This is a genomic window from Citrobacter amalonaticus, assembly GCF_018252635.1.
GTDB classification, from domain to species: Bacteria; Pseudomonadota; Gammaproteobacteria; order Enterobacterales; family Enterobacteriaceae; genus Citrobacter_A; species Citrobacter_A amalonaticus_E.
Genome location: NZ_JAGTXM010000006.1, coordinates 57,672 through 115,342 on the forward strand (window position 1 = coordinate 57,672; position 57,671 = coordinate 115,342).

49 protein-coding genes (2 of these 49 cut by a window edge) are annotated in these 57,671 nt (G+C 54.3%); 34 read left to right on the forward strand and 15 right to left on the reverse strand.

The genetic code is table 11. The annotated features are described in order from the left end of the window. A protein-coding gene (locus KE671_RS17915; protein WP_206164465.1) for a sugar ABC transporter ATP-binding protein crosses the window boundary here: on the reverse strand, nt 1-153 show its 5' portion. 1,356 nt of this gene lie to the left of the window's left edge; 153 of the gene's 1,509 nt are visible here — the first part of the coding sequence; the start codon lies at nt 151-153; its stop codon lies beyond the left edge, outside the window. Nucleotides 154-256: 103 nt separating this feature from the next. Then, nucleotides 257-1,240 carry an autoinducer 2 ABC transporter substrate-binding protein gene (locus KE671_RS17920; protein WP_042999813.1) on the reverse strand — a complete coding sequence of 328 codons (984 nt, stop codon included), beginning with the start codon at nt 1,238-1,240 and terminating at the stop codon, nt 257-259. Nucleotides 1,241-1,668: 428 nt separating this feature from the next. Here KE671_RS17920 and KE671_RS17925 point away from each other — a divergent pair, with 428 nt between their 5' ends. Next, on the forward strand, nt 1,669-2,298 hold the full coding sequence (locus KE671_RS17925; RefSeq protein WP_206164464.1) for a DUF1007 family protein: 630 nt from the start codon (nt 1,669-1,671) through the stop codon (nt 2,296-2,298). Next, nucleotides 2,289-3,269 (forward strand): nickel/cobalt transporter, encoded by a 981-nt coding sequence (locus tag KE671_RS17930; protein WP_206164463.1) that lies wholly within the window; start codon nt 2,289-2,291, stop codon nt 3,267-3,269. Before KE671_RS17925 ends, KE671_RS17930 begins: the two co-directional genes overlap by 10 nt. Before the next feature lie 106 nt (nt 3,270-3,375). On the opposite strand, the gene suhB is transcribed toward KE671_RS17930, so the two are convergent. Further along, nucleotides 3,376-4,179 carry an inositol-1-monophosphatase gene (gene suhB / locus KE671_RS17935; protein WP_042999816.1) on the reverse strand — a complete coding sequence of 268 codons (804 nt, stop codon included), beginning with the start codon at nt 4,177-4,179 and terminating at the stop codon, nt 3,376-3,378. A gap of 118 nt (nt 4,180-4,297) precedes the next feature. On the opposite strand from suhB, the gene trmJ reads away from it, so the two are divergent. From trmJ to sseB, 11 genes are all read left to right on the forward strand, one after another. Next, nucleotides 4,298-5,029, forward strand: a complete 732-nt coding sequence (trmJ, locus tag KE671_RS17940; protein WP_206164462.1) for a tRNA (cytosine(32)/uridine(32)-2'-O)-methyltransferase TrmJ — start codon at nt 4,298-4,300, stop codon at nt 5,027-5,029. Nucleotides 5,030-5,270: 241 nt separating this feature from the next. Beyond that, nucleotides 5,271-5,762, forward strand: a complete 492-nt coding sequence (gene iscR / locus KE671_RS17945) for a Fe-S cluster assembly transcriptional regulator IscR (RefSeq protein ID WP_042317591.1) — start codon at nt 5,271-5,273, stop codon at nt 5,760-5,762. Nucleotides 5,763-5,986: 224 nt separating this feature from the next. After that, nucleotides 5,987-7,201, forward strand: coding sequence for a cysteine desulfurase (gene iscS / locus KE671_RS17950; RefSeq protein ID WP_042999818.1), 1,215 nt, complete (start codon nt 5,987-5,989; stop codon nt 7,199-7,201). A 25-nt stretch (nt 7,202-7,226) separates the two neighbouring features. Next, nucleotides 7,227-7,613, forward strand: a complete 387-nt coding sequence (gene iscU / locus KE671_RS17955; protein WP_002913991.1) for a Fe-S cluster assembly scaffold IscU — start codon at nt 7,227-7,229, stop codon at nt 7,611-7,613. A 19-nt stretch (nt 7,614-7,632) separates the two neighbouring features. After that, entirely contained in the window at nt 7,633-7,956 is a 324-nt protein-coding gene (iscA, locus tag KE671_RS17960; RefSeq protein WP_003037681.1) for an iron-sulfur cluster assembly protein IscA, read from the forward strand. 75 nt (nt 7,957-8,031) lie between these two features. Continuing rightward, nucleotides 8,032-8,547 carry a co-chaperone HscB gene (gene hscB, locus KE671_RS17965; RefSeq protein WP_206164461.1) on the forward strand — a complete coding sequence of 172 codons (516 nt, stop codon included), beginning with the start codon at nt 8,032-8,034 and terminating at the stop codon, nt 8,545-8,547. A gap of 15 nt (nt 8,548-8,562) precedes the next feature. Continuing rightward, nucleotides 8,563-10,413, forward strand: coding sequence for a Fe-S protein assembly chaperone HscA (gene hscA / locus KE671_RS17970; RefSeq protein ID WP_206164460.1), 1,851 nt, complete (start codon nt 8,563-8,565; stop codon nt 10,411-10,413). 1 nt (nt 10,414) lies between these two features. Beyond that, entirely contained in the window at nt 10,415-10,750 is a 336-nt protein-coding gene (gene fdx / locus KE671_RS17975; RefSeq protein WP_042317595.1) for an ISC system 2Fe-2S type ferredoxin, read from the forward strand. A gap of 11 nt (nt 10,751-10,761) precedes the next feature. Continuing rightward, nucleotides 10,762-10,962 (forward strand): Fe-S cluster assembly protein IscX, encoded by a 201-nt coding sequence (gene iscX / locus KE671_RS17980; protein ID WP_045446157.1) that lies wholly within the window; start codon nt 10,762-10,764, stop codon nt 10,960-10,962. Between the two features lie 178 nt (nt 10,963-11,140). Continuing rightward, a complete protein-coding gene (pepB, locus tag KE671_RS17985; protein ID WP_206164459.1) occupies nt 11,141-12,424 on the forward strand; it encodes an aminopeptidase PepB in 1,284 nt (427 codons plus the stop codon). Between the two features lie 107 nt (nt 12,425-12,531). Further along, entirely contained in the window at nt 12,532-13,308 is a 777-nt protein-coding gene (sseB, locus tag KE671_RS17990) for an enhanced serine sensitivity protein SseB (protein WP_206164458.1), read from the forward strand. Nucleotides 13,309-13,367: 59 nt separating this feature from the next. Here sseB and sseA read toward each other — a convergent pair whose 3' ends face one another. Continuing rightward, on the reverse strand, nt 13,368-14,213 hold the full coding sequence (gene sseA, locus KE671_RS17995) for a 3-mercaptopyruvate sulfurtransferase (protein WP_206164457.1): 846 nt from the start codon (nt 14,211-14,213) through the stop codon (nt 13,368-13,370). A 208-nt stretch (nt 14,214-14,421) separates the two neighbouring features. Here sseA and KE671_RS18000 point away from each other — a divergent pair, with 208 nt between their 5' ends. The 12 genes from KE671_RS18000 (at nt 14,422) to KE671_RS18055 (ending at nt 32,287) form a co-directional block, all read left to right on the forward strand. Beyond that, complete coding sequence (locus KE671_RS18000; protein WP_206164456.1) at nt 14,422-19,383, forward strand: alpha-2-macroglobulin family protein; 4,962 nt, start codon at nt 14,422-14,424, stop codon at nt 19,381-19,383. After that, nucleotides 19,384-21,696, forward strand: a complete 2,313-nt coding sequence (gene pbpC / locus KE671_RS18005; protein ID WP_206164455.1) for a peptidoglycan glycosyltransferase PbpC — start codon at nt 19,384-19,386, stop codon at nt 21,694-21,696. A gap of 135 nt (nt 21,697-21,831) precedes the next feature. After that, the gene (ndk, locus tag KE671_RS18010; RefSeq protein ID WP_046485030.1) at nt 21,832-22,263 is read left to right on the forward strand and encodes a nucleoside-diphosphate kinase; all 432 of its coding nucleotides are present in this window, start codon (nt 21,832-21,834) and stop codon (nt 22,261-22,263) included. A gap of 159 nt (nt 22,264-22,422) precedes the next feature. Further along, nucleotides 22,423-23,589 carry a bifunctional tRNA (adenosine(37)-C2)-methyltransferase TrmG/ribosomal RNA large subunit methyltransferase RlmN gene (locus KE671_RS18015; RefSeq protein ID WP_061074965.1) on the forward strand — a complete coding sequence of 389 codons (1,167 nt, stop codon included), beginning with the start codon at nt 22,423-22,425 and terminating at the stop codon, nt 23,587-23,589. Nucleotides 23,590-23,876: 287 nt separating this feature from the next. Further along, the gene (gene rodZ, locus KE671_RS18020; protein WP_206164454.1) at nt 23,877-24,869 is read left to right on the forward strand and encodes a cytoskeleton protein RodZ; all 993 of its coding nucleotides are present in this window, start codon (nt 23,877-23,879) and stop codon (nt 24,867-24,869) included. Nucleotides 24,870-24,895: 26 nt separating this feature from the next. Further along, nucleotides 24,896-26,014, forward strand: coding sequence for a flavodoxin-dependent (E)-4-hydroxy-3-methylbut-2-enyl-diphosphate synthase (ispG, locus tag KE671_RS18025; protein ID WP_206164453.1), 1,119 nt, complete (start codon nt 24,896-24,898; stop codon nt 26,012-26,014). Between the two features lie 110 nt (nt 26,015-26,124). Beyond that, nucleotides 26,125-27,414: a histidine--tRNA ligase gene (hisS, locus tag KE671_RS18030; RefSeq protein WP_206164452.1), complete on the forward strand. Its 1,290-nt coding sequence runs from the start codon at nt 26,125-26,127 to the stop codon at nt 27,412-27,414. A 13-nt stretch (nt 27,415-27,427) separates the two neighbouring features. After that, nucleotides 27,428-28,048, forward strand: a complete 621-nt coding sequence (locus KE671_RS18035; protein WP_206164451.1) for a YfgM family protein — start codon at nt 27,428-27,430, stop codon at nt 28,046-28,048. Nucleotides 28,049-28,058: 10 nt separating this feature from the next. Beyond that, the gene (gene bamB, locus KE671_RS18040) at nt 28,059-29,237 is read left to right on the forward strand and encodes an outer membrane protein assembly factor BamB (protein WP_206164450.1); all 1,179 of its coding nucleotides are present in this window, start codon (nt 28,059-28,061) and stop codon (nt 29,235-29,237) included. Between the two features lie 118 nt (nt 29,238-29,355). Then, nucleotides 29,356-30,828, forward strand: coding sequence for a ribosome biogenesis GTPase Der (gene der / locus KE671_RS18045; protein ID WP_206164449.1), 1,473 nt, complete (start codon nt 29,356-29,358; stop codon nt 30,826-30,828). 132 nt (nt 30,829-30,960) lie between these two features. After that, a complete protein-coding gene (locus tag KE671_RS18050) occupies nt 30,961-32,031 on the forward strand; it encodes a DUF2786 domain-containing protein (RefSeq protein ID WP_206164448.1) in 1,071 nt (356 codons plus the stop codon). 34 nt (nt 32,032-32,065) lie between these two features. Further along, complete coding sequence (locus tag KE671_RS18055) at nt 32,066-32,287, forward strand: zinc ribbon domain-containing protein (protein WP_206164447.1); 222 nt, start codon at nt 32,066-32,068, stop codon at nt 32,285-32,287. A gap of 5 nt (nt 32,288-32,292) precedes the next feature. On the opposite strand, the gene xseA is transcribed toward KE671_RS18055, so the two are convergent. Then, nucleotides 32,293-33,672: an exodeoxyribonuclease VII large subunit gene (xseA, locus tag KE671_RS18060; RefSeq protein ID WP_206164446.1), complete on the reverse strand. Its 1,380-nt coding sequence runs from the start codon at nt 33,670-33,672 to the stop codon at nt 32,293-32,295. A gap of 161 nt (nt 33,673-33,833) precedes the next feature. On the opposite strand from xseA, the gene guaB reads away from it, so the two are divergent. Together guaB and guaA are read left to right on the forward strand one after the other, a co-directional pair. Then, nucleotides 33,834-35,300, forward strand: coding sequence for an IMP dehydrogenase (guaB, locus tag KE671_RS18065; RefSeq protein ID WP_206164445.1), 1,467 nt, complete (start codon nt 33,834-33,836; stop codon nt 35,298-35,300). Nucleotides 35,301-35,366: 66 nt separating this feature from the next. Continuing rightward, nucleotides 35,367-36,944 carry a glutamine-hydrolyzing GMP synthase gene (guaA, locus tag KE671_RS18070; protein WP_206164444.1) on the forward strand — a complete coding sequence of 526 codons (1,578 nt, stop codon included), beginning with the start codon at nt 35,367-35,369 and terminating at the stop codon, nt 36,942-36,944. A gap of 114 nt (nt 36,945-37,058) precedes the next feature. Here guaA and KE671_RS18075 read toward each other — a convergent pair whose 3' ends face one another. Beyond that, nucleotides 37,059-37,250 (reverse strand): YfgG family protein, encoded by a 192-nt coding sequence (locus KE671_RS18075; protein WP_042999844.1) that lies wholly within the window; start codon nt 37,248-37,250, stop codon nt 37,059-37,061. A 349-nt stretch (nt 37,251-37,599) separates the two neighbouring features. On the opposite strand from KE671_RS18075, the gene KE671_RS18080 reads away from it, so the two are divergent. After that, nucleotides 37,600-39,840, forward strand: a complete 2,241-nt coding sequence (locus tag KE671_RS18080; RefSeq protein WP_206164443.1) for a bifunctional diguanylate cyclase/phosphodiesterase — start codon at nt 37,600-37,602, stop codon at nt 39,838-39,840. 7 nt (nt 39,841-39,847) lie between these two features. Here KE671_RS18080 and ppx read toward each other — a convergent pair whose 3' ends face one another. From ppx to purM, 4 genes are all read right to left on the reverse strand, one after another. Then, nucleotides 39,848-41,389: an exopolyphosphatase gene (gene ppx / locus KE671_RS18085; RefSeq protein WP_206164442.1), complete on the reverse strand. Its 1,542-nt coding sequence runs from the start codon at nt 41,387-41,389 to the stop codon at nt 39,848-39,850. A gap of 4 nt (nt 41,390-41,393) precedes the next feature. Continuing rightward, nucleotides 41,394-43,460 (reverse strand): polyphosphate kinase 1, encoded by a 2,067-nt coding sequence (gene ppk1 / locus KE671_RS18090; protein WP_206164441.1) that lies wholly within the window; start codon nt 43,458-43,460, stop codon nt 41,394-41,396. Between the two features lie 188 nt (nt 43,461-43,648). Continuing rightward, nucleotides 43,649-44,290, reverse strand: coding sequence for a phosphoribosylglycinamide formyltransferase (purN, locus tag KE671_RS18095; RefSeq protein WP_206164504.1), 642 nt, complete (start codon nt 44,288-44,290; stop codon nt 43,649-43,651). Next, entirely contained in the window at nt 44,287-45,324 is a 1,038-nt protein-coding gene (gene purM / locus KE671_RS18100) for a phosphoribosylformylglycinamidine cyclo-ligase (RefSeq protein ID WP_206164440.1), read from the reverse strand. Before purM ends, purN begins: the two co-directional genes overlap by 4 nt. 262 nt (nt 45,325-45,586) lie before the next feature. Between purM and KE671_RS18105 the strand changes: the two genes are divergently transcribed. The 4 genes from KE671_RS18105 to KE671_RS18120 all read left to right on the forward strand — a co-directional run bounded on the left by KE671_RS18105 (nt 45,587) and on the right by KE671_RS18120 (nt 50,006). Next, a complete protein-coding gene (locus KE671_RS18105) occupies nt 45,587-47,017 on the forward strand; it encodes a 6-phospho-beta-glucosidase (RefSeq protein WP_206164439.1) in 1,431 nt (476 codons plus the stop codon). Between the two features lie 181 nt (nt 47,018-47,198). After that, nucleotides 47,199-47,825 (forward strand): uracil phosphoribosyltransferase, encoded by a 627-nt coding sequence (gene upp / locus KE671_RS18110; RefSeq protein WP_046484979.1) that lies wholly within the window; start codon nt 47,199-47,201, stop codon nt 47,823-47,825. Between the two features lie 95 nt (nt 47,826-47,920). Further along, entirely contained in the window at nt 47,921-49,210 is a 1,290-nt protein-coding gene (gene uraA / locus KE671_RS18115; protein WP_061074950.1) for a uracil permease, read from the forward strand. Nucleotides 49,211-49,304: 94 nt separating this feature from the next. Further along, nucleotides 49,305-50,006, forward strand: coding sequence for a DnaA inactivator Hda (locus tag KE671_RS18120; RefSeq protein WP_211986798.1), 702 nt, complete (start codon nt 49,305-49,307; stop codon nt 50,004-50,006). 126 nt (nt 50,007-50,132) lie between these two features. On the opposite strand, the gene KE671_RS18125 is transcribed toward KE671_RS18120, so the two are convergent. From KE671_RS18125 to celB, 3 genes are read right to left on the reverse strand one after another with little or no spacing between them, the layout of a single operon-like run. Continuing rightward, on the reverse strand, nt 50,133-51,566 hold the full coding sequence (locus tag KE671_RS18125) for a leucyl aminopeptidase family protein (RefSeq protein ID WP_206164437.1): 1,434 nt from the start codon (nt 51,564-51,566) through the stop codon (nt 50,133-50,135). Beyond that, on the reverse strand, nt 51,566-52,522 hold the full coding sequence (locus KE671_RS18130; RefSeq protein ID WP_206164436.1) for a N(4)-(beta-N-acetylglucosaminyl)-L-asparaginase: 957 nt from the start codon (nt 52,520-52,522) through the stop codon (nt 51,566-51,568). Before KE671_RS18130 ends, KE671_RS18125 begins: the two co-directional genes overlap by 1 nt. Before the next feature lie 3 nt (nt 52,523-52,525). Then, the gene (celB, locus tag KE671_RS18135; protein ID WP_206164435.1) at nt 52,526-53,845 is read right to left on the reverse strand and encodes a PTS cellobiose transporter subunit IIC; all 1,320 of its coding nucleotides are present in this window, start codon (nt 53,843-53,845) and stop codon (nt 52,526-52,528) included. A gap of 157 nt (nt 53,846-54,002) precedes the next feature. On the opposite strand from celB, the gene KE671_RS18140 reads away from it, so the two are divergent. Then, nucleotides 54,003-54,845 carry a helix-turn-helix domain-containing protein gene (locus KE671_RS18140; protein ID WP_206164434.1) on the forward strand — a complete coding sequence of 281 codons (843 nt, stop codon included), beginning with the start codon at nt 54,003-54,005 and terminating at the stop codon, nt 54,843-54,845. Here KE671_RS18140 and arsC read toward each other — a convergent pair whose 3' ends face one another. Together arsC and bepA are read right to left on the reverse strand one after the other, a co-directional pair. Further along, entirely contained in the window at nt 54,846-55,205 is a 360-nt protein-coding gene (arsC, locus tag KE671_RS18145) for an arsenate reductase (glutaredoxin) (protein WP_206164433.1), read from the reverse strand. A gap of 12 nt (nt 55,206-55,217) precedes the next feature. Then, nucleotides 55,218-56,681: a beta-barrel assembly-enhancing protease gene (gene bepA / locus KE671_RS18150; RefSeq protein ID WP_206164432.1), complete on the reverse strand. Its 1,464-nt coding sequence runs from the start codon at nt 56,679-56,681 to the stop codon at nt 55,218-55,220. Between the two features lie 224 nt (nt 56,682-56,905). On the opposite strand from bepA, the gene KE671_RS18155 reads away from it, so the two are divergent. Then, nucleotides 56,906-57,671: the 5' portion of an AI-2E family transporter gene (locus KE671_RS18155; protein WP_206164431.1), read on the forward strand. It continues 299 nt past the right edge of the window; the window shows 766 of its 1,065 coding nt (coding positions 1-766); it begins with the start codon at nt 56,906-56,908; the stop codon falls past the right edge of the window.

The following is a 57,671-nucleotide window of genomic DNA, read 5'->3' on the forward strand; positions in this document are numbered from 1 at the left end:
CTTAATAATGGTGCTTTTACCGCAACCGTTCTGTCCTGCCAGACAGTGAACTTCGCCTTTTTTCAGCGTCAGATTCACATTATCCAGCGCCAGCACGCCCGGGAATTGCTTGCTGATATTCTCAAGAGTGATAAATGCGGTGGTGTCTGTCATGGACAATACCCCTGCGAGCGCCCTGACGGGCGCAGAGTGTTAAGCCTGTTGATAGCGCCGACCAGACGGTCGGCGTGAGGTTTCCCTGGTGATGGCTGGAGCCTTAGAAACCGAGTGATTGCGCGTTGTCTTTGGTGACTTCGAGGATCTTGTTAAAACGGATCACTTTCTTCTCCATGTCGACATCGGCTTTCCCTAATCCTTCAATGGTCAGATCTGGCGTGACCTCTTTGCCTTGCAGCAACTGATCTGCCACGGTCACCAGCGCGTAGCCGGCATCTTTCGGATCCCACAGCATCGCTTTTTTGATGTCGCCACGCATCAGATAAGGCGCTGCCTGTGCGGGCATCGCAATTCCCACCACGGCAATTTTATCTTTCGCGCGTTTTTTCTGTACTGCCTGACCTGCACCAATCGGACCCAGCGAACCGAAGCCAATGATGCCCTTCATCTGCGGATAGGTCTTCATCAGATCCAGCGTGGTGGAGTAGGATTTGTCGATGCTCTCAGCCACCGGCAGACGGGTGGTGACTTCAAACATCTCCGGGTATTTTTCTTTCTGATACTTGATGGCGTAATCGGCCCAGGCGTTGTGTAACGGCACGGTCAGCGAGCCGACGTAAATCGCATAACCGCCTTTACCGCCCATATCCTTCGCCAGTTCATCGACGTTGGCCTGCGCGTACTTCTCGCTGTCGATTGTTTCAATATCCCACTGGCCGATTTGCTGATCCGGCGATTCGTGGGTCAGAACAACAATGCCCTTATCGCGCGCTTTTTTCAGCACGGGCTCAAGCACCTTGGCGTCATTAGGTACCACAATGATCGCGTTAACGTTCTTGGCGATGAGATCTTCAATGACCTTCACCTGCTGAGCCGGGTCCGGTGTGGAAGGACCGGTCTGATAAGCATTCACATCCAGTTTCTTCGCTGCTTCATTGACGCCGGTTTCCATGCGGTTAAACCACGGAATACCGGTGACTTTAGCAACCACAGCAATTTCGTATTTTTCTGCCGCAAAGGACGGGCCGGACAACATGCATGCAGAAACCAGGGTTGCACTGAGTAATGCGAGTTTGAATTTCATAGTTGTACCTTTTGTAGGGACCGGGGCATGTCACGGACAGGAGGTTATCAACGAAGGGAAGAGGTAATGAATCGCAAGTTTCGTAAATGTGACAAATGCCCATTATTGTTAATTTATTGGATTTTTTTTAGTTAAAATTTGGTTAATTTTTAAGATTGTAGCGTACTGGCGATTCATTTTATTGTTAATAAATGTCGAAAATGGTTTATTTATTTTAACAATTCATTATCAAAATGACCGAGATGCACAGAAAGTTACCGCCGCGGGCACGCAATCCCCAAAGATGAAATCGCAAATCTGAGAACTGAATCGAGCCCATAAATCAGCGCTCAACATTCCTCATTTCAATGTTATCCTCACGGGCAATCCTGTCACGGCGATCGTGACTCTCGTGGCCATCCTGTTTTTATGGGGAGTCAAAGTTATTCATGATACGCGGCGCTTTGTTGGTGTTACTCGCTTTTTTGACGTTTACGGTGAGCGCACATCCTCACAGTTTCATCCGTCTGAAAACAGAAGTGGTTAGCGATAACGGGGCTATTGTGGCGCTGAAGATGCGTTGGACAATGGATGAGCTGACCTCCGCCGACCTGTTATATGATGCGGGCGATGCGAAACCGGGTTCTGAAATCTGGAAGAAACTGGCGGCGGAAGTGATGGCGAATGTCCTGGGACAGCACTATTTTACCGAAATGTGGCACAACGGGCAGCGCGTGAAATTTAAAAACCTCCCTACGGAATACAGCATGGAGCGTGATGAGCATCAGGCCGTGCTCACCTTTGTACTGCCGCTTGCGAAACCGCAACCCTTGAGCGGGCAACGCTACACCTTCTCAACCTTTGATCCCTCTTACTACGTCGATATGAGCTACGAAGATGATAACGATGCAACGCTGTCGTCGGCGTTGCGTAAACAATGTGAGATCGCCGTGCATACACCGGCGCCGAGTGAAGAATCGCTTAGCTTTGCCCAGTCGCTGGATAAGGAAGATGCGCCGCCAGAGGATATGGAACTGGGTAAACAATTCGCGCAGACGGTGACAGTCACATGTCAGTAATGTCGACTAACCGCATTCACGCACGGCGCTGGATATCGCTGTGGCCGCTGGCGCTTTTTTTACTGATTGCGGCGATCGGTGGCGTCTGGCTGTGGCACGCCTGGCCGCAGGTGATGGTCAAAAGTATTGTCTGGCAGCGGGAGGTGAATCAGCAGATGAGCGTGTTGCTGAAGGCCGTATCCGCCAGTCCCGCTCAGGCGGGCGGGTCGTTGCTACTGTTTAGCTTTTTATATGGTGTGCTGCACGCGCTGGGGCCGGGACATGGAAAAGTGGTGATCACCACCTGGCTGGCGACCCATCCTTCTAAGCTGAGGTCGAGTATTAGCCTGACGCTGGCCTCCTCGTTATTGCAGGGGCTGGTGGCGATCGGGCTGGTCGTGGTGGTGCTGAACGTTCTGCAACTGCCGGCGAGACAGTTACATCTGAGTGGTTTCTGGCTGGAGAAGGGGAGCTATGCGTTAGTGGGAATTCTGGGCGTTCTGCTCTGCTGGCGGGCGCTGAAGAGACTGCACGCACTGCTGCGCAAACCCAGGTTTACCGCCTTCACGCCGCATCATATACACCATGAAAACTGTGGGTGCGGGCATCAGCACCTGCCGAATCCGGATCAGCTTCATCGTGATGACGACTGGCGTGCACGGCTGATGATTATTCTGTCGATGGGGATGCGTCCCTGTTCCGGAGCGATCGTGGTGCTGCTGTTCAGCAAAGTCATCGGCGTTTTTTACTGGGGGATGGCCTCGGCACTGGCGATGGCGGCGGGAACGTCGCTGACAATTACCTCTCTGGCGTTACTGGTGCACAGTTTTCGTACGCTGGCGGTCAGGCTGAGCGGCAGGAACTCGCCAGTATTGTGGCGGCAGATAGGTTGGTCAACGCTGGCGTTAGCCGGAGGTGTGATCCTGGTCGTTGCAGCGGTGGTGATGTGGTTAAGTGCGGTACCAGCAGGAAGGGGATTACGGCCGTTTTAAACGCGCCTTGGGGGAGAATGCCTGATGGCGCTTCGCTTATCCGGCCTACAGATCATTTTCCTCTGTAGGCCGGATAAGGCGTTAGTCGCCATCCGGCAGCAAGCGATTAACGCTTCAGCGCGTCGCTCAGTTCATCACGCATATTCGCCAGCATCGCTTTTACCACACGCGGGTTGCCCGCCACGATGTTGCCGGTCGTCATGTAGTTATGACCACCGGTAAAGTCGCAGACCAGAGCGCCGGCTTCACGGGCGATCAGTTCGCCAGCGGCGAAATCCCACGGACGCAGACCAATTTCGAAATAACCGTCAACGCGCGCAGCGGCCACATAGGCCAGATCCAGCGCAGCAGACCCGGTGCGACGGAAGTCAGCACACTCGGTAAACATTTTGCCGAGGATATTCATGTAAGAGGTGGCGTGCTGTTTGGCTTTGAACGGGAAGCCGGTGGCGATAATAGTGCCATCGAGGTCACGCGCATTGCTGCCGCGCAGACGATAGCCATTCAACTGAGCACCCTGACCGCGGGTCGCGGTAAACAGTTCATTACGCATCGGATCGTAAACCACAGCGACTTCAGTGCGGCCTTTAATGCGTACAGCGATGGAAACCGCGAAGTGCGGCAGACGTTTGACGAAGTTGGTGGTGCCATCCAGTGGATCGATAACCCATTGAACATCCTGATCGGTACCTTCATGTTCACCGCTTTCTTCGGTGATGATGGTGTGCTGTGGGTATGATTTGCGGATCGTTTCGATAATAATCGCTTCGGCGGCTTTATCGACGTTGGTCACGAAATCATTGCTGCCTTTCTGGCTGGTTTCTACTGAGTCAGGTGTTTCGTAGTGTTTGGCAATTACATTACCCGCCTTGCGCGCTGCGCGCACGGCGATGGTCAGCATCGGATGCATCGGTCTCTCTCACTGGATGTTAAAGAACGGGAAAACGGCGCAAAGTATAGCAGTGAGATCGGAATATGTCTTCGATTTATGATAATATGGGCGAATAATCTTTAGCTGAAGAAAGACAATGCTGCAAAATATTCGAATCGTGCTGGTAGAAACGTCACACACCGGCAATATGGGCTCTGTTGCCCGCGCCATGAAAACAATGGGCTTAACCAACCTGTGGCTGGTGAACCCGCTCGTAAAACCTGACTCCCAGGCCATCGCCCTGGCGGCAGGGGCCAGCGATGTGATCGGCAACGCGCAGATTGTCGATACCCTCGATGAAGCGCTGGCCGGATGCAGTCTGGTGGTAGGGACCAGCGCACGTTCGCGTACGCTACCGTGGCCAATGCTTGATCCGCGCGAATGTGGTCTGAAAAGCGTTGCGGAAGCAGCGAATACCCCTGTCGCGCTGGTGTTTGGCCGTGAGCGTGTTGGGCTGACCAATGATGAGCTGCAAAAATGTCATTATCATGTCGCGATTGCGGCGAACCCGGAGTACAGCTCGCTGAACCTGGCGATGGCGGTACAGGTCATCGCTTATGAAGTGCGCATGGCCTGGCTGGCGACCCAGGAAAATCCTGACGCGGTGGTGCATGAAGAAGCGCCATACCCGCTGGTGGACGATCTGGAGCGTTTTTACGGTCACCTTGAACAGACGTTACTGTCGACGGGCTTTATCCGAGAAAACCATCCGGGACAGGTGATGAACAAACTGCGTCGTCTGTTTACGCGCGCGCGTCCGGAGAGCCAGGAACTGAATATTCTGCGTGGGATGCTGGCATCTGTCGAACAGCAGAATAAAAGCAAGTAACTGTGCTAATGCCGGATGGCGCTTCGCTTATCCGGCCTGCGAATCGTGCGGCCTGTAGGCCGGATAAGCGAAGCGCCATCCGGCAAACGAATACCGCACGGAACGTCAAATACCTGACTAAATTAGTCAAGTAAATAGTTGACTGATTTAGTCGGGAATGTCAGACTTGGCCCTGCTATGCAATACCCCCATTTTACAATAAAAAACCCCGGGCAGGGGCGAGTTTGAGGCTAAGTAAGACATGAGACTGACATCTAAAGGGCGTTATGCCGTGACCGCAATGTTGGACGTTGCGCTCAACTCCGAAGCGGGCCCGGTACCGTTGGCTGATATTTCTGAACGTCAGGGAATTTCCCTTTCTTATCTGGAACAGCTGTTCTCCCGTTTGCGTAAAAATGGTCTGGTGTCCAGCGTACGTGGGCCAGGCGGTGGTTATCTGCTGGGCAAAGATGCCGGCAGTATTGCAGTTGGTGAAGTGATTAGCGCTGTTGACGAGTCGGTTGATGCGACCCGCTGTCAGGGCAAAGGCGGTTGTCAGGGCGGCGATAAATGCCTGACCCACGCGCTGTGGCGCGATCTGAGCGACCGTCTGACTGGTTTTCTCAACAACATTACGTTAGGCGAACTGGTGAATAATCAGGAAGTCCTGGATGTGTCTGGTCGCCAGCACAGCCACGACGCTCCACGCACAAATCGTGCACAAGACGCGATTGACGTTAAGTTACGCGCTTAAATAGAAAATTACGCAAATCATTCTGGCTGCATTGAGGCGGCAACTGAATGAATCCTCAGGCGTTTACACCAGTAAGTGACTGAGGTGAGTGAAGGCAGCCAGAAGTATTAAGCGTAAAAGTATTCAGAGTCAGGCCGGAGCGCCTACGCTCCGTCAACACGGTCGTACATCCAGCCGGTTGCCTGACTCCTTGCATTGAAGCGATGTACGGAGTTTATAGAGCAATGAAATTACCGATTTATCTCGACTACTCCGCAACCACGCCGGTGGACCCGCGTGTTGCCGAGAAAATGATGCAGTTCCTGACGCTGGACGGGACCTTTGGTAACCCGGCCTCCCGTTCACACCGTTTCGGCTGGCAGGCTGAAGAGGCGGTAGATATCGCCCGTAATCAGATTGCCGATCTGGTGGGTGCCGATCCGCGCGAAATCGTCTTTACCTCCGGTGCGACTGAATCCGACAACCTGGCGATCAAAGGTGCAGCCAACTTTTATCAGAAAAAAGGCAAGCACATCATCACCAGCAAAACCGAACATAAAGCCGTGCTGGATACCTGTCGTCAACTGGAGCGCGAAGGCTTTGAAGTTACCTACCTGGCGCCGCAGAGTAACGGGATTATCGATCTCAAAGAGCTGGAAGCGGCGATGCGTGATGACACCATCCTGGTTTCCATCATGCACGTGAACAACGAAATCGGCGTGGTACAGGATATCGCGACTATCGGCGAAATGTGCCGTGCGCGCGGCATTATTTACCATGTTGACGCCACTCAGAGCGTGGGCAAACTGCCTATCGATCTGAGCCAGTTGAAAGTTGACCTGATGTCCTTCTCCGGTCACAAAATTTATGGCCCGAAAGGGATCGGCGCGCTGTACGTTCGTCGTAAACCGCGTATTCGCATCGAAGCGCAGATGCATGGCGGTGGTCACGAGCGCGGCATGCGTTCTGGTACGCTGCCTGTCCACCAGATCGTCGGCATGGGCGAAGCCTATCGCATCGCGAAAGAAGAGATGGAAACCGAGATGGCGCGTCTGCGCGGTCTGCGTAACCGTCTGTGGAACGGCGTGAAAGATATGGAAGAAGTTTACCTGAATGGTGACCTTGAGCAGGGCGCGCCAAACATCCTCAACGTGAGCTTTAACTACGTTGAAGGCGAGTCGTTGATCATGGCGCTGAAAGACCTTGCGGTCTCTTCCGGTTCAGCCTGTACCTCTGCGAGCCTCGAGCCTTCCTATGTGCTGCGCGCGCTGGGCATGACTGACGAGCTGGCACATAGCTCTATTCGTTTCTCTTTAGGTCGTTTTACTACCGAAGAAGAGATTGATTACACCATCGAACTGGTTCGTAAATCTATCGGCCGTCTGCGTGACCTTTCTCCGCTGTGGGAAATGCACAAGCAGGGCGTGGATCTGAACAGCATCGAATGGTCACATCATTAATCGGTACCGATAAGGAGAATTCATCATGGCTTACAGCGAAAAAGTAATCGATCATTACGAGAATCCACGTAACGTGGGCTCTTTTGACAACAGCGACGAGAACGTGGGCAGCGGCATGGTGGGGGCACCAGCCTGTGGCGACGTGATGAAGTTGCAGATCAAAGTTAACAATGAAGGTATCATTGAAGACGCGCGTTTCAAGACTTACGGCTGCGGTTCTGCTATCGCTTCCAGCTCCCTGGTCACCGAATGGGTGAAAGGGAAATCACTGGACGAAGCGCAGGCGATTAAAAACACTGACATCGCCGATGAGCTTGAACTGCCGCCTGTGAAGATTCACTGCTCGATACTGGCAGAAGACGCGATCAAAGCCGCCATTGCGGACTACAAAAGCAAACGTGAAGCAAAATAAGAAGAGTTGAGGTTTTATTATGTCGATTACACTTAGCGACAGTGCAGCAGCGCGAGTAAATACCTTCCTGGCGAACCGTGGTAAAGGGTTTGGCCTGCGTCTGGGCGTGAGAACCTCCGGATGCTCAGGTATGGCGTATGTACTGGAATTTGTTGATGAACCGGCGGCAGAAGACACCGTGTTTGAAGACAAAGGCGTTAAGGTCGTGGTTGACGGAAAAAGCCTGCAATTTCTCGACGGTACGCAGTTAGACTTTGTGAAAGAAGGTCTGAACGAAGGGTTTAAATTCACTAACCCGAACGTGAAAGACGAGTGTGGTTGCGGCGAAAGCTTCCACGTGTAACTTGCGTCATCCGAAACCCCGCCGTAGCCCTGCTGCGTGTGGGGTTTGTTCTAACAGGCTACCCCTGAGAATGTTATGGACTACTTCACCCTCTTTGGCTTACCGGCCCGTTATCCGCTCGATATTCAGGCGCTGAGCCTTCGTTTTCAGGATCTGCAACGCCAGTATCACCCTGATAAATTTGCCAGCGGTACCCAGGCGGAACAGCTTGCTGCCGTCCAGCAATCCGCCACCATCAACCAGGCCTGGCAAACGCTGCGCCATCCTCTGATGCGCGCAGAATATCTGCTTTCGCTACACGGTTTTGACCTCAACAATGAGCAGCACACGGTGCGCGATACCGCATTCCTGATGGAACAACTGGAACTGCGTGAAGAGCTCGATGAAATCGAACAGGCGAAAGACGAAGCGCGGCTGGAACCGTTTATCCAGCGCGTGAAAAAGATGTTTGATGACCGCCATCAGCGGATGGTGGAACAACTGGATAGCGAGACGTGGGACGCTGCGGCCGATACCGTGCGTAAACTGCGTTTTCTCGATAAACTGCGAAGCAGTGCAGAACAACTCGAAGAAAAACTGCTCGATTTTTAATATTCGGAAGCAATTATGGCCTTATTACAAATTAGTGAGCCTGGTCTGAGCGCAGCGCCACACCAGCGTCGTCTGGCTGTGGGCATCGATCTCGGAACCACTAACTCTCTGGTCGCCACCGTGCGTAGCGGTCAGGCGGAAACGCTGGCCGATCACGATGGTCGTCATCTGCTGCCGTCCGTCGTTCACTATCAGCAGCAGGGCCACACGGTCGGCTATGATGCGCGCGCTAATGCCGCGCTGGATACCGCCAATACCATCAGTTCGGTGAAACGCATGATGGGGCGTTCTCTGGCGGATATTCAGGCGCGTTACCCGCATCTGCCGTACCATTTTCAGGCAAGTGAAAATGGCTTGCCGATGATTGAAACGGCGGCGGGGTTGCTGAATCCGGTCCGTGTTTCAGCCGATATCCTGAAGGCGCTGGCGGCGCGAGCAACAGAATCGCTGTCTGGTGAACTCGACGGCGTGGTGATTACCGTACCGGCGTATTTTGACGATGCCCAGCGTCAGGGAACCAAAGATGCCGCACGCCTGGCGGGCCTTCATGTGCTGCGCCTGCTCAATGAACCGACCGCTGCGGCGATTGCCTACGGTCTGGATTCCGGCAAAGAGGGCGTTATCGCGGTGTATGACCTTGGCGGCGGAACCTTTGATATTTCTATTCTGCGCCTCAGCCGTGGGGTATTCGAAGTGCTGGCGACGGGCGGGGACTCCGCGCTGGGCGGCGATGACTTCGACCATCTGCTGGCGGACTACATCCGTGAACAGGCGGGAATTACCGATCGCAGCGATAATCGCGTGCAGCGCGAACTGCTGGATGCCGCCATCGCGGCGAAAATCGCGCTTAGCGATGCCGAATCCGTGACGGTTAACGTGGCGGGCTGGCAGGGTGAGATTACCCGCGAACAGTTTAATGAACTTATTTCCGCGCTGGTTAAGCGTACGCTGCTGGCCTGTCGTCGCGCGCTGAAAGATGCCGGCGTTGAGGCACAGGAGGTACTGGAAGTGGTGATGGTCGGCGGCTCCACGCGCGTACCGCTGGTGCGTGAACGCGTGGGCGAATTCTTCGGTCGCCCGCCGCTGACCGCAATCGACCCGGACAAAGTGGTGGCGATTGGCGCGGCAATCCAGGCCGATATCCTGGTCGGCAACAAGCCGGACAGTGAAATGCTGCTACTCGACGTGATCCCGCTGTCGCTGGGACTGGAAACGATGGGCGGCCTGGTGGAGAAAGTGATCCCGCGTAACACCACGATCCCGGTGGCGCGTGCGCAGGACTTTACCACCTTCAAAGACGGTCAGACCGCGATGTCTATCCACGTGATGCAGGGCGAACGTGAACTGGTGCAGGACTGCCGTTCGCTGGCGCGCTTCGCGCTGCGCGGTATTCCGGCGCTTCCGGCAGGCGGCGCGCATATTCGCGTCACCTTCCAGGTGGATGCAGACGGTCTGTTAAGCGTCACTGCGATGGAGAAATCCACCGGCGTTGAGGCTTCTATTCAGGTGAAACCGTCCTACGGTCTGACCGACAGCGAAATTGCCTCAATGATTCAGGATTCGATGAGCTTTGCCGAGCAGGACGTAAAAGCCCGTATGCTGGCAGAGCAGAAAGTCGAAGCGGCGCGGGTGCTGGAGAGTTTAACCGGCGCGCTGACCGCTGATGCCGCGCTGCTCAGCGCCGCAGAACGTCAATTGATCGACGATGCGGCCGCGCACCTGAGCGAGGTGGCACAGGGCGATGATGCTGACGCTATCGAACAAGCCATTAAAAACGTAGACAAACAAACCCAGGAATTCGCCGCTCGCCGCATGGACCAGTCGGTTCGCAGCGCGCTGAAAGGCCATTCCGTGGACGAGGTTTAATATGCCAAAGATTGTTATTCTGCCTCATCAGGATCTCTGTCCGGATGGCGCAGTTCTGGAAGCCGAGACCGGTGAAACCATTCTTGACGTTGCCCTGCGCAACGGTATCGAGATTGAACACGCCTGCGAAAAATCCTGCGCCTGTACGACTTGCCACTGCATCGTGCGTGAAGGCTTTGACTCCCTGCCGGAAAGTACGGAAGAAGAAGACGACATGCTGGATAAAGCCTGGGGACTGGAGCCGGAGAGCCGTTTAAGCTGTCAGGCTCGCGTAACCGGGGATGATTTAGTGGTCGAAATCCCACGTTACACAATCAATCATGCTCGTGAGCATTAACAGAGGGTAGTATGGGACTGAAGTGGACCGATAGCCGCGAAATTGGCGAAGCGCTGTACGACGCGTTCCCCGATCTCGATCCTAAGACCGTTCGTTTCACCGATCTTCATCAGTGGATCTGCGATCTTGAGGAATTTGATGACGACCCCGGCGCATCCAATGAAAAAATTCTGGAGGCGATTCTGTTAGTCTGGTTAGATGAAGCAGAATAATTTCCCCGTCATGCTTCACGCTGCAGATGCGTTAGCCGCGCTCGCTTACCCCAGTCACAGAGTTATCTCTGCTCCCGGGGATTCGCTCGCTTGCCGCCTTCCTGCTGCGCGAATCATTTAGTGGAAATGAACATACGGGCTGCCTCTGGCGGCCCGTTTGCTAATAAGGATAAATAACATGACAGAAGCCATGAAAATTACGCTTTCCACACAACCCGCGGACGCACGCTGGGGTGAAAAAGCGACATACAGTATCAATAACGAGGGTATTACCCTGCACCTCAATGGAAAGGATGATCTGGGCCTTATTCAGCGCGCCGCACGTAAAATTGACGGCCTTGGCATCAAGCATGTTCAACTGGCAGGCGAGGGCTGGAATGCAGACCGCTGCTGGTCATTCTGGCAGGGCTACAAAGGGCCAAAAGGCAGCCGTAAAGTGGAATGGCCTGAGCTGGACGACGTACAGCGCCAGGAGCTGGATAACCGTCTGACCATCATTGACTGGGTGCGTGACACTATTAACGCGCCGGCGGAAGAGCTGGGTCCAGAGCAACTGGCGCAGCGCGCCGTTGACCTGCTGTGCAGCGTAGCGTGCGATCACGTCTCTTACCGCATTACCAAAGGTGAAGATCTGCGCGAGCAGAACTACATGGGGCTGTATACCGTGGGTCGCGGTTCAGAACGTCCGCCAGTCCTGCTGGCGCTCGACTACAACCCGACAGGGGATAAAGAAGCCCCGGTTTACGCTTGCCTGGTTGGTAAAGGGATCACCTTTGATTCCGGCGGCTACAGCATCAAGCAGAGCGCCTTTATGGACTCCATGAAATCCGACATGGGCGGTGCCGCAACGGTAACCGGCGCGCTGGCGTTTGCGATCACGCGCGGTCTGAACAAACGCGTGAAGCTGTATCTGTGCTGTGCGGATAACCTGATCAGCGGTAACGCCTTCAAGCTGGGCGATATCATCCACTATCGCAACGGTAAAAACGTCGAAGTGATGAATACCGATGCTGAAGGACGTCTGGTACTGGCAGACGGTCTGATCGATGCCAGCGCGCAGAAACCGGAACTGATTATTGATGCCGCAACGCTGACTGGTGCCGCGAAAACCGCGCTGGGTAACGACTACCATGCGCTGTTCAGCTTTGATGACCAACTGGCGAACCGTCTGCTGACGAGCGCAGCCGAAGAGAACGAGGCGTTCTGGCGTCTGCCGCTGGCAGAATTTCACCGCAACCAGTTGCCGTCTAATTTTGCTGAGTTGAACAATACCGGCAGCGCGGCGTATCCGGCTGGGGCGAGTACAGCTGCAGGATTCCTGTCGCACTTTGTGGAAAACTACCAGCAGGGCTGGCTGCATATTGACTGCTCAGCAACCTATCGCAAAGCGCCGGTTGAGCAGTGGTCTGCCGGGGCGACCGGTCTGGGCGTACGTACAATCGCCAATTTGTTGACGGCCTGAAAGGTGTTTTTGTAGGTCGGGTAAGCGAAGCGCCACCCGGCATTTTGCCTGATGGCGACGCAGTGCGTCTTATCAGGCCTACAATCCATATATAAGTTGTGATCTCTATGTCCGAAACAAAAAACGAATTAGAAACCTTACTGGAACAAGCCGCGACGGAACCCGCGCACCGTCCGGCATTTTTCCGCACCTTGCTGGAATCCACCGTCTGGGTGCCGGGCACTGCGGCAGAAGGCGAAGCGATTGTCGAAGACAGCGCGCTCGATCTTCAGCACTGGGAAAAAGAAGATGGCACTACCGTCATCCCCTTTTTTACCTCTCTGGAAGCGTTGCAGCAGGCAGTCGAAGATGAGCAGGCGTTTGTGGTGATGCCGGTACGTACGCTGTTTGAAATGACGCTCGGCGAAACGCTGTTCCTCAACGCCAAATTGCCGACCGGTAAAGAGTTCATGCCGCGTGAAATCAGCCTGCTGATGGGTGACGAAGGCAATCCGTTGAGCACGCAGGAAGTGCTGGAAGGTGGGGAATCCCTGATTCTTTCCGAAGTGACCGAGCCGCCTGTGCAGATGATTGACTCGCTCACTACGCTGTTTAAGACCCTCAAGCCGGTGAAGCGTGCGTTTCTCTGTTCGATTAGAGAGCGTACGGATGCTGACGCCAATCTGCTGATCGGTATTGAGGCCGATGGGGATATTGAGGAGATTATTCATGCAGCAGGTAGCGTGGCAACAGATACGCTACCGGGCGATGAACCGATTGATATCTGCCAGGTGAAAAAAGGTGAGAAAGGGATCAGCCACTTTATCACCGAACACATCGCGCCGTTCTATGAACGCCGCTGGGGCGGGTTCCTGCGCGATTTCAAACAGAATCGGATTATTTAAAAGCACGGTTTAGTTTGGTTTCCAGGCCGGGTAAGCGCAAGCGCCACCCGGCATCGTGTTTACTTCACCGGTTCTACCGGTAAATCGGCACGTGCACCCCATTCGCTCCATGCGCCGTCATACAATGCCACATTCGGTACGTCCAGCGTGGCGAGCGCCAGTACGACGACGGCTGCCGTCACGCCAGAACCACAGCTGGCGATAATCGGACGATCAAAACTCACCCCGTGGCGAAAGAAGATGGCATCCAGTTCGTCGGTTGTTTTCAGTTCACCTTCCTGAACCAGTTCTGTCCATGGCACGTTTAACGCACCGGGTACATGACCACGCCTGAGACCCGGACGCGGCTCGTCGACTTCAGCATTAAAACGTGCAGCCGGCCGGGCATCGACAATTTGCGCGCTTTTTTCGTGACTGGCGAGCAGAACGTCGGTGACGCGCACGACGGCTTCAGGGGTAAACGCCGTATCAAACTCACCTTCCGGCAGCTCGATGTTACCTTCCTGTAGCGGCAACGCATCACGTTGCCAGCCCGCCAGGCCACCCCCCAGAATGGATACGTTCTCCACGCCAAAGGTGCGCAGCATCCACCACGCGCGCGGGGCGGAGAACAGATTCCCCTCGTCATACACGATCAGATGTTTATCCTGATGCACCCCCAGTTCACGCATCGCCACGGCGAAGCTTTCCGGGCGCGGCATCATATGCGGCAGTGGTGAGGTGTGGTCGGAAAGCGCTTCGATATCGAAAAACACCGCGCCCGGGATATGCCCCGAGCGATACTCTTGCGCAACGTCGCGGTCTTCCTGTCCTGGCGGTGCCATACGGGCGTCGATAATTTGAATCTGCGGATCGTCAATATGCTCTGCAAGCCAATCGGCGGCGACAAAAAAGGCGGTAGTCATGGGGATCTCCATGTTTATCAGGTGTCCGGTAAATTGTCAGGCCTTTGCTAACAGGGGACAAGTAAAAGAGGCTGATTTGTCCGGCGATCCCACATTTCTTAATTAAATTCAGACGCGATACAGTGGATAGAGACTTACACAAAGTGAAATCTCACGCATAATAACGGTTCTACGTTGCTAACGGGCCGCGCTGGCCAGGGATGAAAAAATGAAATACATACGCGTAGTCGCCTGTATGCTAATGCTGGCGCTTGCTGGGTGCGACAACAACGATAAAGCCCCTACGGTGGGGGAAAAGGACGCCCCTGCGGCACAATCCACTCCCATCGCACAGCCTGCGGCGGAAAAGAATGCGGTCAACGATACCGCAACGTTGCAAAAACTGGCCAAGCAGAGCGAAGGCAAAGCGCTTACGCTGCTGGATGCTTCTGAGGTGCAACTGGACGGTGCATCCACTCTGGTATTGACCTTTTCCATCCCGTTAGATCCTGAACAGGATTTTTCTCGTGTCGTCCACGTGGTGGATAAAAAAAGCGGCAAAGTTGATGGCGCGTGGGAACTGTCGCCGAATCTGAAAGAGCTGCGTTTGCGCCACCTGGAACCCAACCGTGACCTGCTGGTGACCATTGAGCGCGATCTCAGGGCGCTCAACAAAGCGATCTTCGAAATCAACTTTGAGAAAAGCCTCACCACGCGGGATATCCAGCCCAGCGTGGGCTTTGCCAGCCGCGGTTCACTGCTGCCGGGGAAAGTGGTGGAAGGGCTGCCAGTAATGGCGCTCAACGTGAACAACGTAGACGTTAACTTTTTCCGCGTGAAACCCGAATCGCTGGCGGCCTTTGTCAGTCAGTGGGAGTACCGGAATTCGATGTCCAACTGGGAGTCCGACAATCTGCTGAAAATGGCGGATCTGGTCTATACCGGTCGCTTCGATCTTAATCCTGCGCGTAACACCCGCGAAAAACTCCTTCTGCCGCTGAGTGAGATTAAGCCGCTGCAACAGGCGGGCGTCTATGTTGCGGTGATGAACAAAGCCGGGCAATACGAGTACAGCAACGCCGCAACGTTGTTTACGCTCAGCGACATCGGCCTTTCGGCACACCGCTATCAGAACCGGCTCGATGTATTCACGCAAAGCCTGGAGAATGGCGCTGCGCAGCAGGGGATAGATGTCGCTTTGCTGGATGAGAAAGGACAGACCCTGGCGAAAGCAACCAGCGATGCGAAGGGTCATGTCCAGCTTGAAAATCACCAGAACGCCGCGCTATTACTGGCGCGTAAAGAGGGACAAACCACGCTGCTGGATCTGAAACTCCCGGCGCTGGATTTAGCAGAGTTCGATATCGCGGGGGAGCCGGGATACAGCAAACAGTTCTTTATGTTTGGCCCACGCGATCTCTATCGTCCCGGCGAGACGGTGATCCTCAACGGTCTGCTGCGTGACAGCGATGGCAAGACGTTGCCCGATCAGCCCGTGAAGCTGGAGGTGGTTAAGCCGGACGGCCAGGTCATTCGTACTGTCGTTAGTCAACCGGATAACGGGCTGTATCGCTTTATTTATCCGCTGGACAGCGGCGCGCCGACCGGAATGTGGCACATTCGGGCCAACACAGGCGATAACCAAAGCCGGATGTGGGATTTCCACGTTGAAGATTTCATGCCGGAGCGAATGGCATTGAACCTCACCGGTCAAAAAACGCCGTTGTCGCCGTCTGACACGGTGAAGTTTTCGGTGGTTGGCTACTACCTCTACGGCGCACCGGCAAATGGCAATGCGTTACAGGGACAGTTGTACCTGCGCCCGTTGCGTGATGCCGTGCCGTCACTGCCCGGATTCCAGTTTGGCAATATCGCCGAGGAAAACCTGTCGCGCAGTCTCGATGAAGTCCAACTGACGCTGGATGAAACCGGGCGTGGCGACATCAGTACTAACAGCGAATGGCGTGAAACCCACTCACCGTTAAAGGTGATTTTGCAGGCCAGTCTGCTGGAGTCCGGTGGTCGTCCAGTAACGCGTCGCGCTGAGCAGGCGATCTGGCCGGCAGACACGTTACCGGGTATCCGCCCGCAATTTGCGGTGAAAGCGGTGTATGACTATCGCACCGATACCACAGTGGATCAGCCGATTGTCGATGAAGACAGCAATGCCGCCTTTGACATTGTCTATGTCGATGCCCAGGGCGAGAAGAAAGCGGTCTCTGGGTTACAGGTGCGTTTGATTCGTGAGCGTCGCGACTACTACTGGGACTGGCTGGAAAGCGAAGGCTGGCAGTCACGCTTTGATCAAAAAGATCTGGTGGAAGGTGAGCAGACGCTGGATCTGAAAGCCGACGAAACCGGTAAAGTGACATTCCCGGTCGAGTGGGGGGCCTACCGACTGGAAGTGAAGGCGCCAAACGATGCGATCAGCAGCATCCGTTTCTGGGCGGGCTATAGTTGGCAGGATAACAGCGATGGCAGCGGGGCAGCGCGGCCGGATCGCGTTACGCTGAAGCTGGACAAACCGGCCTATCGTCCGGGCGACACCATGAAGCTGCATATTGCGGCACCGGCGGCGGGGAAAGGCTATGCGATGGTGGAATCCAGCGAAGGCCCGCTGTGGTGGCAGGAAATTGATGTCCCGGCGCAGGGACTGGAGCTTTCCATTCCGGTCGATAAATCGTGGAATCGCCACGATTTATACCTGAGCACGCTGGTGGTGCGTCCGGGGGATAAATCCCGTTCTGCAACGCCGAAACGTGCCGTCGGCTTGCTGCATCTACCGCTGGGGGACGAAAACCGACGTCTGGATCTGGTGCTGGAAAGCCCGGCAAAAATGCGTCCGAACCAGCCGTTGATCGTGAAGATCAAGGCCAGCAGTAAAAACGGCGAGACGCCAAAACAGGTCAATGTACTGGTGTCGGCAGTGGACAGCGGGGTGTTGAACATTACCGATTACGTTACGCCGGATCCGTGGCAGGCCTTCTTCGGACAAAAACGCTATGGCGCGGATATTTATGACATTTATGGCCAGGTGATTGAAGGCCAGGGGCGTCTGGCAGCACTGCGTTTTGGCGGTGATGGCGACGAACTGAAACGCGGCGGTAAACCGCCGGTCAACCATGTGAACATCGTGGCGCAGCAGGCGCAACCGGTCACGCTGAATGAGCAGGGTGAAGGCAGCGTGACGCTACCCATTGGTGATTTTAACGGCGAACTGCGCGTGATGGCGCAGGCATGGACGGCGGAAGACTTTGGCAGCAGTGAAAGCAAAACGATCGTCGCCGCCCCGGTCATTGCTGAGCTGAACATGCCGCGCTTTATGGCCAGTGGCGATACCTCGCGACTGGTGCTGGACGTGACCAACCTTACCGATCGACCACAGTCACTGAACGTAACGCTGACCGCCAGCGGACTGATCGAACTGGTCAGCGACCAGCCTGCGCAGGTCAATCTCGAGCCAGGCGTGCGTACGACCCTGTTTGTTCCAGTTCGTGCGAAAGACGGGTTTGGTGAGGGTGAGCTGCAGGCGACGCTAAGCGGGCTGAACGTGCCGGGAGAAGAGATCGGACCGCAGCAAAAGCAGTGGAAGATCGGCGTACGTCCGGCATTCCCGGCGCAAACGGTCAATAACGGCGTGATGTTGCAGCCGGGTGAAAGCTGGACACCTCCTGCGGAAGGGTTAGCGAATTTCTCTCCGGTGACGGTGCAGGGGCAACTGCTGTTCAGCGGTAAACCGCCGTTGAATCTGGCGCGCTATATCCGTGAGCTGAAGGCGTATCCCTACGGTTGTCTGGAACAAACCACCAGCGGCCTGTTCCCGTCGCTTTATACCAATGCCGCGCAGCTACGAGCGCTGGGCATTGCGGGCGATACCGACGAGAAGCGTCGTGCGGCAATCGAAACCGGGATTGCCCGCCTGCTGCAAATGCAGCGTGATAATGGTGGCTTCGCGCTGTGGGACAAAAATGGCCCGGAAGAGTACTGGCTGACTGCCTACGCGATGGATTTCCTGGTCCGCGCGGGTGAGCAGGGCTATAGCGTTCCGGCGGAGGGGATCGCTCAAGGCAACGCGCGTTTGCTGCGATATCTGCAGGATCCGGGCATGATGTCGATTCGCTACACCAGCAATACGCAGGCGAGTAAATTTGCCGTACAGGCCTATGCCGCGCTGGTCCTGGCTCGTCAGCAAAAAGCCCCGCTTGGCGCGCTGCGTGAAATCTGGGAGCATCGCAGTCAGGCGGCATCAGGCTTGCCGCTGCTGCAACTCGGCATGGCGTTGAAAACGATGGGTGACGCGAAACGGAGTGACGACGCGGTGACGCTGGCGCTCTCCACCTCGCGTCACGATGAACGTCAGTGGCTGGCCGATTACGGCAGTCCGCTTCGCGATAACGCCCTGATGCTGGCGCTGCTGGAAGAGAATAACCTGAAGCCGGACGTCCAGAATACGCTGCTGAACACGCTCTCTGAGCAAGCGTTTGGTCAGCGCTGGCTGTCAACGCAGGAGAATAACGCGCTGTTCCTGGCTGCCCGTTCATTGCAGGATTTACCCGGCACCTGGCAAGCGCAGACCTCGCTCGCAGAGCAACCGCTGACGAGCGATAAAGCGCAGACCCGTAATCTGGATGCCGATCAACTCGCGGCATTGCAGGTGACGAATAACGGTGCTCTGCCGATGTGGTTACGTCTGGACGTGAGCGGCTATCCGCAAACGGCTCCGGCACCTGCCAGCAATGTGCTGCAGATTGAGCGTCATATTCTGGGCAGTGACGGGCAGAGCAAATCGCTCGATTCCCTGCGTAGCGGTGAGTTGGTTCTGGTCTGGCTGGAAGTGAAAGCCAGCCAGGACGTTCCGGATGCGCTGGTGGTGGATCTGCTGCCAGCCGGGCTGGAACTGGAAAACCAGAATCTGGCTAACGGTAGCGCCAGTTTGCAGGACAGTGGCAGTGAGGTGCAAAATCTGCTTAATCAGATGCAGCAGGCTGATATTCAGCACATGGAGTTTCGGGATGACCGCTTTGTCGCCGCGGTGGCGGTGAATCAGGGGCAGCCAGTGACGCTGGTTTATCTGGCGCGTGCGGTGACGCCTGGAACCTATCAGGTGCCGATGCCGATGGTGGAATCGATGTATGTTCCACAATGGCGGGCAACCGGTGCGGCTGAGGGGATACTGATTGTTAAGCCGTAAATGGGGCGATTAACCGGTAAACGCGGCGGCTGGCGTTGGCTGGTCGCTGTGTCTGTTTTACTTGTCTGCGCCGTCTGGGCGGCAGATAAAATCTGGCCGCTGCCTTTGCGTGAGGTTAATCCGGCACGGGTAGTCGTGGCGCATGACGGAACGCCGCTGTGGCGGTTTGCCGACGCCGATGGCATCTGGCGCTATCCGGTGACGCTTGAAGAGGTATCCCCGCGCTATCTTGAGGCGCTCATCAACTATGAAGATCGCTGGTTCTGGAAGCATCCGGGAGTTAACCCTCTGTCTATACTTCGCGCCGCCTGGCAGGATCTCTCCTCCGCACGGGTGATTTCCGGCGGCAGCACTCTGACCATGCAGGTGGCGCGATTGCTGGATCCGCATCCTCGTACCTTTGGCGGTAAGTTTCGCCAGCTCTGGCGTGCTCTGCAGCTCGAATGGCATCTCTCAAAACGCGACATCCTGACGCTGTACCTCAATCGTGCGCCGTTTGGCGGCACGTTGCAGGGGATTGGCGCGGCCAGTTGGGCCTATCTCGGAAAACCTCCGGCACAGCTCAGCTACTCTGAAGCCGCGTTACTGGCGGTATTGCCGCAGGCACCGAGTCGACTGCGCCCCGATCGGTGGCCGGATCGGGCAGAAGCTGCGCGCAACAAAGTGCTTGAGCGGATGGCGATACAGGGGATTTGGTCGCCGCAACAGGTGGAGGAATCGCGTGAAGAGCCGGTCTGGCTGACGCCCCGCCAGATGCCGCAACTGGCACCGCTTTTCTCGCGGATGATGCTGGGCAAAAAGCAAGGCGACAAAATTGTCACCACCCTGGATGCCGGGCTGCAACGACAACTGGAAGAACTGGCGCAAAACTGGAAGAGCAGGCTGCCAGCGCGCAGTTCGCTGGCGATGATTGTCGTTGATCACACTGACATGAGCGTGCGCGGCTGGGTCGGATCGGTCGATCTGAATGATGACACGCGTTTTGGTCATGTGGATATGGTCAAGGCGATCCGATCGCCCGGCTCAGTGCTCAAGCCTTTTGTCTATGGGCTGGCGCTGGATGAGGGATTAATCCACCCGGCGTCGTTATTGCAGGATGTACCGCGCCGTAACGGGGATTATCGCCCGGGCAATTTTGACAGCGGTTTTCATGGCCCTGTCAGTATGAGCGAAGCGCTGGTGCGCTCGCTGAATTTACCTGCGGTACAGGTGCTGGAAGCCTACGGCCCGAAGCGTTTTTCCGCGCAGTTACGTAATATTGGACTGCCGTTGTACCTGCCTGCGGGCGCGGCTCCTAATCTGTCGCTTATTTTGGGGGGCGCAGGCGCACGGCTCGAGGATATGGTGGCGGGGTACAGCGCGTTTGCTCGCCACGGCAAGGCGGGAAAACTGCGTTTGCAACCGGGCGATCCGCTTGCCGAGCGTCCGTTGATGTCGCCCGGTGCGGCATGGATTATTCGACGTATTTTGGCCGATGAAGCGCAACCATTACCGGATAGCGCGCTTCCGCGGGTGGCTCCGCTGGCGTGGAAAACGGGCACCAGCTATGGCTATCGCGATGCGTGGGCGATTGGCCTCAATGCCCGCTATGTCATCGGTATCTGGACGGGTAGACCGGACGGTACGCCCGTTGCCGGACAGTTTGGTTACGCCAGTGCGATCCCGCTGCTCAATCAGGTAAACAACCTGCTTTTATCCCGTGGTGCCTCGCCGCCGGAAGATCCTCGCCCGCCGTCGGTTACGCGCGGCGTCGTGTGTTGGCCTGGCGGCCAATCGCTTCCCCCAGGTGACAGCAATTGTCGGCGTCGTCTGGCCACCTGGCTGCTGGAGGATGTGCAGCCGCCCACGCTATTGCTGCCGGAACAGGAAGGGGTGAGCGGTATTCGTTTCCCTGTCTGGCTGAATAAGTCAGGCCGACGCGTTGCCGCCGATTGTCCGCAGGCGCGGGAGCAGATGCTGATTGTCTGGCCGTTACCGCTGGAACCGTGGTTGCCCGCCTCAGAGCGTCGCAGTGCGCGCTTGCCGTTATCCTCAACGACGTGTCCGCCACACGGCCAGGATCCCGCATTACCGCTGTTACTGTCAGGCGTCCGTGATGGCGCAATCGTCAAACGTTTACCGGGTACGACTGAGGCGAGCTTAACGATTCAGAGCAGCGGCGGGGCAGGCGAGCGCTGGTGGTTCCTTAACGGCGAACCGCTGCAAGAACATGAGCGCAGTATCACGCTACGTCTGCGCGAAAAAGATGACTATCAGCTACTGGCGATGGATGCGAGCGGACAGGTTGCGGCGGTGAGGTTTACGTTGCAGTAGACCAGATTGACACTTTTTGTTGCTAACACTCATCTTATTTTAAAAAAATGTTACCTTCATCCATATGCAATAGCCGGGATGCTCTTTATAATCCGCGCCAGGTAAAACACAACAGAACATCTTTCAGAGGTAATCATGGCTATTGAACGTACTTTTTCCATCATCAAGCCAAACGCGGTGGCAAAAAACGTTATTGGTAATATCTTTGCGCGCTTTGAAGCAGCAGGGTTCAAAATTGTCGGCACCAAAATGCTGCATCTGAGCGTAGAGCAGGCGCGTGGATTTTACGCTGAGCATGACGGTAAGCCGTTTTTCGACGGTCTGGTTGAGTTCATGACCTCTGGTCCTATCGTGGTGTCCGTGTTGGAAAGCGAAAATGCGGTACAGCGTCACCGCGATCTGCTGGGTGCAACCAACCCGGCAAACGCCCTGGCGGGTACGCTGCGTGCTGACTATGCCGACAGCTTCACTGAAAACGGTACTCACGGCTCTGATTCCGTGGAATCCGCCCAGCGCGAAATCGCCTATTTCTTCGGTGAAGGCGAAGTGTGCGCTCGCACACGTTGATCCATTGGGATTAATTTTTCGCTAAATGCCGCGTGCAAACGTGGCATCCTTGCGCCAGACTTTGTACAATGCAACGCCCCGGATGAGCACTGCTTTCCGGGGCGCTTCTTTTTAACCTCCCATGGGCCATAACGTGTAACAACGAGGCCGGAAAAAATTATGTCTGAATTAGTTAACACTTCCGAAATTATCACTCCTGCGGTTCCTGCGAAAAATGGCAAAATAAACCTGCTTGATCTGAACCGTCAGCAGATGCGCGAATTCTTTAAAGAGATGGGCGAGAAGCCGTTTCGCGCTGACCAGGTGATGAAATGGATGTACCACTATTGCAGCGATAACTTTGATGAGATGACCGATATCAACAAAGTGCTGCGCAACAAGCTCAAAGAGGTGGCGGAAATCCGCGCACCGGAAGTAGTTGAAGAACAGCGCTCCTCCGATGGCACCATCAAATGGGCGATCGCCGTGGGCGATCAGCGCGTCGAAACGGTGTATATCCCGGAAGAGGATCGCGCCACGCTGTGCGTCTCTTCGCAGGTGGGTTGTGCGCTAGAGTGTAAATTCTGTTCAACTGCTCAGCAGGGTTTTAACCGTAACCTGCGCGTTTCTGAAATTATTGGTCAGGTCTGGCGTGCGGCAAAAATTGTCGGCGCGGCGAAAATCACCGGTCAGCGTCCGATCACCAATGTGGTGATGATGGGGATGGGTGAACCGTTGCTCAACCTGACGAACGTTGTGCCGGCCATGGAAATCATGCTCGATGATTTCGGCTTCGGTTTGTCCAAGCGTCGCGTCACGCTGTCGACTTCCGGCGTCGTGCCTGCGCTCGACAAATTAGGCGACATGATTGACGTCGCGCTGGCGATCTCGCTGCATGCGCCGAATGACGAAATTCGTGACGAAATTGTGCCGATCAACAAAAAGTACAATATCGAGACCTTCCTGGGCGCGGTTCGCCGCTATCTGGAGAAATCCAATGCCAACCAGGGACGTGTCACCATTGAATACGTCATGCTGGATCACGTTAACGATGGTACAGAGCATGCGCATCAACTGGCGGAGTTGCTGAAAGATACGCCTTGTAAAATCAACCTGATCCCATGGAACCCATTCCCGGGGGCACCTTATGGACGTAGCTCTAATAGCCGTATTGACCGTTTCTCTAAGGTGCTGATGAGCTACGGCTTTACCACCATTGTGCGTAAAACGCGCGGTGATGATATTGACGCTGCCTGTGGACAACTGGCGGGTGATGTGATCGACCGGACTAAACGTACGCTACGTAAGCGTATGCAGGGTGAGGCTATCGACGTTAAAACCGTCTGATGCACAACGCGCTACAGCCTGATTTTTGTGCTGTGGCGCAAGGTAATTTGCATGAGGGCCTGAGCTGTACTTGTCTGGTCAATAATAACGGTGCGTTTTTGTCGACTTTAAGGCAGTATGTACGGCGCGACAATAGTTTAGCCCTCAGGCTCAAGCTGTTTTTGTTAAGAGTCAGCAGAGAGGTTTATACTGTTTGACTCAGGTTGACTGAACCGATTTTCGCGGTGTGGGTGGGCATTGTGACTCGCCGGCACCTGAACCCTAATTTTCACCAGCAGCTGTAGCGAATGAATACTGAAGCCACTCACGACCAACATGAAGCACAATCCACCGGCGTTCGTCTACGCAATGCCCGTGAACAACTCGGACTCAGCCAGCAGGCTGTCGCTGAGCGACTTTGCCTGAAGGTATCCACTGTACGCGACATTGAAGACGATAAGGCTCCTGCCGATTTGGCTTCAACGTTCCTGCGCGGATACATTCGTTCATATGCACGTCTGGTCCATATTCCTGAAGAAGAACTGCTACCGGCTCTGGAAAAACAGGCACCGGTGCGTGCGGCGAAAGTGGCGCCGATGCAGAGCTTCTCATTAGGCAAACGCCGTAAAAAGCGCGATGGCTGGTTGATGACGTTTACCTGGCTGGTGCTGTTTGTGGTGGTTGGCCTGACGGGCGCGTGGTGGTGGCAAAACCACAAAGCGCAGCAGGAAGAGATCTCCACGATGGCCGATCAGTCCTCGGCTGAATTGAATGCTAACAGCGAAAACACGCAAAGCGTGCCGCTGGATACCAGTGCGACGGCAACTCAGGACAACACGCCTGCGGCAACCGGCCCGGCGGAGACAGCGCAAGTTCCTGCGCCGACGACGGCACCTGCGGTTGACCCGCAGCAGAACGCCGTGGTCGCCCCTTCTCAGGCCAACGTTGATACCGCAACAACCACGCCAGCGACACCGGCAACGCCGAATGGCGCGGCACCATTGCCGACCGATCAGGCGGGTGTGGAAGCTGCTGCCGATCCAAACGCGCTGGTGATGAACTTTACTGCCGATTGCTGGCTGGAAGTGAGCGATGCGACGGGCAAAAAGCTGTTCAGCGGAATGCAGCGTAAAGATGGTAATTTAAACCTCACCGGTCAGGCGCCTTACAAGCTTAAAATTGGCGCCCCGGCTGCGGTACAGATCCAGTATCAAGGAAAACCTGTCGATCTGAGCCGTTTTATCAGAACTAACCAGGTTGCGCGTCTGACCCTAAATGCCGAACAATCACCGGCGCAGTAATAGACGGGTAACGCGGGAGATTTTTCATGCATAACCAGGCTCCAATTCAACGTAGAAAATCAACGCGTATTTACGTTGGGAATGTGCCGATTGGCGATGGGGCTCCCATCGCTGTCCAGTCGATGACCAACACGCGGACCACGGATGTGGACGCGACGGTTAATCAGATCAAAGCGCTGGAACGCGTTGGCGCTGACATTGTTCGTGTCTCCGTACCTACAATGGATGCCGCGGAAGCCTTCAAACTGATTAAGCAACAGGTTTCCGTTCCGCTGGTTGCAGACATTCACTTCGACTACCGTATTGCGCTCAAAGTGGCGGAGTACGGCGTTGACTGCCTGCGTATTAATCCAGGCAACATCGGCAATGAAGAGCGTATCCGCATGGTGGTGGATTGCGCTCGTGACAAAAACATCCCGATTCGCATCGGTGTTAACGCCGGATCGCTGGAAAAAGATCTGCAGGAAAAGTACGGCGAACCGACGCCGCAAGCCTTGCTGGAATCGGCAATGCGCCATGTGGATCATCTCGATCGTCTGAACTTTGATCAGTTCAAGGTCAGCGTAAAAGCGTCTGACGTTTTCCTCGCCGTGGAATCCTATCGCCTGTTGGCGAAGCAAATCGATCAGCCCCTGCATTTAGGGATCACCGAAGCCGGTGGTGCGCGCAGTGGTGCGGTGAAATCGGCGATTGGTCTGGGCCTGCTGCTGTCCGAAGGGATTGGTGATACGCTGCGCGTTTCGCTGGCGGCCGATCCGGTGGAAGAGATCAAGGTCGGTTTCGATATCCTGAAGTCTTTGCGCATTCGTGCTCGTGGGATCAACTTCATCGCCTGTCCGACCTGTTCGCGTCAGGAATTTGACGTGATCGGTACGGTTAACGCGCTGGAACAGCGTCTGGAAGACATCATTACGCCAATGGATGTCTCCATTATTGGCTGCGTGGTTAACGGTCCGGGCGAAGCGCTGGTGTCCACGCTGGGTGTGACCGGCGGCAACAAGAAAAGTGGTCTCTACGAAGATGGCGTTCGCAAAGATCGTCTGGATAATAGCGATATGATCGACCAGCTCGAAGCCCGTATTCGTGCCAAAGCGACGATGCTTGACGAAGCACAGCGGATCAATGTGCAACAGGTTGAGAAATAACAACGTGATGGGAAGCGGCGTGCTTCCCGTGTATGATTGAACCCGCATGGCTCCCGTATCGCTCGGGGAAGCGCTGAGGGTTCATTTTTATATTCAGAAAGAGAATAAACGTGTCGAAGAAAATTCAGTCTGTACGCGGTATGAATGATTATTTGCCGGTAGAAACCGCTGTATGGCAACGCGTTGAGCGCATTATTAAGGGCGTCGTTGAATCTTACGGTTACAGTGAGATTCGTACACCTATTCTTGAGCAAACGCCACTGTTTAAGCGCGCTATTGGCGAAGTCACCGATGTGGTTGAAAAAGAGATGTATACCTTCAACGATCGCGAACGCGATGCCAAAGAGGTGATATCGCTAACTCTTCGTCCCGAAGGCACTGCGGGCTGTGTACGCGCCGGCATCGAGCATGGTCTCCTGTACAATCAGGAACAGCGTCTGTGGTACATCGGACCGATGTTCCGCCATGAGCGTCCGCAGAAAGGGCGCTATCGTCAATTTCACCAGATTGGGCTTGAAGTCTTTGGTCTGCAAGGACCGGACATTGATGCCGAACTGATCATGCTAACCGCACGCTGGTGGCGTGAACTGGGTATCGCCGAGCATGTCAATCTGGAACTGAACTCCATTGGTTCGCTGGAAGCGCGTGCAAATTATCGCGATGCGCTGGTGGCGTTCCTGGAACAACACATTGAGAAACTGGACGAAGATTGTAAACGTCGCATGTACTCAAACCCGCTTCGCGTGCTGGATTCAAAAAATCCGGATGTGCAGGCGTTGCTCAACGATGCTCCTCAGCTTGGTGACTATCTGGATGACGATTCCCGCGAGCACTTTGCGGGTCTGTGTAAACTGCTGGAAGCCGCAGGCATTGCCTACACCGTTAACCAGCGTCTGGTGCGCGGTCTCGATTACTATAACCGCACGGTGTTTGAGTGGGTCACCAGCAGTCTGGGCTCACAAGGCACTGTCTGTGCGGGCGGTCGTTATGACGGACTGGTTGAGCAACTCGGCGGTCGCGCGACCCCGGGTGTGGGCTTTGCAATGGGCCTGGAACGACTTGTTTTACTGGTTCAGGCAGTTAATCCGGAATTTAAAGCCGATTCTGTTGTCGATATATACCTGGTCGCTTCAGGTGCGGATACGCAGTCTGCGGCAATGACACTGGCTGAACGCGTGCGTGATGAAATCCCGGGCGTGAAGCTGATGACAAACCACGGCGGCGGCAATTTTAAGAAACAGTTTGCCCGAGCTGATAAATGGGGCGCCCGAGTTGCACTGGTGCTTGGTGAGTCCGAAGTGGCTGCCGGTACCGTTGTAGTGAAAGATTTGCGCTCCGGTGAGCAAACTGAGGTGGCACAGGATAGCGTTGCCGCTCATTTGCGCACGTTAATGGCTTAAGGAGAAGGACTGCGTGGAAATTTACGAGAACGAAAACGACCAGGTCGAAGCGATTAAACGCTTCTTTGCCGAAAACGGCAAAGCTCTGGCTGTTGGGGTTATTTTAGGTGTTGGCGCGCTGGTAGGCTGGCGCTACTGGAACAGTCATCAGACTGAGTCCGCACGCGCGGCTTCTCTGTCATATCAAACCGTGGTGAGTTCGCTCAGTGCGGGTAAAGCGGAAGACCTGTCAGCCGCAGAGAAATTTGCTGCTGACAATAAGAACACCTACGGCGCGTTAGCGTCGATGGAACTGGCGCAGCAGTTTGTCGATCAAAATCAACTTGAAAAAGCCGCAGCCCAGCTTCAGCAGGGACTGGCCGCCACGAGTGATGAGAATCTTAACGCGGTGATCACGCTGCGTCTTGCTCGTGTTCAGGTTCAACTCAAGCAGGCGGATACGGCGCTGAAAACCCTTGATAGCGTGAAGGGAGAAGGATGGGCGGCGATTGTTGCCGATCTGCGCGGCGAAGCACTGCTGAGCAAAGGTGATAAACAAGGTGCGCGTAGTGCGTGGGAAGCGGGTGTGAAAAGTAACGCCTCCCCGGCGCTGAGCGAAATGATGCAGATGAAAATCAATAATTTGTCCATCTGAGAGGGACCCGATGCAATTGCGTAAATTACTTCTGCCAGGGCTGCTTTCCGTTACCCTGTTGAGCGGCTGTTCACTGTTTAGTGGCGAAGAAGACGTTGTTAAAATGTCCCCATTACCGGTGGTTGAAAATCAGTTTTCCCCGTCTACGGCCTGGAGCACGTCTGTAGGCAATGGTATCGGTGATTTCTATTCCAACCTACATCCGGCCTATGCTGATAACGTAGTCTACGCTGCCGATCGCGCTGGCGTGGTGAAAGCGTTGAATGCGGATGACGGTAAAGAAGTCTGGTCGATTAACCTGGGTGAGAAAGATGGTTGGTTCTCACGCTCATCAGCACAGTTGTCTGGCGGCGTAACGATTGCTGGCGGTCACGTCTATATTGGCAGCGAAAAAGCGCAGGTTTATGCGCTGAACGCGGCGGACGGTACGGTTGCATGGCAAACTAAAGTGGCAGGCGAAGCGCTCTCCCGTCCGGTAGTCAGCGACGGGCTGGTGTTGATTCACACCAGCAATGGTCAGTTGCAGGCGCTGAATGAAGCTGATGGCGCGATTAAGTGGACCGTAAATCTGGATATGCCTTCACTGTCCCTGCGTGGTGAGTCTGCGCCGGCAACCGCCTTTGGCGCGGCCATTGTCGGAGGCGATAACGGCCGGGTGAGCGCTGTTCTCATGCAGCAAGGCCAGATGATCTGGCAACAGCGTATTTCTCAGGCGACCGGTTCTACCGAGATTGACCGTCTGAGCGATGTGGACACTACCCCGGTTATCGTCAATGGCGTCGTTTACGCCCTGGCTTATAATGGCAACCTGACCGCGCTGGATCTGCGCAGCGGTCAGATCATGTGGAAACGTGAACTGGGCTCGGTGAACGACTTTATCGTCGACGGCAACCGTATCTATCTGGTGGATCAGAATGACCGCGTACTGGCGCTGACGACCGATGGCGGCGTCACGCTGTGGACGCAGAGCGATCTTCTGCACCGTCTGCTGACTTCCCCGGCGTTGTATAATGGCAACCTGGTGGTGGGCGACAGCGAAGGTTACCTGCACTGGCTTAACGTCGAAGACGGCCGTTTTGTGGCTCAGCAGAAAGTAGACAGCTCCGGCTTCCTGACCGAACCGGTCTCTGCCGATGGCAAACTGCTGATCCAGGCCAAAGACGGTACCGTGTATTCCATTACACGTTAATCGTCCTGGTCGTACGTTTTAAAAAACGGCTCCTGGTGCAGGGGCCGTTTTCCTGTTTTTAACAACGACGCAAAAATCGCGTCTGTTGTCTGATGATTTTTAAAATGAGGCTTTAAACATGGTACCTGTGGTCGCGCTTGTCGGGCGCCCTAACGTCGGAAAATCCACGTTATTTAACCGTCTAACTCGCACCCGAGATGCGCTGGTTGCGGATTTCCCGGGTCTGACTCGTGACCGTAAGTACGGTCGTGCGGAGATTGAAGGCCGTGAGTTTATCTGCATCGATACCGGCGGTATTGATGGCACCGAAGATGGTGTAGAAACGCGCATGGCGGAACAGTCGTTGCTGGCGATTGAAGAGGCGGATGTGGTGCTGTTTATGGTGGATGCGCGTGCTGGCCTGATGCCTGCCGATGAAGCTATCGCCCAGCATTTACGCTCCCGTGAAAAACCGACGTTCCTGGTCGCCAACAAAACGGACGGACTCGATCCAGATCAGGCTATCGTTGATTTCTACTCGCTGGGTCTGGGAGAAATTCATCCGATTGCCGCGTCTCATGGCCGTGGCGTGCTCAGCCTGCTGGAACATGTTTTGCTGCCGTGGATGGACGACGCCGCGCCGCAGGAAGAGGTGGATGAAGACGCCGAGTACTGGGCGCAGTTCGAAGCCAACGAGAACGGTGAAGAAGAGCCGGAAGATGACTTCAACCCGCAGGATCTGCCGATTAAGCTGGCGATTGTTGGTCGTCCGAACGTCGGTAAGTCCACACTGACTAACCGTATCCTGGGAGAAGACCGCGTCGTTGTTTATGATATGCCGGGCACAACCCGCGACAGCATTTATATTCCGATGGAGCGTGATGAGCGTGAGTATGTTCTCATCGATACCGCCGGGGTGCGTAAGCGTGGCAAGATCACCGATGCGGTAGAAAAATTCTCAGTTATCAAAACATTGCAGGCGATCGAAGACGCTAACGTGGTTCTGCTGGTGATTGATGCCCGCGAAGGTATCTCTGACCAGGATCTGTCGCTGCTGGGCTTTATCCTCAATAGTGGGCGCTCACTTGTCATTGTGGTGAACAAGTGGGATGGCCTGACTCAGGAAGTGAAAGAGCAGGTGAAAGAGACGCTGGACTTCCGTCTGGGCTTTATCGACTTTGCGCGCGTGCACTTTATCTCTGCGCTGCATGGCAGCGGTGTCGGCAACCTGTTTGAATCCGTCCGCGAAGCCTATGACAGCTCAACCCGTCGCGTTAGCACGGCGATGCTGACCCGTATCATGACAATGGCGGTCGAAGATCATCAGCCACCGCTGGTCCGTGGTCGTCGTGTGAAGCTCAAATATGCTCATGCGGGGGGCTATAACCCACCGATTGTGGTGATTCACGGCAACCAGGTCAAAGACCTGCCGGATTCCTATAAGCGCTACCTGATGAACTACTTCCGTAAGTCGCTGGAAGTGATGGGCACGCCGATCCGCATTCAGTTTAAAGAGGGTGAGAACCCGTATGCGAACAAGCGCAATACGCTGACCCCAACCCAGATGCGCAAGCGTAAACGGTTGATTAAACACATTAAGAAAAGTAAGTAATAACTTACCTGCCACGCAGGTAACGCCCAAAGAGCCCGCGCCCGTCGGGCTTTTTGGTGTCTGTCCGTATCCCGTGGATACTCTGGTAATGTGACTCAGGCGCACGGATGCCCGTCTTTAGAAGATCGTCTGATGACCGATAAAGCAAAACAAATCGAGCAAATCCGCAAGCTCCTGGCGCTTGCCGCGCAGTCCTCAAATGACGGTGAATCCGCAAACGCGTTTAGCCGGGCCCGCCGCTACATGGCAATTTATGGGCTGACGATGGAAGACATTTATGGCAGTGGTGGGGCTTCAGCCGATAGTTCCGCAGAGTCTGAACGTTATCGTCGGGACGCAGAAACCGCCAGACAGGAGGCGGCAAACGAGCGTCGGGCGCGGCAGGAAGCAGAACAGAGGCACCGGGAATACCAGACTGAACAACATAAGCGCGCGGCGGAAGAGAAAAAGCGTTATGACGAAGCATTCTTTCGCCAGCAGGCCGAGCAAAAAGCACACGAACAAAAGCGGCAGGCAGATGAGCACGCTCGTCAGGACGCCGCTGCACAGCAGGTGAAAACAACGGCGGCACGTCCAGGAAAAATGTCATTGTATGACAAACTAAAAGAGGAGAAATTCGGGTTTAGTATCCTCGCCGTGGTGGCAGTGCTGGTCATCTTTGGTCTGAATCATTCCTCGCCAACACCAACGCCAACGCAAGCGGATACGGCATTAGCCAATAGGCCAGAGACGCCTGTCGTCGTGACGCCGACGCCCGTATCGCCGCCTGCAAGGTTGTCGGCACCGGCTGAGAAGTATCAGCCTCAGGCAGAACCCGTTCAGAAACCCGTACCCGTTACGCCTGTTGCACCGCCGCGACCTGCTGTGGTTAACATCATTGAATACTCGGCGAAAAGCCGGGCGGTTTATTCCTGTCTGGCCGACGGTACGGAAAAGTACAATGGCGGTGGCAATGTGAGTTACAAGATGCAGACCTTTTTCTTTGTCAGTCCTTCTGAGATTGCTTTTGGTAAAAATAAATCCGGAATACGGGTCGTGACAGCCGAAGGAAACGGGATGTACAAGCTTGAAAATGGTGACGAAGTCGCAGTTGATGTTTTTGGGGCGATTGAACGTTACTGGAACCCGAAGATGACCTTTACCTGTTTCACGTCAGAAAAGACATTGGGTCAGTATCTTCAGGACAGAGCCCCCAATAATTGATGGTATCCTCAGAAGAGGAGCGTGAGGAGATAGTATGGAACTGATGTGTCCTGTTTGTCATAACCCGTTGGAGCGCAATGGTGAAACGGCCCATTGCGCAACCTGTCATACAGACTTTACCGTGGAAGCGCATTGTCCGGACTGCCACAAGCCGCTCCAGGTGTTAAAAGCCTGCGGTGCGGTGGATTATTTTTGCCAGAACGGCCACGGATTGATTTCAAAAAAACGCGTTGAGTTCGTTGTTACTGACAAATAAAGCGATTATTTCAGCGCTGGCTTGCGCTTTCGCGTGGTTTTCACCGGCTTAACATCGGTAATCTGGCTTTCCACCCAGCCGTCTTCCAGCCGGGTGGTCATCACATCACCCGCTTTCACCTGTTTCACTTTTTTCAGCACTTTGCCATCGGTGGCCGTGGAGACGCTATAACCCCGCGCCAGCGTGGAGAGGGGGCTGACGGCTTCCAGGTGCGTTACCGTGTTCCCGAAGCGTTCGCGTGAGGCACTCAGGCGCGATCGTACATTCTCCGCCAGACGGTATTCCAGTTGCTGAATGCGGTTTTGCGCCCGGTGAATGCGGGACTGAGGATTTTGCTGATTCAGGCGTTGCAGCAAGCGGGATTGTTGCTGGCTAGTGCGTTTCAACTGGCTATCGATGGCCACGCTCATGCGCTGATGCAATCGCTCCAGCGCCGTCTGCTGACGGGCGAGACGCAACTGTGGATGCTGCTGTTGCAGGCGGTGGTAAATCTGGGTGAATCGGCGACTGCGGTTTGCCAGAAAGTAATCCATCGCCATGCCGAGACGCTGCTGGGCGGACAGGATCTGGCGCAGCAATTCCTGCTGATTTCGGCTGACCATTTCAGCGGCAGCCGAAGGCGTTGGCGCACGCAGGTCGGCAATAAAATCGGCAATGGTGACGTCCGTTTCGTGGCCGACGGCGCTGACTACCGGGATCGCGCTGGTAAAAATAGCCCGTGCGACGCGCTCGTCGTTAAAGCTCCACAAATCTTCCAGCGATCCGCCACCGCGCCCGACAATAAGAACGTCACACTCCTTGCGGCGATTCGCCAGTTCTATCGCACGGACAATCTGCCCCGGAGCGTCATCCCCCTGAACGGCGGTTGGATAGATAATGACTGGCAGAGAGGGATCGCGGCGTTTCAATACATGGAGAATGTCATGCAGTGCGGCACCGGTTTTCGAGGTAATTACCCCCACGCAATGGGCTGGAGAGGGAAGTGGTTGCTTATGCTGCTGATCAAAAAGCCCTTCAGCCTGCAATTTGGCTTTTAACTGTTCATACTTCTGCTGGAGCAGACCTTCACCGGCAGGCTGCATGCTTTCGACGATAATCTGATAGTCGCCGCGCGGCTCGTACAGGGTAATATTGGCGCGAACCAGCACCTGCTGGCCGTGCTGGGGGCGAAAGGTCACCCGACGATTGCTGTTGCGAAACATCGCACAGCGGACCTGCGCCGTGTCATCTTTCAGCGTGAAGTACCAGTGCCCCGATGACGGCTGCGAGAAATTGGAAATCTCACCGCTGATCCAGACCTGACCCATCTCTTGTTCTAACAGCAGACGAACCGTCTGATTAAGGCGGCTAACGGTAAAAATTGCGGAGGTCTGAGAGGATAACATGTGAGCGGGATCAAATTCTAAATCAGCAGGTTATTCAATCGATAGTAACCCGCCTGAGCGGGAGCGCAAGCATTATTTGCAAAAAAGTGTGGATGCAACCGATTACGCTCTGTATAATGCCACGGCAATATTTATCCACCCCCAGGTTAGAGATATTGCCCATGCTACGTATTGCTAAAGAAGCTTTGACGTTTGACGACGTCCTCCTCGTTCCCGCTCATTCCACCGTTCTGCCGAATACTGCCGACCTCAGCACGCAGTTGACGAAAACCATTCGTCTGAACATTCCTATGCTCTCCGCAGCAATGGATACCGTGACTGAAGCGCGCCTCGCAATTGCACTGGCACAGGAAGGCGGCATCGGTTTTATCCATAAAAACATGTCGATTGAGCGCCAGGCGGAAGAAGTTCGCCGCGTGAAAAAACATGAATCTGGCGTGGTAACTGACCCGCAAACCGTTCTGCCGACAACCACTCTGCGTGAAGTGAAAGAACTGACCGAACGCAATGGCTTTGCTGGCTACCCGGTAGTGACGCAAGGCAATGAACTGGTCGGGATCATTACCGGTCGTGACGTGCGCTTTGTGACCGATCTGAGCCAGCCGGTCAGCGTTTACATGACGCCTAAAGAGCGCCTGGTCACCGTTCGCGAAGGCGAAGCGCGCGATGTCGTGTTGTCTAAAATGCACGAGAAACGCGTTGAGAAAGCGCTGGTTGTCGATGACAGCTTCCACCTGCTCGGCATGATCACTGTAAAAGACTTCCAGAAAGCCGAGCGTAAACCGAACTCCTGTAAAGATGAGCATGGTCGTCTGCGCGTTGGCGCGGCGGTTGGTGCAGGCGCTGGCAACGAAGAGCGTGTTGATGCGCTGGTAGCGGCCGGTGTTGACGTACTGCTGATCGACTCTTCTCACGGCCATTCAGAAGGCGTTTTGCAACGTATTCGTGAAACCCGTGCGAAATACCCGGACCTGCAAATCATTGGCGGCAACGTGGCGACCGGCGCGGGGGCTCGTGCCCTGGCGGACGCTGGCGTGAGCGCGGTAAAAGTGGGTATCGGTCCTGGCTCTATCTGTACCACCCGTATCGTGACCGGCGTGGGTGTTCCACAGATCACCGCAGTTTCAGATGCTGTTGAAGCGCTGGAAGGCATGGGCATTCCGGTTATCGCTGACGGCGGAATCCGTTTCTCTGGCGATATCGCCAAAGCCATCGCGGCTGGCGCAAGCGCGGTGATGGTGGGATCCATGCTGGCGGGTACTGAAGAGTCCCCGGGTGAAATCGAACTCTACCAGGGCCGTTCATACAAATCTTATCGCGGTATGGGCTCTCTTGGCGCTATGTCCAAAGGCTCTTCTGACCGTTACTTCCAGAGTGATAACGCCGCTGACAAACTGGTGCCGGAAGGCATCGAAGGCCGCGTTGCCTATAAAGGTCGCCTGAAAGAGATTATTCACCAGCAGATGGGCGGCCTGCGCTCCTGTATGGGCCTGACCGGCTGTGGTACTATCGACGAATTGCGTACTAAAGCAGAATTCGTACGTATCAGCGGTGCGGGTATTCAGGAAAGTCACGTTCACGACGTGACCATCACCAAGGAATCCCCGAACTACCGTCTGGGCTCCTGATCGGTTTCCGCGCCCGGTTTCAGACCGGGCGCTTTTTTGGTTTCACTTGCCTCGGAATTAGCGTCAATGACAGACAATATTCACAAGCATCGCATTCTCATCCTTGATTTCGGATCGCAGTACACACAACTGGTTGCACGTCGCGTGCGTGAGCTGGGCGTTTACTGTGAACTGTGGGCGTGGGATGTAACTGAAGCACAGATTCGCGAGTTTAATCCTAGCGGTATCATACTTTCCGGCGGCCCGGAAAGTACCACCGAAGAAAACAGCCCGCGTGCACCGCAATACGTTTTCGAAGCCGGTGTTCCGGTCTTCGGCGTATGCTACGGCATGCAGACGATGGCGATGCAGCTGGGCGGTCATGTTGAAGGTTCGACTGAGCGTGAATTTGGCTACGCGCAGGTTGAAGTGGTGACCGACAGCGCGCTGGTTCGCGGTATCGAGGACTCCCTGACCGCAGACGGCAAACCGCTGCTGGATGTGTGGATGAGCCATGGCGATAAAGTGACGGCGATCCCGTCCGATTTCGTCACCGTTGCCAGCACCGAAAGCTGCCCGTTTGCCATTATGGCGAACGAAGAAAAACGCTTCTACGGCGTGCAGTTCCATCCGGAAGTGACTCACACCCGTCAGGGGATGCGCATGCTGGAGCGTTTTGTTCGCGACATCTGCCAGTGTGAAGCCCTGTGGACACCGGCCAAAATCATCGACGACGCCGTTGAGCGCATCCGCCAGCAGGTAGGGGATGACAAAGTGATCCTCGGCCTGTCGGGTGGCGTGGACTCTTCCGTCACGGCGATGTTGCTGCATCGCGCGATCGGCAAAAACCTGACCTGCGTCTTCGTCGATAACGGTCTGCTGCGCCTGAACGAAGCCCAACAGGTCATGGACATGTTCGGTGACCACTTTGGTCTGAACATTGTTCACGTCCCGGCAGAAGATCGTTTCCTGACCGCGCTGAAAGGCGAGAACGATCCGGAAGCAAAACGTAAGATCATTGGCCGTGTCTTTGTTGAAGTCTTCGATGAAGAAGCGCTGAAGCTGGAAGATGTGAAATGGCTGGCGCAGGGCACCATCTATCCGGACGTAATTGAATCTGCCGCCTCTGCGACCGGTAAAGCGCACGTCATCAAATCTCACCACAACGTAGGCGGTCTGCCGAAAGAGATGAAGATGGGCCTGGTTGAGCCGCTGAAAGAGCTGTTCAAAGACGAAGTACGTAAAATTGGTCTGGAGCTGGGCCTGCCGTACGACATGCTCTACCGTCACCCGTTCCCGGGGCCAGGTCTGGGCGTACGCGTGCTGGGTGAAGTGAAGAAAGAGTATTGCGACCTGTTACGACGTGCAGACGCTATCTTCATTGAAGAATTGCACAAGGCTGATCTGTACAACAAAGTGAGTCAGGCGTTCACCGTGTTCCTGCCGGTTCGCTCTGTTGGTGTAATGGGCGATGGTCGTAAGTACGACTGGGTGGTTTCTCTGCGCGCGGTCGAAACTATCGACTTCATGACCGCGCACTGGGCGCATCTGCCGTATGACTTCCTGGGCCGCGTGTCTAACCGTATCATTAACGAAGTGAACGGTATTTCCCGTGTCGTCTATGATATTAGCGGCAAGCCGCCAGCCACGATTGAGTGGGAATAATCTCTCCACGCGTCACTGACGTATAATCAATAAAACCCTCTGTTTATACAGGGGGTTTTTTGTTTCATTCGGGGGTATAAAAGACCATATAGCGTCTGTCTGGAATAAAAAGGATTAACGTTGAGCAGGCGTTTCGACAGAAAGAGTGGATTGTTGCGCGTCTTTTTTGTCCTGATGATGATGCCAGGCACCGATCGAAGAGTAGACAAAGCGTCCAAAAAAGAAGATAAAGCTGATAAGCAATACGATACGGGTCATGCGACTGTTAAATCGATGTCGTTTTCGCATACTGGTTGCCTGACTCACAAAAGGTTCCTTAAGGGATGCCCATACGGGCGATAGATACATTAAGGCACACTGAGCCGAATGGGTCAATTCCTGATTATGTAAAATTGCGTCAGTTGATTCATATTCTGGTGTTATAGAAATTAATTACATTATTTGCATTAATAATGTGAAAATGATAACGCGGTGAAATAAAGGTAATAATTGATTAATGGGGACTTACTTATTTGATATATGTCAAAATATGCTTCCCGTTGATAACTAAAATCGGTGCGACATGTATGGTGATTTTTTCATCTTAACTTTGACGTCAGGTGGGATGCCTGTCTGATACAACCCCTCCAGGATCCCGGGGTTCCGCTGAGCGTCTATGCGACTGAATAAAAGTTATATTGCAATCAGAGATAAGTGGTGGGGACTACCTCTGATTTTGCCTTCTCTGTTTTTACCGCTCGTGAGCCATATGAATACCTATGCACATGTGGCCACCGGGGACGTCATCCTTTTCTACTTACCGTTATCGCTCATGATGAGCCTGATGATTTTTTTCGGTTGGGCGGCAATACCAGGAATTGTTCTGGCGATTTTTATTCGCAAATATCCTCAGGTCGGGATGGCAGAAACGCTGCCTATTATTGCCCATTTTCTTATCGCTATCGTGCTCAGTTGGGGCGGTTATCGCGTCTTTACGCCCCGGCGTAATAACATCTCTCATGGCGAGGCGCAACTGGTCTTCCCACGCATTTTTTGGCAGGTTTTTTGTCCTGCAACGTTATTTCTGGTGCTTTTCCAGTTTGCAGCCTTTGTGGGGTTGTATGAAAGTAAACTGAGCTTAATGGGGATAACACCTTTTAACATCAATGCATTAATAAACTACCAGGGTATTCTGGTGGGAAACTTGATTGGTGTGCCGCTCTTTTACTTTATTATTCGCGTTATTCGTAACCCCTTGCATTTGCGTGGCTATTATTCACAGTTAAAAATACAGTTCGATGCCAAAGCCTCGAAAAAAGAGGTCATTATTTGGTTGCTGGTATTGTCCGCATTAATGTCTTTGCTTTGTATGCCATTGAATGAAAATAGCTCAATATTCAGTACAAACTATACGATGTCGCTATTACTCCCGGTCATGTTATGGGGAGCGATGCGATATGGCTATCGTTTCATATCGTTGCTGTGGGCGCCGGTTTTAATTATTGCGATTCATAATTACAGAAGTTATACGCCCTATTATTCAGGTTACGATGTACAACTGGCAATTACCTCTTCCAGTTTCCTGGTTTTTTCTTTTATTGTGAATTACATGGCGGTGCTGGCGACGCGCCAGCGGATTGTGAGCGGTCGTGCCCGCCGGCTTGCGTTTTTCGATCCGGTAGTCCATCTTCCCAATCTGCGCGCACTCAACCGTGCGTTAAGAAATACGCCGTGGTCAGCGCTGTGCTTTTTGCGCGTTCCTGAGCTTGAGTTTCTCGTTAAAAATTACGGAATCATGTTGCGTATCCAGTACAAACAGCAACTATCCCACTGGATTGCCAAAAAGCTGGGGCCAGATGAACATGTTTATCAAATGTCCGGGCCTGATCTGCTGCTACGTTTGAATACAGAATCACATCAGCAACGCATTGAAGATCTTGATGAGCATATCAAGACGTTCCGGTTTGTCTGGGATGGCATGACGTTCCAGCCGCAGGTGGGGATGAGCTATTGTTATGTACGTTCCCCGGTAAACCACATCTACCTGTTGCTCGGCGAGTTGAGCACCATTGCTGAGCTGTCCATCATGACCAACACGCCAGAGAATCTGGAACGTAGTGGCGCCATGAACATGCAACGCAATCTACGAGACAAAGTCACGATGATGAACCGGTTACAGCATGCGCTGGAATATGGCCGTTTTTGTCTGATGGCGCAGCCAATAGAAGGGCTTCGCGGCGATATTTATCATGAGATTTTACTGCGATTGCTGGATGATGACGGTGGCATGATTACCCCTGATACTTTCCTGCCCGTCGCACATGAATTTGGCCTCTCTTCCAGAATAGATCTTTGGGTCATCGAACATACGCTACGCTTTATGGCGGAAAATCGTGCACAGATGCCTGCGCGTCGCTTTGCGCTTAATCTTTCGGCGTCCTCGGTCTGTCGGGCAAGGTTTGCGCAGGATGTCAGTAAACTGCTGACCAAGTATCAAATCGAAGCCTGGCAATTGATCTTTGAAGTCACAGAAAGTCAGGCGTTGATGAATGCCGGACAGGCGGAAATAACGCTGAGAAATCTGCAACAACTGGGCTGTCAAATCGCTATTGATGATTTCGGTACGGGTTATGCCAGTTACGCAAGGTTAAAAAACGTTAACGCCAATATTCTGAAGATTGACGGCAGTTTCATCCGCAATATCATTTCGAATAGTCTCGACTATCAGATCGTGGCCTCAATCTGTCATCTGGCGCGAATGAAGAAAATGCAGGTCGTCGCTGAATTTGTTGAAAGCGAGGAGATTCGCCGCGCAGCGATTTCGCTGGGGATTGACTACATGCAGGGATATTTAATCGGTGTGCCTCAGCCGTTAAGCGATACGCTGAAAGAACAGGTGCCAGTGACTGGCACCTGAGTTTGATTCACGCAGCAATTTCGGGTGAACGTTCTTCTTCAATTTTCAGACGCCAGCCGGTTACCGCTTCCCAGTACTGCTGTTCTTTTTCCAGATCGAGCAAGACCAGCGCGTTCTGGCTGAACCAGTCGTGAGGGAAGCGCAGGGTCCAGTGGTTGTCATCGGTGATGAGCGTCAGCGTAGGCGGTGTGGTTGTGGCCTGGCGCTGGTTGTTCAGCAGCACGCCAAGACGCAATAGTTGAATGAGCGGCAGGAACTGCTTTTTCTTAAACAGCGTAAAACGAGGGAGATCGTCCAGCTTCACCGCCTTACGATGGTAGCGAACCAGCGTGGCCATCATGGTTTGCTGCTCCTGATTAAAACCAGGCAAATCGCTGTTTTGCAGAATATACGCCGAGTGACGGTGCAGACCGCTGTGATTGATGTTCAGTCCAACCTCATGCAACATCGCTGCCCATTTCAGCAGCGCTTCCAGCTGCGGATGGGCCAGCTTCGGCTGCTGCGTTTGCCACTGCTCATACATCTGCATGGTGGTTTCCAGTACGCGTCGCGCCTGCTCGCTGTCGATGTTGTACTGATTCGCCAGACTGCTGGCGGTGCGACTGCGGACATCCTGATGGCGGAAGCGGCCTTCCATCTCGTACAACACGCCTTCGCGCAGCGCGCCATCGGAAAGGCGTAACTCACGGATCGCCAGCGCATCAAAGACACCACATAAAATCGCCAGGCCGGGAACAAAGACCGCTTTTCGCTCTTCAGATAACCCCGGCAGGCTTAGCGACTCGAAACTGCGGTGTTGCAGCAGTTCGGCGACCAGTCGATCCAGACGCTCTGGCGTAATGAAGCCGTCTTTCTCACCCATTTCTAAGAGCACTTCGTGTGCGGCTTTGATGGTGCCAGAAGCCCCCAGCGCGACGTTCCAGCCCTGAATGCGGAATTGCCAGGTCAGGGTTTCAAGCTTCTGCGCCGCCGCCATTCTGGCGCGCTGGAAGTTCTCCTTGCTGATGACGCCGCCGGGGAAATAGATCTGGGCAAAACTGACGCACCCCATACGGCGACTTTCAACCAGCTTCGGTTCGAAATTTTCGCCAATGACCAGCTCCGTCGAGCCGCCGCCAATGTCGATCACCAGCTTGCGGCCTTTTTCCGGTTGCGTATGTTCAACTCCCATGAAGATCAGGCGCGCTTCTTCGTTGCCGGAAATGATTTCAATCGGATAGGGGATGACCTTTTCCGCTCGTTTGAGAAAATCGGTGGCGTTTTGCGCCTGACGAAGCGTATGGGTACCGACAATACACACGCTGGAGGGAGCGAACCCCTGAAGACGTTCAGCAAACAACGACAGGCAGCTTAGCCCGCGCTCCATTGCCTCTTCACTCAGCATGTTGTCTTCGCCGAGACCATCCGCCAGATGCACGCGCTGCTTCAGGCGGCCGATAATCTGCATGGCGCCATCCACCACCCGGGCAATCACCATGTGAAAACTATTTGAACCGAGGTCGACCGCCGCAAACTCCTGCGGTCGTGGGGTCTTATCATGTATTGGCATAGCGTTAGTCAGATTGCTCGAGTGATTTGATATAGTCGTAAATGGCCAGTTGCGACTGCACTTTGCGGCGGTTTCCACGCGGCACGTAGCGATTACTCAGTTCTTTATCGATGTAGCGGGCTTTTACCGTATCGCTGAACAGGATGTCAATAATATCCAGTACCCGCTGCTTCAGGCGCGGGTCGAGCAGCGGCGTCGCCACCTCAATGCGGTAGTCGATATTACGCGTCATCCAGTCAGCGGAAGAGAGGTAGACCTGCTTATCGCCGCCGTTTTCGAAGATATACACCCGGTCATGCTCGAGATAACGGTCCACAATGCTGATGACGCGGATATTATCGCTGATGCCTTCCAGATTCGGAATAAGCGAGCACATACCGCGAATCAACAGATTGACCGGTACACCGGAACTGGAAGCGGCATACAGGCGGTCAACCAGTCCTTTATCCACCAGGTTATTCAGCTTCAATGTGATGCCGGAGGGGAGCCCTTGTTGGGCATTGGCGATTTCACGATCGATCATCTCATACAGCAGGCGGCGTGAGTTTTGCGGCGAGACCAGCAGATAATCAAACGTAACCGGGCGATATGGGTTCTCGATAAAATTGAACACCCGGCGGACTTCATTGGTGATCCGCGCATCGGCAGTCAGCAGTGAATAGTCGGTATACAGACGGGCGGTTTTTTCGTTGAAGTTACCGGTGCCGATATGGGCGTAACGCACCACCTCTTCGCCTTCTTTACGTGAAATCAGGAACAGCTTGGCGTGAATTTTTAAGCCTGGCGCAGAAAAGATCACGTGAACGCCCGCTTCAGTCAGGCGTTTCGCCCAGTGAATGTTGGCCTCTTCATCAAATCGCGCCTGCAGTTCCACTACCACAGTGACTTTTTTACCGTTATGGGCGGCGTGGATCATGGCGTCGATAATGCGTGAATCTTTCGCGACGCGGTAGATATTGATTTTGATCGCCAGCACGCTGGGGTCAAACGACGCCTGGCGTAGCAATTCCAGTACGTGTTCAAAGGTGTGATACGGATAGTAGAGCAGCACATCGCGTTCGCGAATGGCGTCAAATCCGTTACGGAATTTTTCTTTGTCGAACCAGATATGGCGCAAGCGCGGAAGCGGCTTATTCACCAGATTCGCTTTGCCCACATTGGGAAAATTAATGAAATCTTTAAAGTTGTGATAGCGCCCGCCGGGAACGATAGAGTCGTAGCGTGAGATCGTCAGCTTCTCGCGCAGCACTTCAACCAGTGCATTAGGCATGTCGCGCTGATAGACAAAACGTACGGGCTCGGCGGTCAGACGCTGTTTCAGGCTGGAGGACATCAGTTCCATCAGGCTGGATTCCATCTCGTGAACCAGATCGTACTCGGCATCACGGGTCATCTTCATGGAATAGGCGTTCAGCGCGTCGTAATCAAAGAAGCCCTTAAAGATGTCGTCCAGACAGTAGCGCAGAATGTTGTCCAGCAGGATCATTGGCTTGCGGCGACGCGGGGCCTCCGGTGGTAGATTCACAAAGCGCGGAACCTTGTCAGAGGGAATTTCCAGCAGCGCATAGCGAATGGTGTCGCCACGAATGATTTCGACCGCCAGATAGGTGTAGTCATCTTTCAGGAACTGCACCAGATCCGTTTCGCGGTTAATCAAGATTGGAGTGATGTGCTGGCGCAGATATTGTTTGAAATAATGGCGCAGCCAGCTTTGCTGATTGACTGACAGTTGACGCTCGTTGATCAGGAAGATCTGATTACGCGCCATCTCCAGCAGCAGTTCGTTATAAAGGCCATCGAATTCCTGGTCGGCTTTCAGTACGCGGGACTGGATTTTGCCTAACAGGTGGCGAGAATGTGAATTTGAACCCTGTTCTTCGCTGATGATGATACGGCGTTTAAGCTCTGCGAAGCGAACTTTGTAGAATTCATCCAGGTTATTGGAGTAGATGCCTAAGAAACGCATCCGTTCAATTAGCGGGTTTGATTTATCCGCGGCCTCCTGGAGCACACGTTCGTTGAACGCTAACCAGCTCAGCTCTTTCTCGATGTAAAGCTTTTCCTGACCCATTAATACTTATACTCCGTTTTATTCACGGGACACTGCCTGATTATTATGGCGAGCATTGCGCTCAGATGTCCAACTGTGCCAGAAAAATATGACAATAAACCGTCTGATCGCAAAGGGGAAGGGGGACTGGAAGTCTGAAGGGAACCACTGGCCGGATAAGGGATGACATCCGTTATCCGGCACCGTTTTTACTCGTCGGCAGCGTAGCCCTGTGGCGGCAGGCGAACGCCGTCCAGCCAGGCGGCGTTATCCTGCATCTTCAGCCGGCCGTCCACAAACCAACTGACGACCAGCGGGTAAATGGCGTGTTCCTGTACCTGAACGCGAGCGGTGATTTCATCTTCGTCATCGCCCTCAAAGACCGGAACTTTGGACTGCAAAATAACCGGTCCCCCGTCGAGTTCGTCAGTCACAAAGTGGACCGACGTGCCGTGCTCCTCATCGCCATTTTCCAGCGCCTGGCGGTGAGTGTGCAAACCGGGATATTTGGGCAGCAGGGAAGGGTGAATATTCAGTAGTCGTCCGTTGTAATGCGCGACGAACGCCGGGCTCAGAATGCGCATAAAACCGGCCAGCACCACCACGTCAGGCGCATAAGCGTCGATCTCAAGGATCAGTTCGCGGTCAAATGCTTCACGGCTGGCAAACTGATCGGCCGTTAGCGTATGGGCCGGGATTGCCGCTTTTCTGGCACGCTCAAGGCCGAACGCGTCGGCCTTGTTGCTGAATACTGCCCGCAGGGTGCCGTTGATTTTCTTCTCTTTACAGGCATCAATAATCGCCTGCAAATTGCTTCCGTTACCGGAAATAAGCACCACAATATTCATTATTCAATAACCACGCGCTGCGCGGAATCGGAAGCCTTGATGACGCCGAGCGTCCAGGCTTCTTCACCTTTTGCCTTCAGCAGGGCAAGGGCGTTGTCCACTTCCGCCGCCGGCAGGGCAATGACCATGCCGACGCCGCAGTTAAAGGTACGATACATTTCATGCTGGCTGACGTTACCGGCGCTCTGCAGCCAGTTGAAAACGGCTGGCCACTGCCATGAGGATTCATCGATCACCGCCTGCGTGTTGTCCGGCAGGACACGCGGAATGTTTTCCCAGAAGCCGCCGCCGGTCAGGTGCGCGATCGCGTGCACATCAACCTTCTCGATCAGTTCCAGAATCGATTTCACGTAGATACGGGTCGGCGCCAGCAGGTGGTCGGCCAACGATTTGCCTTCCAGAACCGTCGTTTCTGGATCGCAGCCGCTGACTTCGACAATTTTACGCACCAGTGAGTAACCGTTGGAGTGCGGGCCGCTGGAACCCAACGCAATCAGCACATCGCCATCGGCCACTTTGGAACCGTCGATGATTTCTGATTTTTCTACCACGCCGACGCAGAAACCGGCGACGTCATAATCTTCACCGTGGTACATCCCGGGCATTTCAGCGGTTTCCCCGCCGACCAGCGCGCAGCCAGATTGCAGACAACCTTCGGCGATCCCCTGGATCACGCTGGCTGCGGTATCTACATCCAGTTTACCGGTGGCATAGTAATCGAGGAAAAACAGCGGCTCAGCACCCTGAACCACCAGGTCGTTGACGCACATCGCGACGAGATCGATGCCGATCGTATCGTGGCGTTTCAGATCCATCGCCAGACGCAGTTTTGTCCCGACGCCATCAGTACCGGAAACCAGCACAGGTTCACGATATTTTTGCGGCAATGCGCACAGCGCACCGAAGCCTCCCAGGCCACCCATCACTTCCGGGCGGCGAGTTTTCTTCACTACGCCTTTGATTCGATCCACCAGAGCATTACCCGCGTCAATATCAACACCGGCATCTTTGTAGCTAAGAGAGGTTTTATCGGTCACTGCCTGGTTCCCCACGTTTTCTTACGGTAAAAGTGAAATTCGGCGCAATTCTAACAGGGAAAGCAAACGTTTGCGAGCCTGCGTTGCATCCGTTTTTATCTGTCGATTTTTCCTGCCTTTTCTCCGCGGCGCGGTGTTTTTATGAGCTGAACCACGAAAATGAAACCGGGTTCAGTTTCTCCCTTGAAAGCGTGGCCGGGATTGCTCAGTATCATACTGAAACCGGTTTCTGTTTTGTCATAGCAAATCAACGAGGGAAACTATGTCTGGATTTAACGCGAATTTCATGTGGGGCGGGGCGGTTGCCGCTCATCAGCTTGAAGGCGGTTGGCAGGAGGGCGGAAAAGGGGTAAGCGTTGCCGACGTCATGACGGCGGGGGCTCACGGCGTTGCGCGAGAAATTACCGAGGGCGTACTGCCTGGAAAAAACTACCCTAACCATGAGGCGATCGATTTCTATCATCGCTACAAAGAAGACATCAGCCTGTTTGCGGAAATGGGCTTTAAATGTTTCCGTACCTCCATCGCCTGGACGCGTATTTTCCCGCTCGGGGATGAAACTCAACCAAACGAGGCGGGACTGCAGTTTTACGACAATCTGTTTGATGAATGTCTGAAGTACGGTATTGAACCGGTGATTACCCTGTCGCATTTCGAGATGCCCTACCATCTGGTGACGGCGTATGGCGGTTGGCGCAACCGGAAGCTGATCGACTTTTTTGTCCGTTTTGCGAAAGTGGTCTTTACCCGCTATCAGCACAAAGTGAAGTACTGGATGACCTTCAATGAGATCAACAATCAGGCAAATTATCATGAGGATTTTGCACCGTTTACGAACTCTGGCCTGAAATACCAGCCTGGCGAAGATCGTGAACGGGTCATGTACCAGGCGGCCCACTATGAACTGGTCGCCAGTGCGCTGGCAGTGAAGGTGGCACGAGAAATTAACCCGACGTTGCAGATCGGTTGCATGATCGCCATGTGTCCCATTTACCCGCTGACCTGTGCGCCAGACGACATGATGATGGCGATGAACGCCATGCATCGTCGCTACTGGTTTACCGACGTCCATGTGCGGGGGAAATATCCGCAGCATATTCTCAACTATTTTGCGCGCCGCGAGTTTGACCTCGATATTACGGAGGAAGACCGCATTGCTCTGTCTGAAGGCTGCGTGGATTACATCGGTTTCAGCTATTACATGTCGTTTGTGACCAAAGCGACGGATGATAATCCGCAACTTGATTATGACGAGAGCAAACACCTGGTCTCCAATCCGTATGTACAGAAATCGGACTGGGGCTGGCAGATTGATCCGGTGGGATTGCGCTATTCGCTAAACTGGTTCTGGGATCACTACCAGCTGCCACTGTTTATCGTGGAGAACGGGTTTGGCGCAATTGACGTTCAGCAACCGGACGGCACCGTCGATGACAGCTATCGTATTGAGTATATGGCGGCACATCTGCGTGAAATGAAAAAAGCGGTGGAAGAAGATGGTGTGGAGCTCATGGGATACACGCCGTGGGGATGTATCGATCTGGTCTCTGCGGGAACGGGAGAAATGAAAAAGCGCTACGGGTTTATCTACGTTGATAAAAATAATGATGGTAGTGGGACGTTAGCACGTAGCCGTAAGAAATCGTTCGCCTGGTATCAGCAGGTGATAAAAAGTAACGGTGAAACCCTCTGATTTCAGCCACTTGATATTCAGCCCCGCACAGAATGCGGGGCGTGTTTTATACTCATCACCCAAACGTATACCACTTTGCTTGATCCAGGTCATGCATACGTTATGTTGCGTCAGAGAGGAAAAGCGGTATAATCCGGCGATTTTTTTGTGGTTGCCACTCGTCTGAGGAAAGGAGAAGAGTATGAAGATCGTGGAAGTCAAACACCCACTCGTCAAACACAAGCTGGGTCTGATGCGTGAGAACGATATCAGCACCAAACGCTTTCGTGAACTCGCCTCGGAAGTAGGCAGTCTGCTGACTTACGAAGCGACTGCGGGACTGGAAACTGAAAAAGTGACCATTGAAGGCTGGAATGGTCCGGTCGAAGTGGATCAAATCAAAGGCAAAAAAATTACCGTCGTGCCTATCCTGCGTGCAGGACTGGGGATGATGGACGGCGTGCTGGAAAACGTACCGAGTGCGCGTATCAGCGTCGTTGGTATGTACCGTAATGAAGAGACGCTGGAGCCGGTCCCGTACTTTCAGAAACTGGTTTCGCATATTGACGAGCGCATGGCGCTGATCGTCGACCCCATGCTGGCGACCGGGGGATCGGTTATTGCAACCATCGATCTGCTGAAAAAAGCGGGCTGCAGCAGTATCAAAGTGCTGGTGCTGGTGGCGGCACCAGAAGGCATCGCCGCGCTGGAAAAAGCGCATCCGGATGTGGAACTGTACACCGCATCGATCGACCAGGGCCTGAACGAGCACGGATATATCATTCCGGGGCTTGGTGATGCCGGCGATAAGATTTTTGGTACGAAGTAAGTGAATAACTAATCAATAGCCGACTTTAAGAGTCGGCTTTTTTTTGAATAAAACAACTCAACGACTCATAACAAACACACTCAGAGGAAAACACTATGACGCGCCGTGCTATCGGGGTGAGTGAAAGACCGCCGCTTTTACAGACAATCCCGCTTAGTTTGCAACACCTGTTCGCCATGTTTGGCGCAACCGTGCTGGTGCCAGTTCTGTTTCATATCAACCCGGCCACCGTTCTGTTATTCAACGGGATCGGGACATTGCTATATCTCTTTATCTGTAAAGGAAAAATCCCCGCCTATTTAGGTTCAAGCTTCGCCTTTATCTCTCCGGTTCTGCTACTGCTGCCGCTGGGATACGAAGTGGCGCTGGGCGGCTTCATCATGTGTGGCGTGCTGTTTTGTCTGGTCTCTTTCATTGTAAAGAAAGCCGGTACTGGCTGGCTGGACGTGATGTTTCCTCCTGCGGCGATGGGCGCAATCGTTGCCGTCATCGGTCTTGAACTGGCTGGCGTTGCCGCCGGTATGGCCGGACTGCTGCCTGCGGAAGGACAATCTGCGGATTCGAAGACCATCATTATCTCAATGGTGACGCTGGCGGTGACCGTGTTCGGCTCGGTGCTGTTCCGTGGTTTCCTTGCGATTATCCCGATCCTGATTGGGGTACTGGCAGGGTATGCACTGTCATTTGCGATGGGCGTGGTTGATACCACACCGATTGCCGAGGCGCACTGGTTTGCGTTGCCGACCTTCTACACCCCTCGTTTTGAGTGGTTCGCTATTCTGACCATTCTGCCTGCGGCGCTGGTGGTGATTGCCGAGCACGTCGGCCATCTGGTGGTGACAGCGAACATCGTCAAAAAAGATCTGGTTCGCGATCCGGGTCTGCATCGCTCGATGTTTGCTAACGGTCTGTCGACGGTGATTTCCGGCTTCTTTGGCTCCACGCCGAACACCACCTACGGTGAGAACATTGGCGTAATGGCGATCACGCGTGTTTACAGTACATGGGTGATCGGCGGCGCGGCGATTTTTGCCATTCTGCTCTCCTGCGTCGGCAAACTGGCGGCGGCTATCCAGATAATCCCACTGCCGGTGATGGGCGGGGTGTCATTGCTGTTGTACGGAGTGATCGGTGCGTCCGGTATTCGCGTGCTGATTGAATCGAAAGTGGATTACAACAAAGCGCAGAACCTGATCCTGACCTCTGTCATCCTGATCATCGGCGTCAGCGGCGCGAAAGTGCATATTGGCGCGGCGGAACTGAAAGGAATGGCGCTGGCGACAATCGTTGGGATCGCGCTGAGCCTGATCTTCAAGCTGATCTCTGTCCTGCGCCCGGAAGAAGTGGTGCTGGACGCGGAAGATGCGGATACGCCACAGCAGTAATAGGGGAGCCGGGCAGTGATCCTGCCCGGTTCTAACACGACAGAATTCTGTGGTAAACTCATCGCGATTGAATGAAATCTGGATTGAGGTCTCTCTGAACACACCGGCACAGCTCTCTTTGCCACTTTATCTTCCTGACGATGAAACTTTCGCAAGTTTCTGGCCGGGGGATAACGCCTCTTTACTGGCCGCACTGCAAAATGTGCTGCGTCAGGAGCATAGCGGATACATCTATCTCTGGTCGCGTGAAGGCGCGGGCCGCAGCCATTTGCTGCACGCCGCCTGTGCTGAACTGTCTCAGCGTGGCGATGCAGTAGGCTATGTGCCGCTGGATAAACGAACCTGGTTTGTACCGGAAGTACTCGATGGCATGGAACATCTGTCGTTAGTCTGCATCGACAATATCGAATGCGTCGCCGGGGACGAATTGTGGGAGATGGCTATTTTTGATCTCTACAACCGTATTCTGGAATCCGGAAAAACGCGGTTACTGATCACCGGCGATCGCCCGCCGCGTCAGTTAAAGCTGGGGTTGCCCGATCTGGCCTCGCGTCTGGACTGGGGACAAATCTACAAGCTGCAACCATTGTCGGATGAAGATAAGCTGCAGGCATTGCAGTTACGCGCCCGACTGCGCGGATTTGAACTTCCGGAAGACGTGGGGCGCTTCTTGCTTAAGCGGCTCGACAGAGAAATGCGTACCCTGTTTGTGACGCTCGACCAGCTTGATCACGCGTCTATCACCGCACAGCGCAAATTAACTATCCCGTTTGTGAAAGAGATTCTAACGCTCTAGGCGAAATACAAGGTGACGTATCGCCGTAGGCCTGATAAGCATAACGCCATCAGACAGAACGGTATGCCGGATGCCGCCTTCGCCTTATCCGGCCTGATTACCTAAACAAACGCTGTAACTCAGGGCTTACTCCCCAATGGCCAAATCGTTTAGCAAATGCTGCATCAGCAACGGGATGGGCCTGCCCGACGCCACGCTTCTTCCTCCTTCGCGCCACAGCGCTGTACCGCTGACGTCGAGATGCGCCCACGGAATAGTTGCCGGACAAAAATGATGCAGCAGCCAGGCCGCTGATGCGCTAATTGCCGCGTTGTTGGTCGGCGTATTGCACAAGTCGGCAATTGCGCTCTCCGTTTGTTTTTTCAGGCGTGCGTCCAGCGGCAAAGACCAGACTTCATCACCGCTCTGTTCACCGGCAAGGGTTAACGCCGCACGCAGCGCGCTATCCTGCGTCATCAGCCCGCTTAACTCATAACCCAGCGCTTTCACTACGGCGCCGGTCAGCGTTGCTAAGTCAATGATATAACGAGTCTCTTCGTGGCGCTGGCTGGTCCAGGCAATGGCGTCCGCAAGTACCAGTCGCCCTTCGGCATCAGTGTTGTTGATCTCCACCGTCATTCCGTTACAGGCGCGCGCTACGCCACCCGGCTGCATGGCGTCGGGGCCAATGGCGTTTTCCGCCAGCGCCAGCACGCCCATTACCCGGACCGGCAGCGCCAGCCCGGCAATGCTTAGCATCAGACCAAGCACGTTGGCCGCGCCGCACATGTCGTACTTCATGGTGTACATGCCCGCGCCTTCTTTCAGCCACAGACCGCCGGTGTCGAAAGTGATGCCTTTCCCGACATAGCTGCGCACCGGACCGCTATTGGCGCCATCGTAGTGAATCGCCAGCAGGCGGGGCGGGCGGCTGGAGCCTTTTCCCACCGCATGCAGCAAGCCAAGACCTTGCGCTACGATGGCCTGCTCGTCCAGCACTTCGCAGCGCAGGTCAGGGTGGGCAGCGCATAGACGTTGGGCCTCTTCGACAACGAACTGCGGCGTACATTGTTCGGATGGAATATCCGCCAGACGTCGGGCGGCGACCATGCCATTGGCAATCGCCTGCTGCTGACGAAAAATTTCCTCTAACGCCTCCTGCTGTTCGGGCAAACAAAGCGCGTCGATGTGGGAGAGACGCACTGTCGCGCTGTCTGCTGTTTTCAGTTGTAGATCATCAAGACGATAAACCTGATTGAACAGAAAACGCAGCACCTTAAGCAGCACGGTTTCGTGAATTTCGCGAACATCAATGATCACGCGAGGGCTGACCGGCGCGGCGAACAGTGGTCGCAATGCGTTCAGCAAACCGTCTGTCAGGTTGTCCTGCCACAGCGCTGACGGAATGAGGGTGATGCGTTTGAAAGGCGCGCAGCCAAAACAGGTATCCGTTATGTTACCTGTGGCACGCATTTCGTTTATCAGCGCCGTGTCCGGCAACTGTTGGCTTGTGGGCTGGGCGATCAGATGCGCGTTGGGTTGCGCCTCTGAAAGGGACTGAATCAACTGATATGTCAGCATTATTCTTCCTCTATAGGTGCACGGATCCGTGCCGCATAGGCCTGCATCCATGCCTCATCGACAGGCTGGTAATACGTCTTTTCGTGCCGACGTTCTGCAAGATAGACGGTGAGTGGGTGGTTGGCTGTGGCAACAGTAAATGAGAAGGTTTTGATATTGGTCGCCGCGCCAAACTCTCCCCGGTTATTCATGCAAACGACAGACAAATCGCCCACCCGGCCAAAGCGGGACATCAGGTTGTCCTCCAGTTCAAAAACCACTGAGTCCGCGGCCTGCTGCGGCGTCATGCCCTGTGCCATACGGCGAACGATTTCGTAACTGGTGCAGCCCTTCATCAGGTCTTCGCCCACGCCAGTGGCGGTTGCGGCACCGATTTGGCTGTCACAGTAGAAACCTGAGCCAATAATCGGTGAATCTCCCAGACGACCGCGTTTTTTCATAAACAGACCGCTGGTGGAGGTTGCGACGCTCATCGAACCCTGTGTGTCCAGTCCGATAATGCCGACAGTATCATGGCCGTCATAAGGACTCAGTCCTTTGTCCAGTGTCTCACGACAGCGCTTACGGTAGTGCTGGATGGCGCGGTCGGTAAGCATGGATTTTTCAGCAAACCCCTGACTTAACGCCCACTCGCGAGCGCCCTGGCCAACAAGCAGGCTGTTATAGCGCTGACGGCTCAGGGCATGCGCGACGCGTACCGGATTGGCGATATCCACGAGATTGCCCACGGCACCAAACGCCAGCGTATCGCCATCCATGAACGCGGCATCCAGTTCTACCTCACCATTTTCGGTTGGCAGTCCACCGTAGCCAACGGATTTGTACAATGGGAAGTCCTCAACTGCGGCAACGGCATCGACTACCGCACGGGTCGCCGGCTGGCCTGCTGCCAGTGCAGAAGCGGACTCCGTAACGCCTTCAAGCGCCATTCGCCAGGTAGCGATAATTCCCCACATGTTTTACTCCTGTTTAACGTTTGTACTCTCGTTTTGTGTCAGCGTGGCGATTTCCGCAGCGCGGTACTGTTTATCGACAATGCGCATGAATGGCAGATAAAGCATTGCTCCAATCAGTAAATTGATGATTTGCATGACGCTGCCGCTGAGATGACCTGTGACGATAAAACCACTGATAACCGGCGGTAATGTCCATGGAATAAACACCCCCGTGGTGACGGCAACGGCACCGATTTTCATTGCGACATACTGGATGGTGACTAATACCAAAGGCACCAGGTTGAACGGTATAAGCATGATGGGGTTCATGATCACCGGCAGGCCGAACAGAATGGGCTCGTTGATATTGAAAATCGATGCGCCGGCCCCCAGTCGGGCGACTTCCCGCATGTTTTTACTGCGGGCAAAAATCAGCATTGCGATGACCAGCGATAAGGTTGCGCCAGCGCCCCCCATCCAGATCATGTCAAAAAACTGCTCGGTGATAATATGCGGTGGCGTGACGCCCGCCTGAATGGCGGCGATGTTATCCGTTTGGTTCTCCATCCACAGTGGCCGGATAATGCCATTGATCATCGACCCGGAGTTAATCCCTACCGACCATAAAATCGTGATGCTGAAAACCGTCATCAGCGCGCCAAAATAGGAGGTGCCATAATGACGAACCGGCGTCGCCACCACGTCATAGATAAAACGGTGAATGGTCTGGTAGTGGGTATTTTCAAACAGGATGCGAATGATCAGCACCAGTATCATCACCAACAGCGCGGGGATCAACGCGGCAAACGATTCCTGTACGGCTGGTGGAACCCCTTCGGGCATTTTGATGACCAGCTTTTTGCGTTTCAGCCAGCAGAACAATTCAGTCCACAGCAACGAGCCTATCATCGCCACGAACAGCCCTTTAGTGCCGATCCACTCAACCGGTATCACAGTGATACCGCCATTTTCCGCAACTTTGATAAACGGCGTGAGGATCAGAAAGCTGACCAGTGCCAGTATGCCGCAGGAAATACGGTCTTCACCGTAGTGTTCCGCCAGACGGTAGGCGACCAGGAAACTGATGAATAGCGACATTGTTGAGAACACCGCGTTAAACGGGATCTCAATAATGCTGCTCCAGCTTTCGCCAAATGCGCCAGACATAAATTGTTGATACGCCTGGTTCGGAAAGGAGGAGATAACCAACAGAATGGAGCCGACAATAATAAACGGCATAAAGGAAACATAGGCGCCGCGGATCGCGCCCAGGTGACGCTGCTGCGCCGTTTTGGCCGCAAGCGGCATCAGTTTTGCTTCAAGAAATCCCAGAACATTGTTCATTGTGAACTCCGTACAAGATCGGATGAGAGTATTTATGGTATGCCAGAGGATTATCAGGGAAGCTCCGCACCTGAAAGGTGAGTCTGGTCACAATGTGTTCGCTGTATAAATATAAATCTCATATGATTAGTTATCTTTTTGCAGATAGGGTTTAGCGATGGAAATAAAACTGCATGCCAATGCCACCACCACACCACGCATCCGTCGTTACCTGCAACAATCGGATAAAAGCGACAGAGCGCTGGCCGCTGAGCTGGGAATTTCCGTCACCACGGTCAGGCGCTGGCGTCAACGTGAGCAGACTGCCGATCGGCAAACTACGCCGAAAGTAATACACAAAGCGATGAGACAAGAGCAGATCGGGCTGATTAACGGGCTGCGGGATGCTACCGGCGCGCCGCTGGATGAGCTTCTGTTGCTGGTTAATGAGGGACTGGGCATTCAGGTGTCCCGTGCGACGTTAAATCGTTATCTTAAACCTGCAGGGGTGATGCGTCAGAAGACGCCTTTGCAGGGGAAAAAGGCACTCAAAGCCGGACAGTTCCCGCATTGGCTTGAAGTACATCACCTCCCGCTTTCACTGCAGATGGAGGATGGCGGGGAGCATCATTTGCTCTGGGCTCGCGAACCGGTGAGCGGCTGGTGCTTTGCGCGGTTGTATGCAGGGATTTCGCCGCACCTGGTTATGACATGGCTGGATGCGCTGCTTACAGCCTGTCCGGTTGATATACAATCTATTGAGACTTTCTTTACTAACCCTCTCCTTGTTGGGCTGGAACAGGGGCTGACAGCACGAGGGATGACGTACAGAATAAACGGTAACGTGCAGAATGCTATCCAGGTCAACCTTCCGCTGGCGGCGATCGTGCCGCGGGTAAAGGACGTATCGGCAAGTCAACTGCTGGCAGAGATTTGCGAAAGTTATAATACCGGCAAGGCGCAGAAAAAACTGGGGGAGATGACGCCGCAGGCTTTTCTTGAAGCGATACGGCGGGGGTGATTAGCCGATGATTTCCAGCACCTGCTCCGGTGGACGGCCAATACGCGCCTGGCCGTTCGCTACCACAATGGGGCGTTCCATCAGTTTTGGATTATCCACCATCGCCTGAATCAGTTCTTCGTCACTCAGACTGCTGTCTGCCAGGTTGAGCGATGCGTAGAGATCTTCTTTCCGGCGCATCAGTTCCCGGGCGCTTTCCATACCCAGCATTTTCAACAGCTGACGCAGCGTTGCGGCATCTGCAGGCGTTTCCAGATATAGCACTACTTCGGGTTCCACGCCGTGCGATTGCAGCAGATTCAACGTTTCGCGACTCTTAGAGCAGCGCGGGTTATGGTAGATTTTTACAGCCTTTGACATGGTGAATCCTTTTTACATTTTCGTGTACGGCTTAAAGCGTTCCTGCAACTGGCGCAACTGGTCGATGCGCGCATCGTAACGCGCCTGCTGCTGGCTGCCCAGCTTCACTTGTGAACTGGCGCTGCTCAGTAACGAGATAGCTTGATCGAGGCGGCCCGCCAGCGCATACCCTTCCGCACGTGCGGCCAGTTCCTGATCGCGGTTATACAGCGCGGCTTCCGCCTGCGCCAGCAGATCCCAGCCGTTGGTGTCGTCTCTGTTATTAAACGTATAACGGTTGAGAATGGTTGCCGCTTCTTGTGGCTGACCGCCCTGTAGCAGAGCGTTCGCAAGGTTAAGTTGCAAAACCGGATTGGCTCGCAGATCTCGCGCCTTTTTCAGGCGGGCGATCGCGTCACCGGTTTTCTTTTGTCCAAGATCGATATCGGTGGCCAGATCCAGGTACCAGGCGTTATTGGGCTCTGCGGACAGCAGAGGTTGCAGCGCTTTGCGAGCCTCGTCGTATTTACTGGCTTCCATCGCCTGTAATGCCCGGCCATACTGCGCCGCGCGCTGTTGTCTGACGTTACCTTTTGCCCACTCGTCCAGCATGTCGCTGGTCAGTTGGTTTCGCCCGGAGTTATACATCCCCAGGGTTCGCGCTTTCGCCAGGTAGAAATCTTCAGAGGATTGCACAACCACCGGACGCATCTGGTTTGCGCGGTTGCGGGTATCTGAAAGACGACTTTCCGGCAGGGGGTGGGTCAGCAAAATTTCAGGCGGACGCGAGGAGTAACGCGCCTGGTCGAGCAGTTTTTCCAGGAAAGTCGGCATCGCCTGCGGATCGAATCCAGAACGTTGTAAAACCTGAATACCAATACGATCTGCTTCCTGTTCATTCTGCTGTGTGAAGCTAATCATTCCCTGACGCGATCCTGCCAGCGTACCGGTGAGCGCGGCCATTCCAGCCTGCGGGCTCGCCATCGCCAACAGAATGGAGCCTAACGCGCCTACCCACGTCAGCGGCGCGCTGCGTTTCTGATCTTCCATGGCGCGTGCAAGGTGGCGCTGAGTGACGTGTGAGATTTCGTGCGCCATAACCGAGGCAAGCTGGCTTTCATTATCGGAATAGCGAAACAGGGCAGAGTGCAGGACGACATTACCACCAAAAAAGGCAAAGGCGTTGATTTCGTCGTTATTAATCAAAAAGAAATGGAAGGGCGTCTTGACCGAATCCGCGTGTGAAACCAGACGCATACCTAACCCATTAATGTACTGAACCAGTAGCGGATCGTTAATCAGCGGCGCGCTGCCACGCAGCTGGCGTACATAATAATCACCCATCTGCATTTCCTGGCCGATGGAAAGCGTGCTTGCCGCCGAGGTTCCCATATCCGGCAAGCTGTCCGCGGAGTCTGCGAACGCGGGAGCCACCTGACTCAGGGTCAGCGCGGCAATGAGGGTAGCAACCAGGTTCTTCTTAAACTGCCTGAACATAACCTCTGTCCTGTTTTCTTTGAGATAGTCATTTGACCGATGCCGGGTCGTATCGTTCCGTGTCTGCCGACACAGGGCAGTGTAACGGCGAAATTTGTCGATGAATACCCTGCACAAATGACTTTTCAGTTTCCAGAATCAGCAATAAAAAGCGAAGTCTTTTTTGTGACATTTCGATACAATTCGGGATCGCAATCCCGCTATTGAGGTTCAGGGAAGGTTTTATGCTCGAAATGTTGATGCAATGGTATCGCCGTCGCTTTAGCGACCCCGAGGCGATTGCCTTGCTGGTTATTCTGGTCGCCGGATTTGGCATTCTTTTCTTTTTTAGCGGATTACTGGCGCCGCTACTGGTCGCCATTGTGCTGGCGTATCTGCTGGAATGGCCAACGGTGCGCCTTGAAGCCATCGGCTGCTCGCGCCGTTGGGCGACCTCTCTCGTGCTGATCGTGTTTGTCGGCATTTTGCTGTTAATGGCCTTTGTGGTGATGCCGGTGGCCTGGCAGCAGGGGATCTTATTGATTCGCGATATGCCTGGCATGCTGAACAAACTGTCGGATTTTGCCGCGACGCTCCCACGTCGTTATCCGGCCTTGATGGATGCAGGCATCATTGATGCGATGGCGGAAAACATGCGCACCCGCATGCTGACGATGGGCGACTCGGTGGTGAAATATTCGCTGGCCTCTTTGGTCGGCTTGCTGACCCTGGCGGTCTATCTGGTGCTTGTGCCGCTGATGGTGTTCTTTCTCGTCAAAGACAAAGAGCAGATGCTGAACGCCGTGCGTCGCGTGCTGCCGCGTAATCGCGGTCTGGCGGGACAGGTCTGGAAGGAGATGAATCAGCAAATCACCAACTATATTCGCGGTAAGGTGCTGGAGATGATAGTGGTGGGCGTGGCGACCTGGCTGGGCTTCCTGCTGTTTGGCCTCAACTACTCGCTGTTGCTGGCCGTGCTGGTGGGATTCTCCGTACTCATTCCCTATATCG

Bases quoted from the DNA above. Each gene is read 5' to 3' on its own strand.
- KE671_RS17920 (WP_042999813.1), bottom strand. From the start codon at position 1,240: ATGAAATTCAAACTCGCATTACTCAGTGCAACCCTGGTTTCTGCATGC.
- KE671_RS17925 (WP_206164464.1), top strand. From the start codon at position 1,669: ATGATACGCGGCGCTTTGTTGGTGTTACTCGCTTTTTTGACGTTTACG.
- KE671_RS17930 (WP_206164463.1), top strand. From the start codon at position 2,289: ATGTCAGTAATGTCGACTAACCGCATTCACGCACGGCGCTGGATATCG.
- suhB (WP_042999816.1), bottom strand. From the start codon at position 4,179: ATGCATCCGATGCTGACCATCGCCGTGCGCGCAGCGCGCAAGGCGGGT.
- trmJ (WP_206164462.1), top strand. From the start codon at position 4,298: ATGCTGCAAAATATTCGAATCGTGCTGGTAGAAACGTCACACACCGGC.
- iscR (WP_042317591.1), top strand. From the start codon at position 5,271: ATGAGACTGACATCTAAAGGGCGTTATGCCGTGACCGCAATGTTGGAC.
- iscS (WP_042999818.1), top strand. From the start codon at position 5,987: ATGAAATTACCGATTTATCTCGACTACTCCGCAACCACGCCGGTGGAC.
- iscU (WP_002913991.1), top strand. From the start codon at position 7,227: ATGGCTTACAGCGAAAAAGTAATCGATCATTACGAGAATCCACGTAAC.
- iscA (WP_003037681.1), top strand. From the start codon at position 7,633: ATGTCGATTACACTTAGCGACAGTGCAGCAGCGCGAGTAAATACCTTC.
- hscB (WP_206164461.1), top strand. From the start codon at position 8,032: ATGGACTACTTCACCCTCTTTGGCTTACCGGCCCGTTATCCGCTCGAT.
- hscA (WP_206164460.1), top strand. From the start codon at position 8,563: ATGGCCTTATTACAAATTAGTGAGCCTGGTCTGAGCGCAGCGCCACAC.
- fdx (WP_042317595.1), top strand. From the start codon at position 10,415: ATGCCAAAGATTGTTATTCTGCCTCATCAGGATCTCTGTCCGGATGGC.
- iscX (WP_045446157.1), top strand. From the start codon at position 10,762: ATGGGACTGAAGTGGACCGATAGCCGCGAAATTGGCGAAGCGCTGTAC.
- pepB (WP_206164459.1), top strand. From the start codon at position 11,141: ATGACAGAAGCCATGAAAATTACGCTTTCCACACAACCCGCGGACGCA.
- sseB (WP_206164458.1), top strand. From the start codon at position 12,532: ATGTCCGAAACAAAAAACGAATTAGAAACCTTACTGGAACAAGCCGCG.
- sseA (WP_206164457.1), bottom strand. From the start codon at position 14,213: ATGACTACCGCCTTTTTTGTCGCCGCCGATTGGCTTGCAGAGCATATT.
- KE671_RS18000 (WP_206164456.1), top strand. From the start codon at position 14,422: ATGAAATACATACGCGTAGTCGCCTGTATGCTAATGCTGGCGCTTGCT.
- pbpC (WP_206164455.1), top strand. From the start codon at position 19,384: ATGGGGCGATTAACCGGTAAACGCGGCGGCTGGCGTTGGCTGGTCGCT.
- ndk (WP_046485030.1), top strand. From the start codon at position 21,832: ATGGCTATTGAACGTACTTTTTCCATCATCAAGCCAAACGCGGTGGCA.
- KE671_RS18015 (WP_061074965.1), top strand. From the start codon at position 22,423: ATGTCTGAATTAGTTAACACTTCCGAAATTATCACTCCTGCGGTTCCT.
- rodZ (WP_206164454.1), top strand. From the start codon at position 23,877: ATGAATACTGAAGCCACTCACGACCAACATGAAGCACAATCCACCGGC.
- ispG (WP_206164453.1), top strand. From the start codon at position 24,896: ATGCATAACCAGGCTCCAATTCAACGTAGAAAATCAACGCGTATTTAC.
- bamB (WP_206164450.1), top strand. From the start codon at position 28,059: ATGCAATTGCGTAAATTACTTCTGCCAGGGCTGCTTTCCGTTACCCTG.
- der (WP_206164449.1), top strand. From the start codon at position 29,356: ATGGTACCTGTGGTCGCGCTTGTCGGGCGCCCTAACGTCGGAAAATCC.
- KE671_RS18050 (WP_206164448.1), top strand. From the start codon at position 30,961: ATGACCGATAAAGCAAAACAAATCGAGCAAATCCGCAAGCTCCTGGCG.
- KE671_RS18055 (WP_206164447.1), top strand. From the start codon at position 32,066: ATGGAACTGATGTGTCCTGTTTGTCATAACCCGTTGGAGCGCAATGGT.
- xseA (WP_206164446.1), bottom strand. From the start codon at position 33,672: ATGTTATCCTCTCAGACCTCCGCAATTTTTACCGTTAGCCGCCTTAAT.
- guaB (WP_206164445.1), top strand. From the start codon at position 33,834: ATGCTACGTATTGCTAAAGAAGCTTTGACGTTTGACGACGTCCTCCTC.
- guaA (WP_206164444.1), top strand. From the start codon at position 35,367: ATGACAGACAATATTCACAAGCATCGCATTCTCATCCTTGATTTCGGA.
- KE671_RS18080 (WP_206164443.1), top strand. From the start codon at position 37,600: ATGCGACTGAATAAAAGTTATATTGCAATCAGAGATAAGTGGTGGGGA.
- ppx (WP_206164442.1), bottom strand. From the start codon at position 41,389: ATGCCAATACATGATAAGACCCCACGACCGCAGGAGTTTGCGGCGGTC.
- ppk1 (WP_206164441.1), bottom strand. From the start codon at position 43,460: ATGGGTCAGGAAAAGCTTTACATCGAGAAAGAGCTGAGCTGGTTAGCG.
- KE671_RS18105 (WP_206164439.1), top strand. From the start codon at position 45,587: ATGTCTGGATTTAACGCGAATTTCATGTGGGGCGGGGCGGTTGCCGCT.
- upp (WP_046484979.1), top strand. From the start codon at position 47,199: ATGAAGATCGTGGAAGTCAAACACCCACTCGTCAAACACAAGCTGGGT.
- uraA (WP_061074950.1), top strand. From the start codon at position 47,921: ATGACGCGCCGTGCTATCGGGGTGAGTGAAAGACCGCCGCTTTTACAG.
- KE671_RS18125 (WP_206164437.1), bottom strand. From the start codon at position 51,566: ATGCTGACATATCAGTTGATTCAGTCCCTTTCAGAGGCGCAACCCAAC.
- KE671_RS18130 (WP_206164436.1), bottom strand. From the start codon at position 52,522: ATGTGGGGAATTATCGCTACCTGGCGAATGGCGCTTGAAGGCGTTACG.
- celB (WP_206164435.1), bottom strand. From the start codon at position 53,845: ATGAACAATGTTCTGGGATTTCTTGAAGCAAAACTGATGCCGCTTGCG.
- KE671_RS18140 (WP_206164434.1), top strand. From the start codon at position 54,003: ATGGAAATAAAACTGCATGCCAATGCCACCACCACACCACGCATCCGT.
- arsC (WP_206164433.1), bottom strand. From the start codon at position 55,205: ATGTCAAAGGCTGTAAAAATCTACCATAACCCGCGCTGCTCTAAGAGT.
- bepA (WP_206164432.1), bottom strand. From the start codon at position 56,681: ATGTTCAGGCAGTTTAAGAAGAACCTGGTTGCTACCCTCATTGCCGCG.